Genomic DNA, 57,671 nt, shown 5'->3' on the forward strand with positions numbered 1-57,671 from the left:
TAACGTGGAATGATCGGCTCGATTTCAGACGACACTGATGCAAATTCGGCATCGGTCAGATCGGTTTTGGCCCGGGCAACGGTCGGCGACGTCCCGACTTTGCGTGACAGAAGTGCCTGAATTTCAGGCTGGCTCATGAAGTCGATAAATTCATGGGCCATTTCGATTTTTTCCGACTTGCCCGAAACCGCCCAGCTACCGGAATCGTTGATGCCGCCTTCTTTCGGGAAGGTGGAGCGCACAGGATGACCGTCAGCCGCCGCAAGACCGGCAACGTCATGGTAATACTGGCCCATCGGGATTTCACCAGATTTCAGCGCCTGTTCAAACTGCGCTTCGTCACGGTACCAAAGCTGAACGTTTTTCTTAACCTCGGCCAGCTTGTCCATGACCTGCATGATGCCTTCTTCGGTATCAAGAATGTCCTGACCACCGAAATGGGTTTTTGCCGTCACGTCCAACAGGAAGGAGTTTGAAACCAGTGCCAACAGGCCAAGCTGTTCGGCACGTTCCGGTTTCCAAAGTTCCGCCCAACTGGTCGGGGCTTCTTTGATCACGTCGGTATTGGACACAAGCGTGATGTACCAGGTCACCGCACCAACACCACACAGACTGCCATCGGCATATTTGTTCAGATAAGCCGGCATAACGTTTGCCACATTCGGCATTTTTGCGGCATCAAGTTTGGCCCAAAGATCGGCCGCCGCCCCACGCTGCATCATGCCTTGCGAAATCATCGAAATATCGGTCGGTGCCTTGCCTGCACGGGCGGCCTGTTCGATCTGCACCAGCCATGCTTCGCCTGTTGGCTGTGCCACAGACTCGACCGCAATGCCGGTTGCCTTGGTGAATTCAGGGAAGATGTGTTTATCAAAGCTGTCTTTGAAATAGCCGCCATAGGCACCGATCTTCAGGCTTTTTTCCTGTGCCTTAAGGATGCCCGGAAAACCGGTAATAGCCGCCATAGCAACCGCAGAACCGCCAGCAATCCCTGCCAGTACGGAACGGCGACTGATCCCCTTTTTCATGTCGTCCATGTGATCCACCTCTGATGACTTGGGGGCAACAGCCCGCCAATTTTGATTTTTTGTCGCTGCTTTTTTGCCGATACAGCGATCTGGTTTCATCAGCAGATCAAATTGCGCAGGTTTGAAAAATCACGTATTGCTGAAACTTACTTTGGGAAAATTCAAAGTAATCATCACAAGGCACGGATTGCATGGCAACGGAACAATCAGATCTCAAGCTTCTTCGGATTTTCCTGAAAATTGTTGAAGCTGGCGGTTTTGCTGCGGCACAGAGCGAATTGAACCTGTCGCTTTCAACGATATCAAGCTATGTCACCAGCCTTGAAACGCGGCTTGGATTTACCTTGTGCAAACGCGGTCGAAGCGGCTTTTCGCTGACCCGTGAAGGACAAATTGTTTTCGAAGAAGCCCATCGTTTGTTCAAAGCCGTCACGCACTATGAAACCAAAATGCGGTCCTTGCGCGATAAACTGAACGGCACACTGACCATTGGCCTGACCGACAATACCATCACCGATCCCGGGGCCCGTAAGATCGAACATACCATCGCGCGCTTTGTCGAAAAGGCCCCGGATGTGACGTTGAATGTTGTGACCTATCCGCCCAATGATCTTTTGCGCGAAGTCGTCACCGGTGCCATTCAGGTCGGGATTTGCGCCTTTCCAAAGACGGTCCTGGGCCTCAGCTACATCTCGCTTTATCCCGAAATGCACCGGTTCTATTGCGGATCAGACCATCCGTTATTTCAACAATCCGATGCTGATATCGACATTGATGAAATCCGGCGGTTTCGCATTGTCGGACGTAAATTCTGGTTGGGTCGTGATCTTAAAGACTTTGCCATTGCCCGCCCGCACGCCATGGTTTCGGATATGGAGGCCGAGGCACGCCTTATCCTTTCCGGCGCGTTTTTGGGATATCTTCCCGAACATTACGCCAAGCAATTTGTCGAAGCCGGGCGCATGCGCCCGATCCGCCCCGATCAGTTCTTTGTCGAGGCAAATTTTCAGGCAAGCTTTGATTCGAACAAGCAACTAGATCCGGTGTCTGAGCTGTTTCTTGATCTGCTGATCGAAGATTTCGGCGCCAGCCGCGATTAAAAATCGGCAATAGCAATATCGTCCAATACCCCCTATCTGATTTGCACCATAAGGGAGCCTGAACGCTAAGGCTCCTCGCCCATCAAACAAACACAAACGCCGGAACGCCCAAAAACAACCGGCGGCATCATGACTTAGGAAATGTCGGAAATGGCACGCCCCGAAACCGCCCCACACGATGCCCAGATCGGGCATTTCGACCCGGACTCCATCAGACGCGGCGCCCTTGCCTGTCTGCCCCTTTTGCCCAGCACCATCATTTTTGGTGCTGTGCTTGGCGTTCTTGCGGCCCAGCGCGGATTGTCGCTGGGCGAACTTCTTTTCATGAGCCTGACGGTCTTTGCCGGTTCGGCCCAGTTCGTATCGGTTGATCTGTGGCGCGAAACAGTCCCGGCGGCGACCATCATCATCGCCACCGCCGTAATCAATATGCGCTATATCCTGATTGGCGCGTCACTGCGCCCGGTGTTTCGCGGACGCCCGCTTTGGGTCAAGGTTTGCGGCATGCATATGGTGGCCGATGAAAACTGGGCGGTAACCATGACCCAGGAAAAACTCGCCAATCCCGGATTTTTGCTGGGTGGCGGGATCTTCCTTGGTGTTGTTTGGGCCACTGGCAATATTGTGGGCTATCTTCTGGGGGGGGGCATTCCCGATCCAGAAATCTATGCGCTTGATTTTGCCTTTACCGCTGTTTTTGCAGCCCTGACCATTGGTATGTGGAAAGGCAAAGTTGATCTGTTGCCATGGATTGCCGCGGCCATCGGATCGATCATTGGTCATTACACCTTGCCAGGAACCTGGTCGATTTTGGCCGGTGCGGGGGCGGGTGTTGTGACCGCAGCCCTGACATGGCGGCCCGATCTGGATGATACCGGCCTTGATGCGGAATATGCCGTTGAAGGCCGCGCTGCCTATGGCGCGCCGGAAGGTACACTCAATCCGGAGACCGGCAAATGACAGCGTTCCCTGATCTGACCACTTTCAGCCTTGAAGCCGTCCTGACCATTCTTGGTATGGCGGCTGTAACCTATGGCATGCGATTGGGCGGCCTTATGATGGCAGATCGTTTGCCGCAACATGGCCGCTGGGCCCATGTTCTTGAACGCCTTCCCGGTGCTGTCTTAATCTCGGTCTGGGTGCCAAGTGCGTTGTCAGCCGGTCCAATCGGCATTGCCGGGGCTGCTGCCACCGTGATCACGATGGCGCTTGCCCGCAACCTGTTTGCCGCGATGGCGGTGGGGATGGTTCTTGTGGGTGTTGGGCGGTATTTTATCGGTTAACAATCACACCAGTTACGCAGATTGATTGGCCAACCGGTTGAGTTTCAAAAGAGAGAAAATCTTTTCAAACAACTGGTTGGCCTTTTTGCGTATCGTGCGATTTTCAAAAACAAAATACAGCGTGACCGACAAGATAAACGTACCGGTAACAGCACCAGCAACCGCCAGCGCATCGGCAAACCCTGCGTTGGTCAAAGCACGAATGATCAGCAAGCCAATATTCTGGTGAAGCAAGTACCAGCTATAAGACACCAACCCAATCGGCCACAAAGCACTGAGAACCGGCAAGCGCCGCGTTGCGATCACGACAATCCCCGCCAACAAGATTACAGCGGCATATGGCAATACAGCGTCATACACCCCGGTCGCAAAACTGGCGAAGAATGCACCGCCCGCAAGCAGGTAAAATGGTATTTGCTGTGCATCTGACTCTTGCGCATGGGCAAAGAATAGCGCGGCACCAATAAGGAACAGAATGATATGTTCCGGGCGAATGATCCGATCAAAATGATCAATTCCAAGCAGACGCAAACCAAGCCCAAGAACAAAAAGACCCGCCATACCGCCCAAGATAATCTTTGGCTGTCGGCTGATGCACAGCAGCAGCCCATAGATGAAATAGAATTTCAGCTCGACGATCAGGCTCCAGTAAACACCATCGACGGGCGGAAACAGAACGGCATTCAAGAAGACTAGATTGCCCGCAGCCTGAACCGCACTTACTTCCTTACCCGGAAGGCCAAAACTGCTGACCAGAACGAAGGTCAGAAGAACACCACCAATATAAGCTGGATAAATCCGCCCAAACCGCCGCCCCCAGAAGGTCGCAAGCGACCCCGCACGGGATGCGGTCATGGCAATGCAATACCCGCTGATCACAAAAAACAGGTCAACTCCCAACCAGCCGAACTGAAACATCGGTTCGATTGAAAGCCCGGTATAATCGTTGGGCCAACGGCCAAGATAATGGAATGCCACCACCATCAAAACAGCGATGGCGCGCAATCCATCGATTGCCGCCATCCTGTTTTGTGCGGGTTGGCCAGGCATCTGCATGCCTAGGCAGCAACCATATTCTGTTCGCGGGTGGCCTCGAATTTCAGGTTTGGCCAATCGCGTTGCGCGGTTTCAAGATGCCAGGCATTCCGCGCGATAAAGACAAGCGTTTCGTCATGGTCTTCAAACAAGGCAGACTGGTTGGTATCGCGGAACTTTTTGATTTCCAGCGGATCATTGCCCACCACCCAACGCGCCGCATAGGCCGGAGTCTGTTCGAAATGAACCTTGATTCCGTATTCCGCCGAAATGCGTTCTTTGAGAACTTCAAACTGAAGTTGCCCGACCACACCGACGATCCAGTCCGCCCCCATCATGGGTTTAAACACCTGGGATGCGCCTTCTTCGGCAAGCTGTTCAAGGGCGCGCTGAAGGTGTTTGCCCTTAAGCGGGTCATCAAGACGGACTTTTTGCAGCAATTCAGGCGCAAAGGCCGGAACACCGCGGAAGCGTAAATCTTCGCCTTCGGTCAGGGTATCTCCAATCCGAAGGGTTCCGTGGTTTGGAATGCCGATGATATCGCCCGGCCATGCTTCTTCGGCAATGTCACGTTCATTGGCAAAGAACAGCATCGGGTTATGCACCGCCATCTGTTTGCCTGCGCGGACATGCTTAAGTTTCATGCCACGTTTGAAGTGGCCGGAACATAGACGGATAAAGGCAATGCGGTCCCGGTGGTTCGGGTCGATATTGGCCTGGACCTTAAACACAAAGCCCGCAACCTTTGGCTCCACAGCTTCGACCAAGCGCGTGGCAGCTTCTTGCGGGCGCGGGGTCGGTGCGATATCGCCAATGCCGCGCAACAATTCACGCACGCCAAAGTTATTGACTGCCGATCCAAAGAAGACCGGGGTCAAATGCCCTTCGCGATAGCTTTGCAAATCAAATGGCGGGCAGATTTCGCGCACCATTTCGACATCTTCGCGCAGCTTTTCAAGAAGATAATCCGGGATCAGTTCATCAAGCTTCGGGTCATCAAGACCCTTGATCGGAATGGCTTCCTTGACGACATTGCCGCCTTTTTCCATGAACAGAAGCTGATCATTGACCACATCGTAACAGCCATGGAAATCGCGGCCCGACCCGATCGGCCATGTTACCGGCGACACATCAAGGGCGAGATCCTGTTCGATCTGATCAATCAGTTCGAACGGATCGCGGGATTCACGGTCAAGCTTGTTTACAAAAGTCGTGATCGGCACATCGCGCAGACGGCAGACCTCAAACAGCTTGCGCGTCTGGGCCTCGATGCCCTTTGCACCGTCGATCACCATGACAGCGGAATCAACTGCGGTCAGCACGCGATAGGTATCTTCGGAAAAGTCTTCGTGGCCCGGCGTATCAAGCAGGTTGAAGATGTTTTTTTCAAACTCGAAGGTCATCACGGCAGAAGACACGGAAATACCGCGATCCTGTTCGATCTTCATGAAGTCCGAACGTGCGCCGCGCTGTTCCTTTTTTGCCTTCACCGCGCCGGCCATCTGAATCGCACCCCCGAACAGCAACAGCTTTTCGGTCAGGGTCGTTTTACCCGCATCCGGGTGCGCAATGATAGCGAAGGTACGGCGACGCGATACCTGCTGCTCAATCGTCGACATGGTTACTCAACTTTAATCCGATATGAATTCTTGGCGCGCAATGTAGCGATTTTTAAGCCTTTTGCCACCGTGAAATCGACATATCGGACATGTAGCACCCATGCAAGTGCCCGATTACCCCAGCCAAACTTGCGAAATCACCCCGATTGCGAACGATCCAAACAGCGCATAGGCCAGATAAAGCGCAAAAACCGGCCGTTTGACCAGGGCAAAGACGGCAATTGCCGCCGGGATCGAAGACACCCCGCCAGCAACCAGAAATGCCATGGCCGCCCCGGATTGCATGCCCTGCGCAATCAGGCCTTCCATAATCGGAAGGGCGGCATACCCATTCAAATAGGCCGGAACCCCGACAATCGTTGCAATCGCAATCGGGCCAATCCCCTCCCCCCCCAACAGGCCACTAACACTTTCAGCGGGGATATAGGCAACCATCAAGCTTTCCAGCAAGAACGCAAAGGCCAGCCATTTACCAAGGAACATCATGTTCGAAATGGCGGATTTGCGGAACTTTGTCATGCGTTCACCCTCCTGCCAGAATTTCCAGATGACGTCCTTATGCGTGCGGACCTTTGCCCCACCACATCCACCATTGCCAACACCTTCGCGCAATGGATCGGAAAGGAAACCGCGCGCAACCAGCGACATGGTGACAAAGCCGCCCATCAGGCCAAGTGCAATGGCGGCGATCATTTTAATCACGGCAAAATCGGTTCCAAGGGTACCCGCGGTCAAAACAAACATCGCCGGATCAATCACAGGGGACGCCAACCAGAACGCCATAACCGGTGCCAACGGCACCCCCATGGCAAGCAATGCAGCAATCAACGGGATCACCCCGCAGGAGCAAAAGGGCGACAACGCGCCAAAGGCCGCAGCCGTAAACACCATGCGCACCGGATGACCGGCAAAGGCACGCGATATCAAATTATCCGCCCCGCTTGCCGTCGCATAAGCCGCAATCGCGATGGAAAGCAGCAAATAGGGTGCGGTTCCGACAAAGGCATCAAGCGTGAAGGCGACACTTGGCACCAGTTGTTTTGGGTCCAACAGATAGACCGCAGCCAGAATTGCCATTGATGTCAGAAAAACCCGATCAACATGACGGGCCGAAGTTCCGATACGGCGAAGTTGCAAAGCCAGCGCAGTCATATCCATATCCCTAGAAAAGTAGGTATATTAAATCAAATGAAAGGCCGCATCACGCCGCCGTTTCGCTATCCGATCGTGTCGTGGGCAGCGCACCCGTGGTCAGATCAACCCCGCTGCAACATTCATCGGTGATGAAGCCGACCAAATTGCCCATGGCTTCAAAATCTGCACGGTTGCGGGTTTCACGGCCCTGCTTTTCCTGCGTAACCAGCCCGGCCTGAACCAGCATTCCCAGATGGTGCGATAATGTTGATGCAGGAAGGTCCAGCAACCGTCCGATATCCCCGATATTAAGCCCATCCTCGCCCGCCTTGACCAGCTGGCGATAGATTTTCAATCGGGCCTCATGACCCAGTGCGGCAAAGGCCGGTGCGATGTCTTTTTCTTTCATGCACTCATTATAACTATATTTCTAGTTATTTAAAGACGTTTTTACCGAACCATTTAATTCATTGATTTAAAACGACTAACGGTCGAAACGGCATCAAACCTTGTTCTGAAACACAATTGTCACTTGTCAAATTCCCATATGTCGATAATTCTCGACATATGGACACAACCAACGCAATTAGCGCACTTGCCGCATTGGCACAGGAACACAGACTGGCTGCTTTTCGCATGCTGGCCGAGGCCGGGGAAACCGGCATGGCTGCAGGTGACGTCGCCCGCAAAATCGGCATTCCGCACAACACAATGTCATCGCATCTGGCGACATTAAGCAATGCGGGGCTGATCAAAGCAACGCGGGACGGGCGGTCGATGATTTACCGCATCGTCCCCGAAGTCATGCGCAGCCTTTTGGGTTTCCTGACAGATGATTGCTGCCACGGCCGGCCTGAATTGTGTGGACTGACACCTGCGACGAAAAACGGCTGCTGTTAGCCCAAATTGCCAACGGCCAACTGCCCCTTTGCAAAGGACGAAACGATATGTCTGGTGGTATCTATAACGTGCTTTTTCTGTGCCGGGCCAATTCCGCACGCAGCATCATGGCCGAAGCGATCCTGAAGAAAGAAGGTCATGACCATTTCTTTGGCTTTAGTGCCGGGTCTTATCCGCGCGGCGAAATCCATCCTTACGCGCGGGATCTTTTGAAAAGCCTTGATCATGATCCGGCAGATTTTTCATCCAAGGCGATGGAAACCTATTCCGAGCAGGACGAGATCAAATTTGATTTCGTGTTCACCGTGTGTGACGCAACGGCCAATGAAGACTGCCCGATCTTTCCCGGATCACCGATGACGGCCCATTGGGGCGTTCCCGATCCGGCTGCCGTCGAAGGCAGTGAAGCGGAAAAGCGCCTGGCTTTCGCCGATACCTATCGCATGTTGCGCAACCGCATTTCGATTTTCACCAGCCTGCCATTCCGGTCACTTGACCGCCTGTCTTTACAACAGGAACTGAACAAAATCGGCCAAATTACCGACCGCGAGGATGTATGACCGCCCAAGAAGACGCGCCGATGAACTTGTTTGAACGCTATCTGACGGTCTGGGTCGCACTTAGCATTGTGGTTGGCATTGTGCTGGGTCAGCTGTTTCCGAACCTGTTTCAGGCGATTGGTAATCTGACCGCCTATGAAATCAATCTGCCGGTCACGATCCTGATCTGGGCGATGATCATTCCAATGCTGATGAAAGTTGATTTTGGTGCCCTGCACGAAGTCGGTCGTCAGTGGCGCGGCATTAGCGTCACCCTTGGTGTGAACTGGCTGATCAAACCGTTTACCATGGCCGCCCTTGGCTGGCTGTTTATCGGTTTTTTATTCCGCCCGCTTTTGCCCGAAGCCCAGATTGAAAGCTATATCGCCGGATTGATCCTGCTGGGTGCGGCACCTTGTACGGCGATGGTGTTTGTCTGGTCGAACCTGACCAAGGGGGATGCCAATTTCACCCTGACACAGGTGGCGTTGAACGACACGATCATGATCTTTGCCTTTGCACCGATTGTCGCCTTGTTGCTTGGTATTTCAGCGATCACAATTCCTTGGCAAACCCTGACCATTTCGGTCGTGGCCTTCATCGTCATCCCGGTCATTATCGGCCAAGCAATCCGACATCAGATGATGAAAGGCGGGGTTGAGCAGTTCAATGCGTTTGATGCCAGGCTTAAACCCGTTTCCATGATCGCTCTTCTGAGCACGCTGGTTTTGCTGTTTGCCTTTCAGGGACAGCAAATCATTGCCCAACCCATGATCATCGCCCTTTTGGCTGTGCCGATCATTTTGCAGACCTATTTCATTGCCGCCATTGCCTATGTCGCAAACAAGCTCCTTGGGGTGGAACACCGCATTGCTGCCCCGTCTGCGATGATTGGCGCTTCGAACTTCTTTGAACTGGCCGTGGCAACCGCAATTGGCCTGTTCGGGTTTTCATCGGGTGCGGCATTGGCAACTGTCGTCGGGGTTCTGGTTGAAGTCCCGGTCATGTTGTCATTGGTTGCGATTGCCAATCGATCCCGCGGCTGGTTTGCGCCACCGCAAAGCACGTCACATTAAACAAAACACCCCTCAAAACTGCCTCTATCGGCTTAAAGGTTTCAGGTTCGCGACATGACGAAAAAGATCCGCATCGGCATAAATGGTTTCGGTCGTATGGGCCGGTTGGTTCTGCGGGCTGGCTGGGGTCATCCCGGTTTTGAGTTTGTGCATATCAACGAAATCAAAGGCGGAGCTAAAACTGCGGCCCATCTTCTGGAATTTGATTCTGTTCATGGCCGCTGGACCAACCATGTTGACTGCATCGACGATCACGTGGTGATTGATCAAACCCGCAAAATATCGTTTAGCGAAAATGCAACGCCCGGCGAGACCGATTGGGTCGGGATGGGCTGCGACATTGTTCTGGAATGCACGGGCAAGTTCAAAACACCCGAAACAATTGCGCCTTATTTCGATCAGGGTGTTAAAAAAGTCATCGTTGCCGCACCGGTCAAAGAAGGCGCGCTTAACATCGTCTATGGCGTCAATGATGATCTTTATGATCCGGCCACACACAATCTTTTAACTGCGGCAAGTTGCACGACCAATTGTCTGGCCCCGGTGGTCAAAGTCATTCACGAACAAATTGGCATCGTTCATGGATCCATCACGACCATCCACGATGTGACCAACACCCAGACCGTTGTTGATTTGCCCCATAGTGATCTGCGCCGTGCCCGGTCCTGCCTGCAATCCTTGATCCCGACCAGCACTGGATCCGCAACCGCAATCACCATGATTTACCCGGAACTTACGGGCAAACTGAACGGTATTGCGGTGCGGGTGCCATTGTTAAATGCGTCGCTGACCGATTGCGTGTTTGAAGTCGCGCGCGACACTGATGTTGAAACCGTCAACCGCCTGATGCGCGAAGCATCAGAAACCTATCTTGCCGGTATTCTGGGTTACGAAGAACGCCCGCTGGTCAGCGTCGATTATCTTAATGACAGCCGGTCTTCGATCATTGATGCCGGATCAACCATGGTGATCGACAAACGTCAGGTCAAATTGCTGGCTTGGTATGACAATGAGTGGGGCTATGTCTGCCGGATGGCTGATCTTGCCGCCAAAGTCGCGCAAAGTCTTTAGGGGAAACACCATGTCAGCCGCAATCCGCAACTATGCGCTGGTCACAAGTGCCTATTGGGGTTTCACCCTGACCGATGGTGCATTGCGGATGCTGGTCCTGTTGCATTTTCATGCGTTGGGCTATTCCGCGTTTGAAATTGCCCTGTTGTTTGTCCTGTATGAATTTGCCGGTATCATCACCAATCTGGTCGGCGGCTGGTTGGCACAGGCACGCGGATTGCGCTTCACGCTGTATTGCGGATTAAGCCTTCAGATCGCATCGCTTGCCGCCCTTTCCCTAACCAGTCCCGATTGGTTGCCTGCTGTTTCAGTTGCCTATGTCATGGGGCTACAGGCCGCATCGGGTGTCGCCAAGGACCTGACCAAAATGTCGAGCAAGTCGGCGATCAAGGTTCTGGTCCCGGCTGAGGCAAAAGGTGCTCTTTTCCGCTGGGTCGCCCTTTTGACCGGATCAAAAAACGCCCTGAAAGGGGTTGGTTTTTTCATGGGCGGTGCGCTTTTATCCTGGCTTGGTTTTAGCGGTGCGGTGCTTGCCATGGCTGCCGGTCTTGCCATAACCCTGATTGCGGTCGCCATATCACTTGGCGATGCCATGTCTGGCCCAGGCAGTGCGGCACAACCAAAGTTCCGCGATGTGTTTTCATCCGATCGCAAGATCAATATTCTATCTGCTGCCCGGCTGTTTTTGTTTGGTGCGCGCGATATCTGGTTTGTGGTTGGGCTTCCTGTGTTTTTGGCGGCTGAACTGGGCTGGAGCCATATTGAAGTTGGCACCTATATGGCGGCATGGGTGATCGGATATGGCTTTGTTCAGGCCATAGCACCCAAAATGCTCCGCGCCCAAAGCCATGAACCCGATGGCCGAACTGCACAGTTTTGGGTGATCGCCCTGATTGCGGTGACCATTGCGATTGCCGCTGCCATTCAACAGGATGTCGCCCCGGAACTTGCCGTCCTTGGCGGATTACTGGTCTTTGGCGTGGTCTTTGCCATCAATTCATCGCTGCATTCCTATTTGATCCTTGCCTATGCGCAGGGCGACAAAGTCGCGATGAATGTCGGGTTCTATTATATGTCCAATGCCATCGGGCGCCTGACCGGCACTATCCTGTCGGGCGTTGCCTATTTCTATGGCGGCTTGGTTGGATGCCTTTTGACATCGATTGTATTTTTGACCATCAGCTGGATCGTCAGCACCGCCTTACCGACCCGATCAACCGCCACACCGCAGGGTTGATCGAAAAAGTTGTTTCGCAGATGCGGGATAAACATCTGAAAAGACTCATCTTCCAGATTCACGAAAATTTCATCGCATAAAAACAGTGACAGACACAGCATGTAGGGGTACGATTCAAATTAACGGTCAATAACTAGACCGCAAGGAGGAGTTCCCGAGTGCCGCGAGAAAGCGTCGTAAAACGAGAATTTTCGCCCCCCGGATCGCACATGCAACATGCTGTGACCGGCGGAAACTCCTACCGCCACTTCCATCTGAATATGAAAACTGAATGCGCGCCCTTCCATGACGGAACGGCGCGTTTTGCTTTTTGGCACAATTGATGAGGTGATTGTAATGGGTAAACGCGCAGCACGCCGTCGTGGTCGTCCGCAGCAGTCTGACAACAATGTTCATGACCTGTTTGATGAAAAGAACGCCGATTGGCACCCTCTGGAAAGCTCAGAAGAGAAAACACAACGCGACCAAAGCTTCCGCCGTCACATTCGACCAAAAAGTGAAAACCAGGCTGCTCTGATGGAGGCCATTGATAACTTCAATCTGGTCCTTGCCCTTGGACCAGCAGGCACAGGGAAAACCTATATCGCTGTCGCCAAGGCGGTAGAGGCCCTTGATAAAGGGGATATCGGTCGCATCGTTCTGGCCCGCCCGGCTGTTGAAGCAGGCGAAAATATCGGCTTCCTTCCCGGCGACGTCGAAGCCAAGATGGCCCCGTATCTTCGCCCCCTTTATGATGCCTTGAATGATCGCCTTGGGACCAAACGGCTGCGGACCTATCTTTCCGATGGCACAATTGAAATCGCGCCAATCGGATATATGCGCGGTCGGACCCTTAACAACGCATTCGTCGTGATTGATGAGGCCCAGAACTGCACCTATGGGCAGCTCAAGATGCTGGTAACGCGCCTTGGCTGGAATGCGACCATGATCCTGACCGGCGATCCCGACCAGACCGACCTTTTGCCGGAAATGTCCGGTCTTTCGGAAATGTCAGATCGTCTTGAAACCGTCGAAGACATTGCCTGCGTTCGCCTGCGTGACAAGGACATCGTCCGTCACCCACTGGTCGCCAGCATGCTCACCGTTCTTTAAGTTCCGACCGAGCAAACCAAAGAAGAAAAAGGCGGGTCCGAAAGGGCCCGCCTGCTTTTTTGTCGAAAAGATCAACGAATGAAGTGATCAGGCCATCTTGATCCGAGATGGATCAACCGGCTGATTACCGCCCCATCGCCGCGATTTCGCCGCCGCTATTGGATACCGGAATATCGTGCTGACCGGCGCGCTTGGCGCGGCCGGTGTGCCAGAACTCAGGATCCTCGGTATAGCCGCTGAATTCATCAAGATGGATGTCTTCGGGGGGCTCCGGGTGGATGGTGATATCAAGATCGGGATATTCTGATCGGATACTGTCCATCACGTGATGGCAGATGGTATGCGCGTCGCGCATCAACATCCCGCCATCCATGATCAGTTCGATCTCGGCAAAGCGATGAACACCCGATGAACGGGTACGCAAACGGTGAATGCCGATCACGGACGCATTTTTCATCGTCAATTCAATGATGCGCTGGCTATCGGAATCGGGAAGTTCGGCATCCATCAGAACTTTGATCGAATGTTTGCCAACCTTGATCGCGGAAAACACCAGGAAGCCTGCAACAAGAACACCAATTACCGGATCCGCCCACAGGAAGCCCGACATGCCCAAAACAAGGGCAAGGATCACGGCTGCATTGGCCAGAATGTCGCTGGTATATTGCAAAGAGTCGGCTTCAACCGCGACCGACCCGGACACACGGGCGGCTTTGCGTTGCAAAAGAACCAAGCCGAATGTCATGACCATCGAAACCGCCATCATCCAGATGCCTTCGGTCGCAAACCGAAGCGGTTGAGGTTCAAACACCCGTGATGACGCCTCGGCGACAACAAAGACAGCAGCCCCGATCATGAAGGCACATTGGAACAGACCGGCAAGCGGTTCTGCCTTGCCATGGCCAAACCGGTGATCGTGGTCCGCCGGTCGCCAGGCGGATCGCACCGCCATAAAATTGACAACCGCGGTGCCGACATCAAGCATGCTATCAACCATAGAAGACAGCAAACTGACAGAATCGGTAAGGAACCAACCAACCGCTTTGATGGCAATCAGAATAGCAGCAATGACAATAGAGGCCGTCGTTGCACGACGCGCCCATATTTCTTTCTGTGCTATGTCAATGACAGGACATTGACTCATACGTTGTTGACCTCTGGCCTAGCAATCCGCTGTCTGACAACGGTTTTATAGCCTGTTTGGAAATAACATGTAATGTCTATTGCCATATTTCTGCCCATTGTTGTGCAGCAAATAGCGCATATTTGATATTCCGCAAGGTTTCCAAGCCGCTTTTAAGGGATTATATCTCCCAGTCAGGCACATAAAAGAAAACCATAGGCCTACTCATGATTGTAGAGATCGGACATTACGCGTTGATACTATCGCTTGTGGTAGCTATCGCGCAATCGACCATCCCGTTTTTGGCGGCATCCCGCCGGGATCCGGTGCTTTTGATGATTGCACCGCGTTTGGCGATAACATGCTTTGCCTTGGTCGCGACCAGCTTCCTTGCGCTGACCTATGCCTATATCACGTCCGATTTCTCGGTCGTAAACGTCATGGCAAACAGCCACACATCCAAACCGATGATCTATAAAATCACCGGTGTGTGGGCCAATCATGAAGGGTCGATGTTGCTTTGGGTGATGATCCTCACACTGTTTGGCGGGGCGGTTGCTGCCTTTGGTCGTAACCTTCCGCCCAGCCTGCTTGCGCGTGTTTTGGGTGTGATGGGCCTGATCGGGTTTGGGTTTATCCTGTTTATTGTTCTGACCTCCAACCCGTTTGGCCGCATTATGAACCCGCCACTTGACGGCGAAGGCATGAACCCGTTGTTGCAGGATCCGGGGATCGCCATTCATCCGCCGTTCCTGTATCTCGGCTATGTCGGGTTTTCCGTTGCCTTTGCCTTTGCGGTAGCCGCCCTGATTGAAGGGCGGGTTGATGCGGCATGGGCCCGTTGGGTACGTCCATGGACTTTGGCGGCGTGGGTATTTCTGACCGCGGGTATCGGGCTTGGATCATGGTGGGCGTATTACGAGCTCGGCTGGGGCGGCTGGTGGTTCTGGGATCCGGTGGAAAATGCATCCTTCATGCCATGGCTTGCCGGGACAGCATTGCTTCATTCCGCCATTGTGGTGGAAAAACGCGATGCCCTTAAAAGCTGGACCATCTTTTTAGCCATCATGGCTTTTTCATTTTCCCTTTTAGGCACCTTCCTTGTCCGTTCGGGTGCTTTGACATCGGTTCATGCCTTTGCAACTGATCCGACACGCGGGGTGTTTATCCTGATCCTTCTGTGTATCGCAGTCGGTGGATCATTGACCCTGTATGCCTGGCGCGCACCGACCTTAAAGGGCGGCGGCCTGTTTCAGCCGATCTCACGCGAAGGCGCATTGGTGTTTAACAATGTGCTGCTGTCGATTGCGGCGGCCATGGTGTTGCTTGGCACGCTGTATCCATTGCTGCTTGAAACCCTGACCGGCGAAAAGATTTCCGTCGGCGCACCGTTCTTTAACGCGACCTTTGTCCCGATTATGACGCCGGTGATCATTGCCATGGCCTTTGGCCCGATGATGCCGTGGAAACGCGCCGACCTTCTTGGCGTGTTTAACAAGCTCAAGATCGCATTGGCCGCAACCGTTGTGATTGTCCTGATCGCTTTATGGCTATCGGGTGGTCCCGCCTTTGCCCTGTTTGGGTTGGGTTTGGCAACCTGGCTGTTTGTCGGCTCCATTCTTGAATGGGCCGGGCGTATCAAGCTGTTTCGTGAACCCTTTGATGTCAGCCTGCGCCGGATGCGCAATCTACCACGATCCGCACATGGCACCATGTTGGCCCATGCCGGGGTCGCGATTGTCGTTGCCGGGATTACCGGATCGCAAGCATGGACAGAAGAAGCCGTTCAGTCGCTGTCGGTTGGTGAAAGTGCGCAAATCGCGGACCACACCTTTACTCTATCTGGCATCCGCGAATATCAGGGGCCGAACTTTGTCGCCCGTGAAGCAGAAGTCACCATCACCACACCGGGCGCACGCACCCTTGTTCTGACACCCGAAAAGCGCGTTTACACGGTTGAAGGCATGCCAACGACCGAGGCCGGCATTCATTCAAGCTTCACCGGCGATATCTATGCCGTGATCGGGGATCAGGATGAAACCGGCAAGTGGATTACACGGTTTTACGTCAAACCGATGATCCCGTGGATGTGGGCCGGTGGTCTTGTCATGGTGTTTGGCGGTTTGATGTCATTATCTGATCGGCGCTATCGCATTGGTGCGCCGACCCGTTCCCAAAAATCCGCCGCCAAGGCGGTTCCTGCAGAATAAGCATTAGGGCAGAAAACCTTCATGACCATCTGGATTGTTCTTGGCGCGATAACGCTTCTGGTAGCGGGGTTTATTCTTTGGCCTGTTGTCCAACAGCGCCAAAAGGCCACGTCATCTTCCAATGACGTACCCGATAGCGAAATTGAACGCGATCTGGCTGTTTATCGTGATCAACTTTCGGAAATTGACCGCGACATTGATCGTGGCGTCTTGAATGCCGAACAGGCAACCGCCGCCCGCATTGAAGTGCAACGCCGCATCCTTGCCGCGGATCAGCGGATCAAGGATCAGACCGAAGCACCAAACGGGACGTTAAGCCCCGCTGCACCAAGCTTCATCGCCGTGGGGTCGATTGCATTGTTCCTTCTGGGGGGCTTTGGGCTTTACCTTGATCTTGGTAATCCCGACATGCCCGATCGGCCGATTGCCAGCCGGGTTGATGAAATAAATGCCATTCGGCAGGCCGAATCCATTGATGAAGACCGGGCCATTGTCCTGAACCGCGCGGTGAGTGATCTTTCCCAAAAACTGATTGAAGACCCTGCCAACCTTCAAGGGTGGGAGCTTCTTGGCGCAAGCCTGATGGCGCTGGGGCGTCCTGTTGAGGCACAAACGGCGTTTCTTGAAGCCGTCAAACTGTCTGGCCGGGATGGTGATTATCTGGCGATGTATGCCGAAAGCCTGATTCGCAGCAATAACGGCCAAATCAACCCCATCACCCTTGGTGTCCTGAACGAAGCCGCAACCACCGACAGTACCGATCCGCGCATTCAGTACTATATCGGTCTGGCCGATGCACAGGACGGTAATGTTCCGGCGGCTGTTGATCGCTGGATCGCACTTGCCAATGGTGCCCCGGCGGATGCCGGGTGGCTTCCAATGGTGGTTGCCCGGATCAAGGATGCCGCCCTTGCACAAGGGATCGACATTGAAAACCGTCTTAACGTCGCAGAGGCCCCCGCACCGATGGCAGGGCCAAGCGAAGACGATGTTCGCGCAGCCCAGCAAATGACGCCAGAAGAACGTCAGGAAATGATTCTTTCGATGGTTAGTGGCTTGGCGGAGCGTCTTGAAACTGAACCGGACAACCCGGATGGCTGGGCCCGTTTGATGCAGGCCTATATGGTTCTTGGCAAACCCGCAGAGGCCCGTACAGCCTATCAAAAGGCTGGCGATGTCTTTGCCGGTCAACCTGATCTGGTGAACCGTTTTGACGCCCTTGCCAAAGAGATCGGGATCGTCACCAACTAGGAGACGGGACCTTCTCATCGGGTTGCGATGAAGGCGCAAATTTTATGTCAGCCCCCCTTTTTCTCACACTTCTCACGCACCATCTTTCATACGTAAGGATAATGCCTTCCCCTTTTTCAAAGCCTTATTGAATTGATTTTCGTGCTAAAGTATGAGAACCAGACTTAAGGATAGCTAAATCGAAGTGATCATCCTAACCTATTGAGATACCTTTTATGGCTGGGGGGCCATTTTTCTCTTTGGGTTCAGTGATCTAGTTAATGCGGTTCGCAGTGAACCGGGATGGGAAAACCCCACCCGGAAGGATAATGGGTACAATGTCCGCTCAGGCAAATGGTGCGATAAATAATCTATTGTTGATTGAAGACAATCCCGGCGATGCACGTCTTGTACGTGAGGCGCTTCGGGAGTTCAAAAAACCGGTAGAACTTCATCACGTTAAAGATGCAATGACCGCTTTGCAGTTTCTTCAACAAGATGGCCCGTTTCGCAATGCCCCGCGTCCACGTCTTATCCTTCTGGATTTGAATATGCCGCGCAAAGATGGCCGGGAAATGCTGCGCGATATCCGCAATGATCCCAATTCTTCTTCCATCCCGGTTATTGTTCTGACCACGTCGGGTGCGGAACATGATGTTGATCTTTGCTATGCGGCGGGTGCAAACTGTTATTTGCGTAAACCCGTCGATGTGACAGAATTCATTGAACTGATGAAAATGATCGAATCTTTCTGGCTGGGGTTGGCGTTAACCCCGACGCCGTAACCCACCTGCCAGCGAGACTGCCGTGTCCCGCCTGCCCTTACGATATTCCAGATATCGACTGCATATCGCCAGTCTTGGATTTGCGCTTCGTGAGTTGCGCAAACCCGACATTGGGGTATGGGCGATGTTTGCGACCCTTGTGTTCGCCATCACGGTCCTTATCCTGACCGTCAGCCTGACCCATTCCGTGCGCGATGCCATGCGCCAATCGGCCCAACAGACAATCGGCGGCGACATTTCCCTACGTCTGTTTCACCGCGCACCATCATCTGATGAAATTACGTTCCTAAAGACACTCGGCACCCTCAGCCTGAGTGCCGAACAACGGGTCATGGTCCGGCACGACAACGATAAACCACCCGTTCTTTCGGAATTAAAGGCGATTGACCGGACATATCCGCTTTATGGCGCGATATCTTTGTCATCTGACATACCCATCACAGATGCACTTTCGACGCAAAACGGGATCGCGGGCGCGGTTGTTGGCCCGGAATTCGTTGATGAAACGGGACTGTCGATTGGGGATATGATCCGGCTTGGCCGTCAGAATTTTCAAATTCGGGGCATCATTGCATCTGAGCCAGAACGCAAATTCAGGCTGTTCTCACTCGGGCCACGGGTCCTTGTGTCGCTAGAAGCCTATCGCAACAGCAACCTTCTTGCGCCGGGAAAACAGATATACTGGTATGCCCGGCTGAAAATTCCGGGCAGTAGCCCAACGCAGAACCGCAATGCCATCGCCCAGATCGAAGATCGGTTTCCCGATAGTGGCTGGCGGATTGTTAATGCGACCGATGGCATTCCGGGGATTGAACGCATCGGTGATTTTGCATCCGCCTTTGTCAGCCTGATTGGCATTGCCGTCTTTGCCATTGCCATGACGGCCATCCATAATGCCCTGCATGTCGATCTTCTCAGCCGTCAGAAACGCTTTGCCCTGATGCGGAGCACCGGGGTCCGCCCAAGGGAATTGGGAGCAGCAATTATTTGGCACATCACGCTGATCACCGTGGCATCAATTGCGGTTAGCGCATTGATCACTACTTTGATCAATCAGCTGCTTCTTCCGGTGATGAGCACCCAGTTCGGATTTGACCTCACCCAAAGCTATCAAGATGGACATCTGATCCTTGGTTTTATTATCGGCTTCGTCGCACTTGTCGCCATCAACCCGATACGATCAGCCTGCCAAACCACACCTGCAAGACTGTTTCGCCATCAATCTGCGCGTCAGGTAACAAGCAGCAGCCTGCCTGCCAACCGTATCCGATCGCTGCTATCGCCGCACCGGCTGCTGTCTTATGGGCTCGGCATTTTCTTGTTCGCTCTTGCCTGCCAGCTGATTGATCTTGGCTGGTTTTCCGCCGTTCTGATCAGTATCCTGATCCTGTGCCTTGTCGTCTTTGTTGGGTTTGGCGGTTTGATGCGCTGGGGGGCCGGGAAGCTTGCCAGTCAGAAAATAGCACTACCGTCCGTCAGGCTGGCATTGCGCAACATTGCCCGTCCCAATGCTCCGACCGTCACCATGGCAGCATCATTTGGCTTGGCGATAACGTGCCTGTTTGCCGTGATCCTGTTTGGCGCCCTTGCCGGGCATCATTTAAAATCCGTCCTGCCAGCACAAACACCCGATCTTGTCTTTTTCGATCTGCCAACAGATCAGGCGGCCGCTTTTCGCGCGCAAGCCAGCGCGATACCAGCGGTAAAATCAGTGACCCAGATGCCGTTCCTTCATGGCCGTGTCACCCATATAAACGGCCAGCCAATCAAACTTGCCGATGTACCGCGCCGCTATCATTGGTTTGTGCGCGGAGATCGCGGGATTTCATGGGCCGATGTGCCCAATGCCGATATGCAGAACAATCCGGTGGTCGCGGGGCAGTGGTGGCAGGAAAACAGCCTTAATGCACAATTGGCGTCCCTTGATACCGATGTGGCGAAGGCCCTTGGCGTTGGGATAAATGATCAATTGACGGTAAATATCAGGGGCGAAGGATATAACGTCAAAATAGCTAACCTCCGCAAGATAGACTGGACCCGGCTTGGCCTTGATTTCCCGCTGGTCTTTTCACCGATGGCGCCCGCCTTTGATCATGGCGTGATCATTACGCTTAGCCTGCTGGATCAGAACAGAAACAGCCTTGCGGCCGTCGCAAGCACCCTTCAGGCGGCCTTTCCCGACATTCCCTCCATCCGCATACCCGATGCAGTGGCGACGCTTACAGACCTGTTTAACGCTGCCTTGCGCGGACTTGTCGGCTTGACCGTCCTGGCAACCGTTGGGGCGATATTTGTGATCCTTAGCGGCCTGATCGCCCTTCGCCAAAGTCAGGCCAACGATCTTGCCATGTTGCGCGCCTTGGGCATTCGCCCAAACCAGATCGTCAAAACCGGTGCGCTTGAAACCGGCATGATATTAGGGGCAAGTGGGATTGTTGGACTATGTACCGGGAGCGCAATTGCCATTGTCGCCGGTCAGGCCGTCGGTGCGATTACTTTCGCGCAGATTATAGAGGTTATTGGACCGATTGCCGTCATCACCATGATCGGGATTGGCGCGATTGGGTTTGGTGGGGGCTGGATATTGCAAGCATCGGCTTTGCGCTCCCAACCCGGCTGGCGCGGGTAAGTCTTTGCGGCACGCTGTTACCTGATTGAACCAGTATTTCCAGAAACGAAACAGCGCAACAAAAAGGCCGCCCTAAAAGAGCGGCCTTTTCGATATTCATGAACCAACGATTAGTTCGACAGGGCAGCAATCTGTGCACGGGCAATGTCAAGCGAACGCTCGGCATTGGCTTTATCGTGTGCAGTGCTGGCAGCCTTAAGATCGGCTTGTGCCGCCTCAAGACGTGCCTGCGCTTCGTCAGCTTTCAAGTCGGCAACCGGAACCGCTTCTTCTGCCAGAATGGTGCAACGCTCGGGATTAACCTCTGCAACACCGCCAGCAACGAAGATACGTTCGGAAACCTTACCACCTGCATAGATGTCGATGACACCCGGACGAATGGTCGAGATCATCGGTGCATGCTTTGGCAGCACACCGAAATTCCCGTCCGTGCCCGGAACAACGACCATCTCGACCGGCTCGGATTTGAGCAGGGCAGACGGCGAAACAAGTTCCAGTACAGTCGTATCAGTCATGACAATCCTCGCTCCTTAGCCGGAGGGGGACCGAAACTGCCTTAAGCAGCTTCGGCCATCTTCTTGGCTTTTTCGATGGCTTCTTCGATGGTACCGACCATGTAGAATGCCTGTTCTGGCATGTGGTCGTATTCACCAGCGCAGATCGCTGAGAAAGCCTTGATGGTGTCTTCGAGCTGAACAAACACGCCCGGAGTACCGGTGAAGACTTCTGCAACGTGGAACGGCTGCGAAAGGAAACGCTGGATCTTACGGGCACGTGCCACAACCAGTTTGTCTTCTTCCGAAAGCTCGTCCATGCCGAGAATGGCGATGATGTCCTGAAGACCTTTGTAGGTCTGCAGAATACGCTGAACTTCACGAGCGGTCTCGTAGTGTTCCTTGCCAATCACGCCCGGATCGAGTGCACGCGAGGTGGAATCGAGCGGGTCAACTGCCGGATAGATGCCGAGCTCGGCAATCTGACGGTTCAGCGTGGTGGTTGCATCAAGGTGAGCAAACGAGGTTGCCGGTGCCGGATCGGTCAAGTCATCGGCCGGGACGTAAATTGCCTGAACCGAGGTAATAGAACCTTTTTTGGTCGAGGTAATACGTTCCTGCAGCGCGCCCATGTCGGTTGCCAGCGTCGGCTGATAACCCACAGCAGACGGGATACGACCGAGAAGTGCGGACACTTCCGAACCAGCCTGGGTAAAGCGGAAGATGTTATCGACGAAGAACAGAACGTCCTGGCCTTCTTCATCACGGAAATATTCCGCAAGCGTAAGACCGGTCAGAGCAACACGTGCACGTGCTCCCGGGGGTTCGTTCATCTGGCCATAAACCAGTGCAGCTTTGGAACCGCCTTCCGGATTGATAACGCCCGAGTCCATCATCTCGTGATAGAGGTCGTTACCTTCACGGGTACGTTCACCAACACCTGCGAAAACAGAATAACCACCGTGGCCTTTTGCCACGTTGTTGATCAGTTCCATGATGAGAACGGTTTTACCCACACCTGCACCACCGAACAGACCAATTTTACCACCCTTGGTGTACGGTGCGATAAGGTCGATGACCTTAATGCCGGTAACCAGGATTTCGGTATCAGTTGCCTGATCGGTGAAAGACGGTGCTTCACGGTGGATCGGCAATTTCATTTTCGAATTGACCGGACCACGTTCATCAACCGGCTCGCCGATGACATTGAGGATACGACCAAGGGTTTCCGGACCAACCGGAACCATGATTGCATCGCCCGTATCAAGGACCTGCTGGCCACGCTGCAAGCCTTCGGTGGTGTCCATCGCGATGGTACGGACGGCATTCTCACCAAGATGCTGTGCAACTTCAAGAACCAGACGCTGGCCGTTGTTGTCAACGGTCAGTGCGTTCAAAATGGGCGGCAACTCTCCGTCGAACTTAACGTCGACGACGGCGCCCATTACCTGGGAAATTTTCCCCGACTTTATATCAGCCATAAGTGTTGTCTCCTGCTCGGACAAAACTATCCGTTATCTTCCTGCGACCCGCTTACAAAGCCTCGGCGCCGGAAATGATTTCAATCAGTTCATTGGTGATCTGAGCCTGACGTGAGCGGTTATATTGAATGCTCAGTCGGTCGATCATGTCGCCGGCATTGCGGGTTGCGTTATCCATAGCGGACATACGCGCACCGTGTTCGGACGCACTGCTTTCAAGCATTGCACCGAAAATCTGGACGCCAACATTCCGTGGCAGCAAATCAGCAAGAATTGCTTCTTCAGACGGTTCATATTCGTAAACCGCAGAAGAACCAGTTGCTTCTTCCTGCACGTCAACATCTTCACCCACGAATGGGATCAACTGCTGTCCTGTCGGGACTTGCGAAATTGCGGACACGAACTTGTTATAGAAGACCGTGCAAACGTCAAATTCGCCTTCGCCATACAGCGCCAGAACTTTATCGGCTACTTCGCTGGCAGAGGAGAAGTTAATCCCTTTCTTGCCTTCGATGCCGGTATACCGGGCGACAATACTGTCACCAAATTCACGCTTGAGCGCATCTGCCCCTTTGCGGCCAACACAGATCAGCTTCACCGTCTTGCCTTCAGCCCGAAGGGCCTTGGCTTTAAGACGGGTCGCTTTCACGATCGATGCGTTGAAACCACCGCAAAGGCCACGGTCGGCGGTGAAGACGACGAGCAGATGCACGTCCTCTTTACCCGTACCGGCCAGAAGCTTTGGAGCACCTTCATTGCTACCGACGGCACCTGCAAGACGGCCCAGCATCGTCCCCATGCGCTCAGCATAGGGACGCGCTGCTTCCGCTGCATCTTGTGCACGACGGAGCTTGGAGGCTGCCACCATTTTCATCGCCGAAGTGATTTTCTTCGTCGACTTGACGCTGGCAATGCGCGAGCGCAGATCCTTCAAACTAGCCATTGCGTTTCCTCCTTCGCCTAAGTTTCAGTCTTACGCGAAGGTTTTCGCGAACTTGTCGAGGAACGCTTTAAGCTTCGTTTCGCTGTCGTTAGACAGAACCTTCTCGGTGCGGATCGCATCGAGGATGTCAGCACCGGCGGAACGAATGTCCGACAGGAACTGGTCTTCGAAAGCGCGAACCTTGTTTACCGCAACACCGTCGAGGTAACCTTTAACACCTGCATAGATCACAACGACCTGCTCTTCGACTTTAAGCGGCGAATACTGCGGCTGTTTGAGCAGCTCGGTCAGTCGTGCGCCACGGGCCAGAAGTTTCTGGGTTGCTGGATCAAGATCCGATGCGAACTGTGCGAATGCTTCCATCTCACGATACTGAGCGAGTTCCAGCTTGATCGAGCCGGCAACCTGCTTCATCGCTTTGATCTGTGCGGACGAACCAACACGCGAAACCGACAGACCAACGTTCACAGCCGGGCGTACGCCTTTGTAGAACAGGTCGGTTTCAAGGAAGATCTGACCGTCGGTGATCGAAATCACGTTGGTCGGAATAAACGCGGAAACGTCGTTACCCTGGGTTTCAATAACCGGAAGTGCGGTCAGCGAGCCAGCGCCGTTTTCGTCATTCATTTTCGCAGCACGTTCGAGCAAACGCGAGTGCAGATAGAAAACGTCACCCGGGAATGCTTCACGCCCTGGAGGACGGCGAAGCAGAAGGGACATCTGACGATATGCAACTGCCTGTTTGGACAGATCATCGTAGAAGATCGTTGCGTGCATGCCGTTATCACGGAAATACTCGCCCATTGCGCAAGCAACAAACGGTGCAAGGAACTGCATCGGTGCCGGATCGGAAGCGGTTGCGGCAACGACGATGGTGTTTTCCATCGCGCCACGTTCTTCGAGAACCTTAACAACCTGTGCAACGGTCGAACGTTTCTGACCAACTGCAACATAGATGCAGAACATCTTGTCGCTGTCGGTTTTCGCAGCATCGTTCACCGGCTTCTGGTTCAGAATGGTGTCGATGATGATTGCGGTTTTACCGGTCTGACGGTCACCAATGATCAGCTCACGCTGGCCACGGCCGATCGGGATCAGGGAGTCAATTGACTTGATACCGGTCTGAACTGGTTCGTGAACCGATTTACGCGGAATGATGCCCGGTGCTTTGACGTCGGCAAGGCGACGTTCTTTGGTACCAAGATCACCTTTACCGTCGATCGGATTACCCAGTGCGTCAACGACGCGGCCGAGAAGTTCTTTACCAACCGGAACGTCAACGATGGCGCCAGTACGTTTAACCTGGTCACCTTCTTTGATCGAACGGTCAGAACCGAAGATCACGACACCAACGTTGTCTTCTTCGAGGTTAAGGGCCATGCCCTTAATGCCACCCGGGAAGTCAACGAGTTCACCAGCCTGAACATTGTCCAGACCATAAACACGGGCAATACCGTCACCGACGGACAAAACTTGTCCAACTTCGGCAACTTCGGCTTCAGCGCCAAAATTAGCGATCTGATCCTTGAGAATAGCGGAGATTTCCGCAGCGCGGATTTCCATCACGCAACCCCTTTCATAGCGAGCTCGAGCTTCTGCAACTTAGTACGAAGCGAGGCATCAAAAACCCGGGAGCCGACTTGGACGACAAGGCCGCCAAGAACCGCCGGATCAATTTTAAGGTCCACTTTTACAGTGGCGCCGACAACGTCTTTAAGAGCGTCGGTAACGGCTTCGATTTGCTCTTTCTTCAGCTCGGCTGCCGAGGTCACCTGAGCGGTCACTTCGCCATTATGAGCTGAGAGCATGGAAAGGTAGGAACTAATAACACCCGGCAGGACAAACAAACGACGCTTCTGACACAGAAGCCCAACTGTCTTCTTGGTCAACTCGGAAATACCAAGTTTATCCAGAAGAGCAGCCATCGCATTGGCCTGCACATCCCGGGAAATCACGGGACTGCGGAGTACATTCCGGAGGTCATCGCTGGTTGCAATGGCCTGGTCGAGCAAGACAAGATCACTTTTGACAGCATCAAGCTGCTTAGCCGATTTGGCCAAGTCAAATAGTGCTGTGGCATAGCGCCCTTGGAGCCCGGTCGCGGCAGTATTTTGGGACACCGGTGAAAGCCCTCAATTCTGGTTATGAGAACGACTCGGATACGTATAAAAAAATGATCTCCCGAAAGGGTCTCCTTCCGGGAAGCGAGCGTTTGGTATCACATGTCCTGAGCATGGGCAACCCCCGCGCAAGCGCATTTGGACGCTCTTTTTCATTCTGTGGCAAAGAAGGGCTTAAACTGCACCAATTCACCTGTTTTTCGCGGGGTTCTACAACTATTTAATAATAAGCTGTTTCGCGCAAGACGCGGATTCTTGCCGCGACCAAATCGCGTTTAAGGTGCGATTCTCCAGACATTCTGATCTGCCAGCCCTGCGCCCACCGCGATCAAGAATTAACATTGCCGTCAAAAAGTGTAATCGACTTCACATTTTTGCAGGCAAACTGCCAATTTTACCGATCCAAACCATCCCTTGCATCAATCTGGCCATCCCGAAAGACCTTCGCGTTCATTCAGATCGCGATAGGACGGTCTTTCGCACACGTGATCGATATATTTGCGCAGCACTGGCCGGGCCGTCGCGGCACATGTCATATGGCGCGACCAGCGCATCAACATGATGGCCAGCATATCAACGGTGCCAAATGTAGTACCCATCAGATATGGCTGGCCACCGCGAAGTCGTTTTTCGAAATCATCCCAGGTCGCACTGATGCGCTTTTCTGCAAGTGCCTTTACCGCAGCGGCCCCACCTGGGTCGCCATCCTTGGCGGCATAAAGCCAATCGCGCATCGCAGGCATCAGAGTATTGGCAATATAAAGTGTCAATTGCAGCCATTCGGCCCGCTGCGCTGTATTGGGTTCTGGCAACAGGTTTGATCCGGGGTGACGATCGGCCAGCATCATCATCAAGGCAACGGATTCGCCATATGGCACATCATCGACCACAAGGGTCGGCACCCGTCCGGACGGGTTCAAACGTAAATAGTCCTGATTGCGCTGTTGGTTGTTATCAATATCGACCAGCACCGTCTTAAACGGAACGTCTAGTTCGATCAGCATCCAGTGCACGGCCATGCTCGCAGCACCCGGCGCATAAAAAAGGGTGTAACTCATCATGTCTTTCCGAAAACAGATGTATGGATTATCGACCTGATCAAATATGCGATCCGGTGCCATCGCCTTTTGAGGACCAGTTGCGCGACCGGTTGATGGCCATTTTCGCACGGACTTCTTTATCCAGCTCCAGACCGAACTGATCAACCAACCGATACAGCAAGATCATGACGTCAGCAGCTTCTTTGCCGATCTCTGTAACATCATGCGCATCAATGGCTTCGCCAAGCTCATCCATTTCAAGCATGGCACGTGTCAAAAGCGCCTTGGGATCCTGCACCGGACCAAACGTCTTTTCCGCCCAATCACACATCGTGCGCTGCGTTTCCGGTTCAGAATTATTAATTTCGCAACTCTTTTCCAATTTTAATCCTTATATAGAGTTAGGGTCAGGACCCATTAGTTTGTTTGAAATGGTCAATCAGATTTGTGCGGATAGGCGAAGCGAAACAGCAGGAAGATATTTATCTTTCAATGTTTTGCGACAAAGTAGCCCGTGCAAATCCGATTGATCCGAAGGACAGTCGTTATATTTGCGAACTCCCACGTCAAATCCCTTGTGCGGGATACCAACCCGCCCTGCGGGCTTTTCCTTGTATTTCGCAAATATAATGACTGCCATTACAATCAAACTAATGGGTCCTGACCCTAGGATAGCAAACGACACCGCCGCCTAAAGTTTAAGGACAGCAGGGATGAGTTTAAGCGCAATCACAGCAAACGGGTGGAACTTCTTTCGCCTTATGACCTGTGCCTGCGCCACATTGTGCGTTCTTATCGTATCATCGCAAACGATCCTTGCCCGAACGCTGGTTATCGAAGGACTTTCCGAACCGCCGCTAAAATGGCTTTCACAGGATATCCCGCGCGGCATTGATATCGATATCATGACCGAAGTTCTCGATGAAATGGGCATCACCGATTTCACATTTCATTTTGTCGATAGCGGCCGCAGGCTTTTGCACAATGCCGAAAACGGCTTTTCCGACATCACACTGACACTTTCGCTTAATGATGAGCGCAGCAAGTATCTGCTATATCCAAACGAAGCACATTTGCTTCTTGATTGGCGGTTTGCCGTCCGCGCCGAAGACGCCAATCGCATCCGTTTTAGCGAACTTGGTGATCTGGAAGGATTTCGGATCGGGGCCGCAGCGGGCTATTCCTATACAAAAGCATTTTGGGATTCCGGGCTGGATATCGAAGCCGTCGCCCGTAATGACCTTTTAATCCCGATGCTTCTTGAAGAACGCTTTGACATCGTCCCGGTCAATTACCTAAGCACGGCATTTGAAACCATCCAGTCGGGCCTGCGGCAAAAGATCGCATTCCTGTATCCACCTTTGCGCAGGGCGGCATATTACAACCCGTTTTCCAAGGCATCCGATTATCCGGGCAAGGAACGCTTTATCGCACGTTACGACCGCATCATCCGCGACATGCGAAAAGACGGCCGGTTGCTTGCGATTTTTGAACGGTATCTTGGCCCGGACGGTGTTGATTGGTGGGAGTCTCAATATGCGCAATAGACCACACACTGAAGCATCTGCAGATTACATAAAGCTGTAGGGATCAATATCGACCTGCACGCGGACACTGCCCGGTGTTTTGACCTTCGACAGCCATTCGTGAATCAAGGCCTGCATCTTGACCGATTTATCCGCCCGGATCAGGAAACGGCGGCGATACCGCCCACGCAGTAGTGATAATGGTGCGGGGGCAGGCCCCAAAACCATCAATCCATCGCCACGCGGGGCCGCGCGACCAATCCGCCATGCGGCTTCATCAACTTCATTTTCTTTTTTGCCACTAATGATCAGGGCGGCCAACCGACCATGCGGCGGCATGCCATGTGTCATGCGCTGGGATAGCTCAACCTCGTTAAAGGCATTACGATCCCCTGCGGCAATTGCCATGATCACGCGGTTGGCCGGATCAGCCGTTTGCAACATCACAGTCCCCGGTCGGTCTCCACGCCCGGCACGCCCTGCAACCTGTGTCAGAAGCTGATAGCTTCGTTCCGCGGCCCGCAAATCCCCGCCCGCCAATCCAAGATCGGCATCGACAACCCCGACAAGGGTCAGCATCGGAAAGTGATAGCCCTTGGCAAGAATCTGCGTTCCAATCAAAAGGTCCACTTCCTGATTGTGAACCCGTTTAACCAGCTCTGTCGCGGCTTTGGGCCCCATAATGTTGTCAGATGTCGCGACCTCGATCCGGATATTGGGGAATGTTTCGACCGCCTCTTCAAACAATCGTTCCACCCCCGGACCACAGGGGGCTAACTTGCCCTCTGCCCCACAGGCCGGGCAGGTATCAGGGGCTTTTGCCTGATATCCGCAATGGTGGCATTGCAGTTTCCCCCATGCGCGATGCTCGACCAGCCATGCCGTGCAGTTCGGGCACTGGAACCGATGCCCACAGGCCCGACACAGGGTCAGCGGCGCATAGCCACGGCGGTTCAAAAACAGCATCGCCTGTTCGCCATTGGCAAATGTTTCAATCAACCGCTTTTTGAGCGTTGGCGTAATCCAGCGATTCCGTTCTGGTTTGTCCTTGCGAATATCAATGATCTCGACACTGGGCAGAACCGCAGCCCCATGGCGATTACCAAGTTCAACCCGGTGATATCGACCGGCTTCGACATTGGCCATGGTTTCAAGCGACGGGGTTGCCGATGCCAGAACCACCGGAATATTGCCCAGATGCGCGCGCGTTACCGCCATATCACGCGCATGGTAAATCACACCGTCTTCTTGCTTGAAGGCGTGTTCATGTTCTTCATCGACCACGATCAGGCCAAGATTCTGGAACGGCAAAAACAGGGCTGATCGCGCACCGACAACAAGATGGGCCGAGCCATCCGCAACAGAGCGCCATGTATCACGCCGTCGCGCCTGCCCCACTTCGGAATGCCAAAGTGCCGGATTTACGCCAAATCGATCGCGAAACCGCTGCAACCATTGCGCGGATAACGCAATTTCAGGCAGCAAAACCACCACTTGTTTGCCTTGCGCCAAGGCCGCGCGGACCGGTTCAAAATATACTTCGGTTTTACCCGATCCGGTGATGCCATCCAGAAGCGTGCAGGAAAAACCATCTTCCTCGACACGTTGACACAGCGCGTCGGCAGCTTCGGTTTGTTCATCGGACAAATCAGGCCGGGCAATATCAAGATCCGGCAATTCAAACGGTGACGGGGGTGCCACCATCAAACGTTGCACGGCACCGGCTTCAACCAGCCCCTTGACCACACTGGCCCCGGCACCGGTTTCACGCAGGATATCGCCTTGTTCCATCGACGGGTGATCGGCCAGAAACGCCATGACGCGTTTGCGCGGCGGGGTCATACGCAAACTTGATGCATCAAAATCACGGTTGAGCGTAAATCGAAAAATGGGTTTTGGCTGTTCCAGGGCATCCGGGACGCTCATTGCCATGCGCAAAACTGCCCCTTGCGGCGCCATGGTATAGGCCGAAACCCAATCAATGAATTTGCGGGTCACTGCGGGCATCGGTTCGGCGGGCAGAACACCATAAATCTCGCGCAGCTTGGACGACTCGACATCGCCCTTGGCATCGCCCCAGACAACGCCACGCTGGGTTTGCCGCCCTAACGGGATTTCGACAAAGTCACCGGGTGCAACAGACATACCTTCGGGCACAAGATAGTCATACGGCCCAGCCAGCGGCAGTGGCGGCAGCACAGAAATGGTCTGTGCAGTTACCTGAAAGGCCGGATCATCAGCAAACAGATTTCCAGATGTGGCCTTTGCCGCGCTCATATATTATAAACCCCGTCGGAATGCCTGTTGGGCCGGTCGAACAAACATCTTCGACGACCCACGGCATATTAGAAAACGGTCCCACAGCTTGGATCAGGAACCGTCCATTGGATGGAGCCGGACCCTAGCAGCTAACCGCATCATCGAACAATGATCTTCAAACGACGATCTTCAAAAGGTCCGAATAGGAAATCCAATGAAGTTTTTCATCGATACCGCTGACATCGAAGCAATCCGCGAACTGGCCATGTCCGGCCTCGTAGACGGTGTCACCACCAATCCGTCGCTGGTAGCAAAGTCTGGCCGACCGTTTCTCGAACTGATCAAGGAAATTTGTGACGTCGTCGACGGACCGGTCAGCGCAGAAGTTGCTGCGACCGATTACGACACCATGGTCGCCGAAGGCCGTAAACTGGCAAAAATCGCCGACAATGTCGTCGTTAAGCTGCCACTTACCGCGGACGGCCTTAAAGCTTGCCGCACCTTCACCGACGAAGGTATTCAGACCAACGTTACACTTTGCTTCTCGGTTGGTCAGGCCATCCTTGCTGCCAAAGCCGGTGCAACTTATGTTTCGCCGTTCGTTGGCCGTCTGGATGACATTTCGTCTGATGGCATGCAGCTGATTGCTGACATCGTTGACGTTTATGGCAACTACCCGAACTGGACCACCGAAGTCCTTGTGGCTTCCGCACGTGGCCCGCAGCATGTTGTCGATTCGGCCCGTCTTGGTGCCGATGTCGTCACCATCCCGCCGCAGGTTCTGGGTCAGTTGACCAAACACCCGCTCACCGACAAAGGTCTTGAGACCTTCCTCGCTGATTGGGAAAAAACCGGCCAGTCGATTCTGTAATATCGGCGCTGTTATCTGGCATTATTGCCTGATCAACAGATAAAAACCGACCTTGCTGCGGTTTTTAACATGCATTTAACCCGGCTGCCCGCATTGTGGCAGCCGGGTTTTTTATTTCTCATTTTTCAAGCCGGAACCGATGGAAAAGACAGCTTTGCGCGCCGACGATGTGGCCGACTACCTTGCCGAACATCCTGAATTTTTCACCTCGCGCGCTGATTTGCTCGAAAGTCTTGAGCTGCCGGTACGCGAAATGGGCGATGGCGTTGCCGATATGCAACAATATGTCGTCACCCGCCTGCGTGATGAACGTGAAAAGCTGCGCGGTGCAACCAGCGAGCTTATCAATATCTCCAAATCCAATCTCGAAACCCAAAGCCGCATTCACCGTGCGGTTCTGGCATTGCTGAATGCCCGCGGATTTGAAACCTTTGTCGAAGCACTACAGGATCTCGTACCCGAACTGCTCGATCTTGATGCCATCGCCATTTGTTTTGAAGAATGCGACGAAGCACCGGTACCAAGCTGTGACGGGCGTGTAAGACGCCTTGTTGTCGGGGCGGTTGATCAGGTTCTTGGTGAAGAACAGGATGTCTGGCTTTTGCCAGATGATGCTGGCGATGAAGCAATATTTGGCCCCAAAGCCTCGGAAATCCGATCGGCTGCCATTGTCCGTCTTGCCCCGTTTTATGGCGACCCGGTCGGGCTTGTTGCCTTTGGCGTCAAGGAACCGGGATATTTCAGCCCGGCACAAGCCAATGACCTGATCATGTTTTTGGCGTCTGTGATTGAATTTGGTGTGCGTCGATGGCTGACTCAAACAGTCTGATCGCGATCAATCTTCCATCTGATATGCGCGAAGCCATTGCCGATTGGCGGACATGGCTTCGCGATGAACGCCGCGCCTCCAACCACACCACCGAAAACTATCTGGCAGATCTTTATGCCTTTCTTGGTTTTATCGGTGGGCATCTTGGTGATGTGCCGACCCTCAAAGATCTGCTGCGCTTAAACCCGCGTGATTTTCGAAGCTGGCTGGCCCGGCGCAGCATGGATGGCATGGCCAAAACATCAACCGCCCGCGCCCTTTCATCCTTGCGCAATTTCTATCGATTTCTGGAACGATCCGGCCGCGGACAGAATGCTGCCGTACAGTCGATCCGCAATCCACGACTGCCCCAAACCACGCCAAAACCATTGGCCCCTGTTGATGCCATGGCAGTTCTTGAAAATGCCGGTGCATGGCAGGATGAACCGTGGCTGGCCAAACGAAATCTTGCTCTTTTCACCCTGCTATATGGCTGTGGCCTTCGTATTTCCGAGGCGTTGGACCTTAACGCCAATCAACGGCCAACCGGCGATTCGATGGTTATCACCGGTAAAGGCAACAAACAGCGTCTTGTCCCGGTTCTTCCCATCGTGCGTGAAGCGATAGAAGATTACGTCCGCACCTGCCCCTTTGCCCCGAACGGCGATGATGCCCTGTTTCTTGGCGCACGTGGCAACCGGCTTGTTGCCCAGGTCGCCCAACGCGAAATGCGCAAGGTCCGCGAACTTTTAAACCTTCCTGAAACCGCAACGCCGCACGCATTACGCCATTCCTTTGCCACCCATCTTCTTGCCGGAGGTGGAGATTTGCGCACCATTCAGGATTTGCTGGGTCACGCGTCGCTTTCAACCACCCAGCGCTATACCGCCGTTGATACCGAACAGCTCATGGCGGTCTATAATGGCACCCATCCGCGTGCGCGGCGATGACCGCAAAAGCGATGCCATAATCATTTTGCAAAATTTCGGTTTCTCCGGGTTGCACTTCCCCCTTACACTGCGCGCAAACAATTGATCCGCCCGGAGGAAAATCATGATTCTGCGATCGAGTGGCCCGTCCCCGTTTGGCCGAAAAGTTAAAATCGTTGCTAAAATGCTTGGCATTTACGATCAGCTGACCGTTGAAATGTCCAACACCAACGACCCCGAAGACAGCCTGCGCATCCAGAACCCGTTGGGGAAAATCCCGATCCTGATTTTGGACGGGGATCGCAAGATTTTTGATAGCCGGGTGATTTGTGAATATCTCGACGCGCAAGTCGATGGCATCAGCCTGCATCCAACCGAAGGCGACGCCCGCTGGGAAGCACTCACCCTTCAGGCACTCGGCGATGGCATCGTCGATGCATCGATCCTTCAGGTCTATGAAGTGCGTATGCGTCCGGAAGAAAAACGCCATGCCGATTGGATGAGCTATCAGTCAGACAAGGTCAAACGGGCCCTGGATCAGATCAGCGTCACCCCGCCATCGCTTGATGGTGATCTTACCATCGGTCACGTCGCGATTGCCTGTGCACTTGGATATCTTGATCTGCGCTTTGACGGTGCATGGCGCGCAACCTATCCGACATTGGTGGCCTGGCTTGATGCGTTCCGCGCCCGCGTTCCGGCGTTTGATGCGACAAAATTTGAAGGCTAAGCCTTGTTACGCCCTGTGCAGGGTCTACTTGCACAGGGCGTAAACCTATCTAGAACATACATTTATAATATTAATATAACTCGGAGCTTCACCTGATATGTCACGCCTGAACAGCGTTATTCGCCGCCTGCAAGCGCAACGCGATTGCCTGAATGCGGCCGCAGAAATGATCAAAGATCAGGATGGCATCGTGCTTGAAGTTGGCTTGGGCAATGGTCGCACATTCGATCATTTGCGCGAAATCATGCCCGACCGGGAAATTTACGTTTTTGATCGTCAGATCGCCGCCCACCCGAAATGCATTCCCGATGATGATCATTTGTTCCTTGGCGATATTTTCGAAACGCTGCCAATGGCGGTTGAACGGTTCAAGGGCAAAGTCGCACTGGTGCATTCCGATGTCGGTACAGGTGACGAGGCCTTAAATGCCAAAATTGCTTCCTTTATCGGCGCGACCCTGCCAACCGCCCTTATGACAGGTGCGATTGTCGCATCCGATCAGAAAATTGACGTGCCCAACACGATTGAAGAACCCCTGCCCGAAGGTGTTCCGAAAGATCGCTATTTCTTCCGGCGCTATCAGGGGTAATATCCCGATCTTAAGGTTCCCCGCCGATCAAGGCGGGACTAATACGATAAAACACCATCAGGATGCCATCTTGTGACCATCGCAAACGCCCCATCGCCAAGCACCAGCCAACTTTCCGAAGCGCAGGATTTCCTTGCGAAATATCCGGATGTTGAAGCCATTGATATCATCCTCACCGATTTTCATGGCATTGGCCGGGGCAAGACGATCCGTCGTCACGAACTGGAAAGCATCTATAAATCCGGACGCGGCCTGCCAAGCTCGATCTTTGGTCAGGATGTCAGCGGTGAGGATGTCGATGATTGCGGGCTGGTTCAGACCGGCGGGGGTGGTGATTGCCGGTGCTGGCCGGTTCCAGGAACATTGGGATATTTGCCCCATACCGGACGCGGGCAGCTTCTGATCAGCATGTATGAAGATGACGGATCGCCCCATGACGTTGATCCGCGCAATGTCTTTGCCGCACAGGTCAAACGTGCCCAGAAACTTGGCTATCACCCGATGGGCGCGTTCGAGCTGGAATTTTATCTGGTGGATCGCAAGGCCGATTCTGGCGGGCTGTATCACCCGGCATCCTATGCCATGACCAAACGCCGCAGCACACTGCGCAACACCATGTCAGTCGACGAGATTGACGAAATGTCGCCGCTGTTTGATGCGGTGTACGAAGGGGCCAAGCATCTTGACCTCACACTTGAAACCCTGATTTCGGAATATGGTCCGGGTCAGTATGAAATGACCATCCGCTATCGCGATCTGATGCGCGCTGCGGACGACGTGATCATTGCCAAACGCCTGATTCGCACCTGCGCCCGGCGCTTCGGGATGGAAGCAGTGTTTATGCCCAAACCGTTTGGCAACGAAGCCGGATCAGGCATGCATCTTCATCTGTCACTGGCCGATAAAAACGGCAACAACCTGTTTGCCGATCTGGCCGATGGTTCATTAAGTCCGCTCATGCTTCATGCCATTGGCGGCATTCGCGGCACCATTGGCGAAACCATGCTTCTTCTGGCCCCGTTCATGAATTCATGGCGCCGGTTTGCATCGGCGATGTATTCACCTGCCTCTGATGACTGGGGCGTTGAAAACCGCACCGTGGCATTACGGGTTCCGGGCACACCGGGCAAAACCCGCCATTTCGAACATCGCATTGCCGGGGTTGATGCCAACCCGTATCTGGTCGCGGCTGTCACGCTGGGTGCTGCCCTTGACGGGATTGAAGGCAAAATTGATCCGGGCAAGCCCTGCGATGATGAAATCGGTCAGGACAAAGCCCCCAATGACCTGCCGCGTCATTGGCTGGACGCGATTGACCAATTTGGCGGGTCTGATTTTAACAAACGCACCCTTGGCCCAAGATTCCATACCGCCTTTACCAAGATCAAGCAGGCGGAATATGAACAGATGGCGCTGAAAGTTTCAGCCGCAGAATGGGAATATTACGGATTTTCGGTCTAACCTCTGTTCCCAAAAGAACAAATCTGTCCGCATTCGCATTTGCGTGCCTTTAGGAAGCCATCGTCAGTAGCTCAAGTTCAGACCGAGCATGCTGCTAATGGTATAGGCGATCAGCCCTACCCCCACCAGCGCCACAACGAAGAGTGCGGTGATCTTGGCGCTTGCGCGCAGAACCGCTTCCCTTCCTTTCTTCTCCCCTTGGTCGTAATGCCACTTGATGGCGAAGAACATCGCGGTCAGCAGTGCGACAACTTTAAACGTACCGAAGACGATCGGGACCCAATCCATATTCAAGACTCTCATTTACGTCAGCTATGTGAGTTATGAATTCATCTTGGGCGAACATGTACCTCTCATTCTGCAACGCTGACATGTAACGGCAGAACGCGATTGATCCGTTCCGGGTGTCTGATGTCAACCAACGCGCACTCGTCCCACGATTCCACACTGCTTTCACTACGATCAAGCAGGCAGAACATGAACAGATGACGCTGAGGGCTTCAGGTGCTGAATGGGAATATTACGGATAATCGGTGTGATCCGTTTTCCGGTCAGGATGGCCTGACCGGGAACAGATCGAGACACCATCAGGCATCAAAAGACGCGTTTGGCGCGATTATTTGATTTTCGCGCCGAGAATGCGACTTTCGGGCGGGCATCAATCATTTTCTGATCGCGCAGATAGGCGACTTCAAGATCGCGGGGATCAACGCTGACCACGCGGCCATCGACCGGAAGGTCAGAATTGGTATTCAGATGCATCTGTGTCGAAACCCATTGCCATGTCGGATAGGTAACACTTTCATCCTGCGTTTCTTCCGTGGTGACCTTATAGGAACCGGCTGGCAAAACTTCGGCATAGCCGCGCATGCTAAAAGGTCTTACAAAATTCAGAATCTTCGATGTGGTACGGTTTGTCAAAAAGAGCTCCTGGCGCGCGAACGCACGTTGGTTCGAAAGGACATGCGGGACGATTCCCGTCGCCTAACAATCAGATATCATTTTAGGCACGTGATTTATCGCGGGTCGCCATCGGGACTTAAAACACCCCCATCGACACCGCGTTGATCAAAATAAAATTCAAAACAGAAAGCGATATATTTGCGATACTCTAAAAATATATCCAGTTTTTACTATATGAATATTTCTTCGAAATTTGCAATCATCTTCTTTTTTATTTCGCCTTTTCAAATAAAACGCCGCCCTATTTTTTAGATCTCCGGCATCGACAACCCATTTTTCTTGGTAAATCAAGAACAGGGTTTAGGGCGGAAGCCGGGCCAAACGCCATCCTGACTTAAACAATCGCCATCAAGCACCCCTATTCCTTGCCTTCCCGGCCCAATGGCGATATTCAGGTTTCAAACTGTCATTAACTTGCAATGCCGGGCCCCACTGCTTATCTCCGGCTTGCAACAGGCGAGATGAGACGACGCCATGAACGAGATGATCACCATTGCCGAGGCATCAGCCGACGCAATGTCAGAAATGCAGATTGATCCGACTTTGGATCTTGAGGCGGAAATTGCCCGTCTTAAGAAAGAAAAGAACGCGATCATTCTGGCCCATTACTATCAGGATGGGGAAATTCAGGATCTTGCCGACTTTGTCGGTGACAGCCTTGATTTGTCCCGCAAAGCCGCCGAAACCGATGCCGATGTCATCGTATTTTGTGGCGTGCGCTTTATGGCTGAAGTTGCCAAAATCCTCAGCCCCGATAAAACCGTTCTGCTGCCGGATTCCAAAGCGGGTTGCTCGCTCGAAGATTCGTGCCAGCCAGAACCGTTCCGCAAGTTCCGCGCCGAACATCCAGATCACGTGTCGATCACCTATATCAACTGCTCCGCAGAGGTGAAGGCCGCATCCGATATTATCGTGACCTCGTCCAACGCGGCCGAGATCATTGATCAAATCCCGTTGGACAAACCGATCCTGTGGGCGCCTGATCGCCATCTTGGTTCCTACCTTGCCAAGAAAACCGGTCGGGACATGACGCTTTGGAACGGGTCATGCATCGTGCATGAACAGTTTTCCGAACGCGAACTGATCCGTCTGCAAACGCAAAATCCGGATGCCAAGGTCGCAGCACACCCGGAATGCCATGAAGGCATTCTGAAACATGCCGATCATATCGGGTCGACCCGCGCCATTCTGGAATATGTGATTAACGGCCCGGATCAGAAATATCTGATCGCGACTGAACCGCACATCATCCACCAGATGGAAAAAGCCGCCCCGCATAAGGAATTCATTCCGGTTCCGGGTGCTGACGGTTCCTGTGCGTGCAACAACTGCCCGTTCATGGAGCTTAATACGCTCGAAAAGCTGTATCTGTGTCTGGTCAATAACGGCCCGCAGATTGTCATGCCGGAAGACCTTCGCGTGGCAGCGGTCGCTCCGCTTGAACGTATGCTCGAAATGTCAAAACACATTCCGGTCAAAAAAGACGACGCGGCTTAGGCCAAATCAACTCACAGCCCCGCAAAACTTGCGGGGCTGTTTCCGTATCCCCATCAGCATTCAAAGCGCCAATCCAAAATGACCGTCCTGACCCAAGCTGAAATTTCGGAATTCATCGACCGCGCCTTTGCCGAGGATATCGGGACTGGCGACATCACATCGGACAATGTCATTCCCGCCGACGCGCGCCTGCGCGTCGCCCTTGAAACCCGCGAAGATATCGTGGTGGCTGGCCTTGATATTGCGCTTGATTGCTTCCGCAAGCTGGTTCCTGACGCCAAAATCGAAAAGCTTTGTGAAGACGGTGACGCGGTATCGGCCAAGGATGTTCTCGCCGTGGTCGAGGGCAATGCACGCGGCATTCTGACCGCCGAACGCACCGCGCTTAATACCCTGCAGCATCTTTCAGGGATCGCCACCACCACGCGCACCTATGTGAGCGCCATGGGCGAAACATCGGCAAAGCTGCTTGATACCCGTAAAACTTTGCCGGGTTGGCGCAAACTTGAAAAATACGCAACCCGTATGGGCGGCGCACAAAACCACCGCATGGGGCTTTATGACGGGGTGATGATCAAGGACAACCATATCGGTGTTGTCGGATCGATCACGAAATGCGTCGAAGCTGCCCGTGCGGCCAATCTTCCGAAAATCGAAGTTGAATGCGATACCCTTGATCAGGTGGCTGAGGCCACAGATGCGGGTGCTGATATCATCCTGCTTGATAACATGAACCCGGATGTACTGCGCAAGGCTGTTGCAATTGTAGGTGGTCGCTGTAAGACTGAGGCATCGGGCGGTGTGAACCTTCAAACCATTGGAGCCATTGCCGCCACCGGTGTCGATTACGTTTCAGTCGGGCGGATTACGCAATCAGCCCCGGCCGTTGATATCGGGCTTGATGTTGCGATCCTGTAAGGCCGCATGCGAAATCAGGAAAACCAGATAGAACCCGCCATCACCAAGGTGGTTGAAACCGCCAACTGGATATTGCGGGACGGTGCAAAAATCCTGTCTGTGCGCAGCCACGGGCGGGACCGGTTTTATCTGCCCGGTGGCAAGATTAATCCGGGCGAAACCGCACGCGATGCCATCCAGCGTGAAATCAGCGAAGAACTTGGCGTCAACCTGATCCCCGGCACAATTCGCACCCTCGGTACCTTTGCCGGACAGGGGCATCACCAGCCAGACGGCACGATTGTCCGCATGACCTGTTTCACCGCCTATTATACCGGCGAACTTGCGCCTTCTGGTGAAATTGCCGAACTCCGCTGGCTTACCCCGCGTGAGCGCGATCTGATGGCCCCGATGGGCCAAAAGATCACTGCTGCATTATTTGATATCTGATGCGACACGCTCTCGCCTAGCGCGGCGCATCCCCATCAGAATCACCACCGGGATCGGGAATAGAACGCCCTGCCGCATCCCCATCGCGCGACACATCCTTTGCTGCGGATGGCGGGGTCGGTTTCTTTTCTGCCCCTTCGCCAATGTCATCCGCATCATCTGACGCCGACGGATCAGGTTCATCATGCTTTTGCGCATCGCGCGCAGGCTGCCTGCGCCCCTGTCCTGCTTCACGAATTGCATCGGTCAGCTTATCGATGTCGCGCAGATTAAGATCACGCTGCGGGAACGGAACTTCGACCCCGTCATCGCGGAAACGCTGTACCAATTCAAAGCGGATTGAACTTGCAACCGCCAGGACATCTGCAATATCGCGCAGGAAATACCGCAATTCAAAATCAAGCGAACTGGCCCCGAAATCCATAAACACCACCTGGGGTGCCGGGTAACTCAGGATTTCGCGGCGTTTATCGGCCATTTCAAGCAGGATTTCGCGGACCTTTTCGACATCTGATCCATAAGATACGCCAATCTTGATGATGCCACGCCCTGAACGCTCCTTAAGCGTCCAGTTCAGAACCCGGTTGGAAATCAGTTCGGAGTTCGGGATCACAATCGACGATCGATCAAATGTTTCAATCTCGGTTGCGCGCACCCGGATGTCTTTAACGAACCCCTGATCGGCCCCGACCACAATCCAGTCACCAACCTTGATCGGACGTTCGACCAGCAAGATCAGGCCGGAGACAAAGTTATTCACAATACTTTGCATGCCAAAACCGATACCGACCGAAATGGCACCGGCAATGATCGCAAGGTTGGACAAATCCATACCGGCGGCGGAAATTGCCATCAGGACCGCAAGACAAATTCCGGCATAACCAAAGATTGCCGAAACAGAATGCTGTAATCCCTGATCAAGTTTGGTGTTGGGCAAAACCCGCGTTGAAAGCATCCGCTGGAAGAACCGCATCAGGCCCAGCACAATGACAAACATCACGACAGCAAGAAGGATCGCACGCAACGAGAAATGAATGCCGCCAACCTGAATTCCGATGAAGGCCTGTTCGCCTGCACTGAGCAAATCAACCCATGCAATATCGGTAAAGACCATGACCGCAGCAGGGATCGCGATGATGACCATCACGACATCAATCGTTACCCGTAACCAGAAATACAATGTGCCGTGCACCGTATCGGGCGTGCTGTCATCTTTGGGTTCATCGGGCTGCACCAGATAGGTGTGCATCAGGGCCCGGAAAAACCCGCGCAACAGCCAGTAACAGGTCAGGAACGCCGCCGCCATGATCAGGTTTTCAAGAATAAACCGCGCCAGTGCGACATAGCCCAGGACCATCAGAACCGGCAAAATAATCGCAACAGCCTTAAGCCCCCGACGACTGCGGCGTTCCAGTTTGGCCCAAAATTCGTGCCGCACCCGTTCCCCATGGACCCAAAACACACCAAGCGAGCAGACATAAAGCAGGATCGAAATAACAAGGACATTGGTGATGCTTTGAATCAACGCAACATTCAGCGAGGTCCCAAGCGTGGTTGCCCCCTGCAGCAAGATCATATCGACAGCAAAAATCAGGGCGACGGCAAGCGATGCGATACCAACAACCCGTGCACCACGTGTCGTGGTCCCGGATCGGCGCAAAGTCGGGGCAAATGGTGAATGAACACTGCGGACCGACGCACCCACAAACAACAAGAACAATGCCGCTGCAAAACATTGATGAATAAAGTCGCCCATACTGCCCTTAAGCAGCTCTTCCTGTGAGTCGAGCATGCTGTAGGCAATCAGAAGCGCAATGCCGGGCACCAATGCCGTAAAGACAAACCGGGTTCCCGAAATCAACGCAATCCGGTCTTCTTTTGGCATGACCTTCCAGCGGGCGGGGATGTATCGCAGAACGACGACCTCGCCACCAACCAAAGCCGCCAACACGACCATCGCCAAAAACACCAATCCCGGTGCGATTTCGTTCAGCTCATCAGCAATAACGCCTTGGACTTCCAGATTGGAATAACGGGCCTGAACCATGCTTGGAACGGCAAGGATTTCACTTCCGGCCTCAACCCAAATGCGAGGATCAAGCGGCACATCAACCCGACCAAGGATGCGTCGCGTAAAACGTTCGCGCGCCAAACTGGCCAGTCGATCCGAGATTTCAGCAGCCCGGAAATCAACCAGTTCAATCTGTTTGATCAGCCCGCTTACTTTTGCAATATCCTGATTAAGCCGTTCGCGTTCACGGGCAACGGCGGGAACTTCGTCCTGCCCTTCCGCAGGCGGTTCACCAAGTTTGCTTTTGGCGGCGTTTAATCGTTTCAGACGATCTGATGCCAAATTACGCAAGGCAGATGTCGCAACAGCCATTTGCTCGGTCGTTCTACGACCGTCCGATATCACACGGCCAAGAATTTCGCTGTTGCCCAACGCATCTTCAAGTTCACCAAGCTGCGCATCCCATTCAGCGATACGCGCCTGGGCATTGTCGAGTTCAACCTTTTGAACTGCCTCTTGCCCCGGCCCCATATCGCCGCCAGACGTAGCATTCTGTGCCTGAAGATCTGTTGCCATTGCCATCGCAAAAATGCAAATGGCGAACCCGGCACATAAACGACGCATTGAACTCATGCTTGAAATTCCACCATGATCCTCAAAAGAACGGTATTTGACCGTTTTTCCCGATTTGTAAACAGGTTACACTGAAGCCCATAACGAATCACGTAACGTTTCGTTCCCGGCAAGACACGACCCTCCATCCGTTTCTGTGCGTACCACAGTAAAAAGGGAACCAAAGATGACGACATCGGGTCTGATCAACGCATTCGACATCGCGCCAGACAGCTCAGCACAGCCAATTGCCTGGGACAAAATTGCAACCCAGTTACCTGCGCTTGATAGCGGACATTATCTTTGGGTTCATCTCGACTGGATGGCCGACGGCGTTCATTCCTGGCTGACCGATATTGCCGGCATCGACCCGACCATCGCCAACAGTTTGGCAACCCGTGGCACGCGCCCGTCTGTCTTCTTCTATGATCATGGTTTTTCCATGAACCTTCGCGGGGTTAACCTGAACGCAGAAAATGACCCTGCGGATATGATTTCTGTGCGTTTCTGGCTTTCAGAAAACATCATTATCACGCTGCGCAATCAGTCGTTGAAGGCTTTTGACGACATTCGAAGCGCCATTGCCGCAAACGCAGCCCCCAAAAGCCCCGACGATTTTGTTCTGACCGTTGCCGAAAGGTTGGCCTATCGGGTTGAAAATGTCGTCCACGACCTTGAAGAAGACGTCGAAGCCCTTGAAGACGATCAGGTCGCCATGACCGAAGGCAAAACGCTGCCCTTGCGCATGCGCGGATCCGATATCCGCAATCAACTGTCACGCCTAAGACGCCATCTTGCGCCACAGCGCGACGCACTTGGTTTATTTGTCGACCAAAAACCCAGTTGGTCGGATAAACGGTTTAAACGGCGCGCCCGTGCGCTGGCCGATAAAACGATCCGCCAAGTCGAAGAGTTTGATTCTTTGCGTGAACGTCTTCAAATCGTGAATGAAAACCTGATGGCGCTTGAAACCGAACGCATGAACCGAACCATGTATTGGTTGACCGTCATTGCCGGGCTGTTCCTGCCGATCAGTTTCGTGACCGGCCTTTTGGGGATCAATGTCGGCGGCATTCCTGCAGCGGATAGCCCGTGGGGATTTGTCGGGGTTGCGATCATACTGGCCGCAATCGTCGCATTTGAAGTCTGGCTATTTAAGAAAATGCGCCTGATCTGAATACGCCACTTTCGCCATTCACGAGCGAGAAGACGGAACTGCAATGCAAAGCCCCTTATTGCAATGCAGTGCATCTTGGCGCTATGACATTGCCAACGCCCCCATTTCTTTCACTGCATTCGAGATATGTTGATGACCGACGGCCCGCTTTCACGTTATCGCGCGAAAATCACCTCTGGTGAGCTGTCCCACGATCCGATGCAGGAACTTTGTGCTGAAAAACTGCAAAGTCTTAGAAATGCGCTGACCCATTATGAACCCGCAACCGGCACGGGTGGCTGGCGCGAACGGTTTGGGCTGACCCGCCGTCGCGACGAACCAACCCCGCCATCGGGGCTTTATATTTATGGTGAGGTCGGGCGTGGCAAATCGATGCTGATGGATTTGTTTTATGAAACCATCGACATTGAAAAAAAGCGTCGGGTTCATTTCCATGACTTTATGCAGGATGTGCATGAACGCATGCACCGTTATCGCCAGACCAAGAAAAAAGACCATGCCGATCCGATCCCGCCCATCGCACGCGATCTAGCCGATGACGCATGGCTTTTGTGCTTTGATGAAATGCAGGTCACCGACATTACCGATGCCATGATCCTTGGACGATTGTTTGAACAGTTGTTCGATCATGGTGTGGTGATTGTCACCACCTCAAACCGCATGCCTGACGATCTTTATAAAGACGGATTGCAGCGCCAGAACTTTTTGCCCTTCATCGATATGATCAAGCACAAACTTGATGTTCTCGAACTGGCCAGTCAGACCGACTATCGCATGCGTAACCTGACCGCGGCGGACGTGTTTGTGTATCCGATCACGCAAAAGGAAGCTGCGGGCAAAATCGATGACATGTTCAAAACCGTGACCGAAGGCGCGCGCGTCGTCGCCGATAGCCTGACGGTCAAAGGCCGCAAGATCGAAATTTCTGCCGTCGGTGCAGGTGTCGCCAAATTCAGTTTTGAAGAGCTTTGCACCCGCCCGCTTGGGCCGGGCGATTATATTGCACTTGCCACCCACTTCCATACGATCGTCATTGATTTCATCCCCAAACTTCCTGATGCACGTCGCGATTGGGCGAAACGGTTCGGGACCCTGATCGATGCGATGTATGAACATAAAACCAAACTGATTTGTGCCATCGAATGCGACCCGACCGACATTTACACCGACGGCGACTATTCATTCGAATTCCAGCGCACGGTGTCGCGGATGACGGAAATGCGCAGTCAGGAATATCTTGATATGACGCATCTGACCTGATGGTCTGAGCGACCAATTGGGGGATTTGCCCCACCTGCGGCTATACCAGAAGCCCTCTGAATCCCCCTGATGGACCGGCTTTAAAACGACTCCACCCATCAGAGCTTAAAACCATCGCAATAATTCACCGTATGGGCGCGTATCGCCGGGCGATTCTTGCGTGAGCCATGTCACAAACGCATCTTCGCGCAAAATTCATCACATTAGAGATTTTTCGAATAGGCACGCCCTGCATGGCAGATAGCAGTTTGGCGCAATGCTCTGGCTGTTTCGCGGTGCTTTCAGGCCCGAATACGCAGCAAACACGCAGACTGCCTTTCCTTTAAGCAGGCCGCAACCGTAAACAGGCTTTGGTTTTGCTGCGCATTCGCCCATCTTCGCATCTGCAACATGAATGGTTTTTGAGCTTTTAGACCATAGTTGCAACAAACCCCGAACCGGCAGTTTTCCTCGTGAAAACAGCAGGGTTTCCCCTTGTAAATCAGGACAAATCAGTTTAGGACACTTGGTGTTTACGAACGATTATTTCGCGTTCGCAGGTTTAAATTTTCAATCGCGCTCCCAACTTGAGTTTGACCCCCAGGAAGCGCAATAGGGAAGAAGGTAACGGAATGGCCCGCAACAAGATCGCGCTCGTCGGTGCTGGCAATATTGGTGGCACACTTGCACACCTCGTCGGACTGAAAGAGCTTGGCGACGTCGTCCTTTTCGACATCGTTGATGGCATGCCACAGGGCAAGTCGCTCGACATTGCTGAATCCTCCCCCGTCGACATGTTTGATGCCGACCTCAAGGGTAGCAGTGACTATAAAGACATCGCAGGCGCTGATGTCGTCATCGTCACCGCAGGTGTCGCCCGCAAACCGGGCATGAGCCGTGATGATCTCATCGGCATCAACACCAAAGTCATGACCCAGGTTGGTCAGGGCATTAAAGAACATGCACCTGACGCATTCGTCATTGTCATCACCAACCCGCTTGATGCGATGGTTTGGGTGATGCAGCAGGCAACCGGCTTCGATCCGAAGAAAGTTGTTGGCATGGCAGGCGTTCTGGACTCAGCACGTTTCCGTTACTTCCTCGCAGAAGAATTCAAAGTTTCGGTCAAGGACGTTACCGCATTCGTTCTTGGCGGCCACGGCGACACCATGGTCCCGTCGATCCGCTATTCGACCGTTGCAGGCATCCCGGTTCCTGACCTGATCAAAATGGGTTGGACCACGCAGGAGAAAATCGACGAGATCGTGCAGCGCACCCGTGATGGTGGCGCCGAAATCGTTGCTCTGCTGAAAACCGGTTCTGCTTTCTATGCTCCGGCTGCTTCGGCAGTCGCAATGGCAGAAAGCTACCTGAAAGATCAGAAACGCGTCATGCCGGTTGCTGCTTACCTGAGCGGCGAGTATGGCGTTGATGGTATTTACGTTGGCGTCCCGGTTGTTCTGGGCGCTGGCGGTGTTGAGCGTATCGTCGAGATCAATCTTGATGAGTCCGAAAAAGCAAACTTCGAAAATTCCGTGAACGCAGTTCGCGGACTGGTCGAAGCTGCCAAGGGCATGCTCTAAGAACGCGAAACGGGCTGGTCAGTGACCAGCCCGTTTTTCAATCATTGTCGTTTGTATGACGTCAATGATCGCGGGCCTCGCAAACAAAGTCCCTCTCGCAAGATTATGGGGACGTTGAAATCCCGATTTCTGACCCACAGGAAATCGTACGGAAGGCAAGAAAGCGACCGAACATGAATATTCATGAGTACCAGGCGAAAGAAATTCTTCGCAAATACGGTGTGACCGTGCCGAACGGCAAAGTTGCATATACCGCCGAAGAAGCCATCGAAGCTGCCCAGTCACAGGCTGGTCCGGTTTACGTGGTGAAATCCCAGATCCATGCAGGTGGCCGCGGTAAGGGCACCTTCAAGGAAGCCAAAGCCGGCGATAAAGGCGGCGTTCGCGTTGTCAAAAGCGTCGAAGAAGTTGGCGTAAACGCAGGACAGATGCTCGGTTCGACCCTGGTGACCCACCAGACCGGCCCGGACGGCAAAGAAGTCAAACGCGTTTACATCGAAGAAGGCTGCGACATCGCACGCGAACTGTATCTTTCGGTTCTCGTCGACCGCGCTTGCTCGCGCGTGATCTTCATGGCTTCCACCGAAGGCGGAATGGACATTGAAGAAGTAGCAGAAGCAACCCCGGAAAAGATCATCACCGTTGATATCGATCCGGCAGCTGGCTTCTCGGGCTTCCACGGCCGTAAACTGGCATTCGCACTTGGCCTCGAAGGCAAGCAGGTTTCCAAAGCTGTCAAATTCATGTCGGCAATGTACCAGTGCTTCCTCGACACCGATGCTGCCATGGTTGAAATCAACCCGCTGGTCGTGACCGGTGAAGGCGACATCATTGCGCTTGATTGCAAAATGAACTTCGACGACAACGCGCTGTTCCGTCATCCGGACATCGAAAACCTGCGCGATGAAGACGAAGAAAACCCGGCTGAACTTGAAGCTGCCAAACACAGCCTCAACTACATCAAGCTCGATGGTACCATCGGCTGCATGGTGAATGGCGCAGGCCTTGCCATGGCAACCATGGACATCATCAAGCTTTATGGTGGCGCACCGGCAAACTTCCTTGACGTTGGCGGCGGCGCAACCAAAGAACGCGTTACCACGGCCTTCAAACTGATTTTGTCTGATCCGAATGTCGAAGGCATTCTGGTCAACATCTTTGGTGGCATCATGCGTTGTGACGTGATCGCCGAGGGCGTTATCGCCGCGGCACGCGAAGTCAGCCTGAACGTCCCGCTGGTCGTTCGCCTCGAAGGTACGAATGTCGAACTTGGCAAGAAGATCCTCGAAGAGTCGGGTCTGCCGATTGTTTCGGCTGACAACCTTGCCGATGCCGCCGAAAAGGTGGTCAAAGCTGTGAAGGAGGCCGCGTAACTATGGCTGTTCTCGTCGATAAAAACACCAAAGTTATCTGCCAGGGTTTCACTGGTTCGCAAGGTACCTTCCACAGCGAACAAGCAATTGCCTATGGCACCAAAATGGTTGGTGGCGTAACCCCGGGTAAAGGCGGCACCAAGCACCTTGACCTGCCGGTTTTCAACACCGTTGCCGAAGCGAAACACGTCACCGAAGCAAATGCTTCTGTGATCTATGTTCCGCCGCCCTTCGCTGCAGATGCAATTCTTGAAGCCATCGATGCAAAAATCGAACTGGCTGTCTGCATCACCGAAGGTATTCCGGTTGCTGACATGGTCCGCGTCAAGCGTGCGCTCGAAGGTTCTTCGACCCGCCTGATCGGCCCGAACTGCCCGGGTATCATCACGCCAGACGAATGCAAAATCGGCATCATGCCGGGTCACATTCACCGTCGTGGTAAAATCGGTATCGTATCGCGTTCCGGTACACTCACCTACGAAGCAGTTGCACAGACCACGGCCGCAGGCCTGGGTCAGTCGACCTGTATCGGTATCGGTGGTGACCCGGTTAACGGCACCAACTTCATCGATTGCCTTGACCTGTTCCTGCGGGATCCGGAAACCGAAGGCATCATCATGATCGGTGAGATCGGTGGTACAGCAGAAGAAGAAGCATGTGAGTTCTTGAAAGCTTCGGCCGTCAAGAAACCGGTTGCAGGCTTCATCGCCGGTGTTACCGCACCTCCGGGTAAACGCATGGGCCATGCCGGTGCGATCATCTCCGGTGGTCAGGGTACTGCGGATGCGAAAATGGACGCAATGCGCAGTGCTGGCGTTCTTGTTGCTGATTCGCCTGCAAGCCTCGGCTCGACCATGCTGAAGGCTTTGAAGGGCTAATCTGGGTAGTCAGAGGAAAGGCAAGGGGGGGCGTGGTCCTTCTTGGGGACCATGCCTTCCAAGACCACAAATGAAACCTCAAGATCTCGACACGATTCTGAACGAGTCGAACGCAACCTACATCGCTGAACTCTACGCCCGGTATGTGGAAAACCCGTCTGCGGTTGACCAGAGCTGGGCAGAGTTTTTTGACGGGTTGCAGGACGACGCCTCCGATCTCCTCGCAGAAATGCGTGGGCCTAGCTGGCAGCCGCGGGAAACCAAGGTCGTCGGCGGCATGGAGGGATACGACGTCTCACAAGGGCATGCCGAACGCCCGACCCAGATGGGTTACGCGCCGGCAGCTCATGCGGCATCTTCGGGTAATCAGGTAAATTCTGATGTCATCCGTGCTGCGACCAATGATTCCATTCGCGCATTGATGTTGATCCGATCTTATCGTGTGCGTGGACATCTGGAAGCCAATCTTGATCCGCTTGGTATCGCTCCGCGCGATCCGCATCCGGAACTTGATCCGAAAACTTACGGCTTCACCGAAGACGATCTGGACCGTCCGATTCACATCGCCAATGTTCTTGGCCTTGAAACCGCGACCATCCGCCAGATTGTATCGCTTGCCCGCAAAACCTATTGCGGCTCGATCGGTATTGAATTCATGCACATTCAGGAACCTGAACAGAAGTCATGGATTCAACAGCGTATCGAAAGCATCGGCAACCAGACGCAGTTTACGGCACGCGGCAAAGAAGCAATCCTTGAACGCCTCGTCGAAGCCGAAGGTTTCGAAAACTATCTGCACACCAAATATGTCGGGACCAAACGTTTCGGTATCGATGGTGGCGAAGCCCTGATGCCGGCAATGGAACAGATCCTCAAACGTGGGAGCCAGCTTGGCATCCGCGAGGTTGTGTTCGGCATGCCGCACCGTGGCCGCTTGAACGTTCTTGCCAACGTTCTGAACAAACCTTTCCAGGCAATCTTCTCGGAATTCATGGGCAACCCGTCCAAGCCGGAAGATGTGATGGGCTCGGGCGATGTTAAATATCACCTTGGCACATCTGCCGACCGCGAATTTGACGGCAATGTTGTTCACCTCTCGCTGACGGCGAACCCGTCGCACCTTGAGGCGGTTAACACTGTTGTTCTCGGTAAGGTCCGCGCCAAACAGGCCCAACGCAAAGACACCAATCGCGAGCAGGTTATGGGTATCCTCCTGCACGGTGATGCGGCCTTTGCCGGTCAGGGTCTTGTCGCAGAAACCTTCGATCTGTCGCACCTCAAAGGCTATCGTACCGGCGGTACGATCCACTTTGTCGTCAACAACCAGATCGGTTTCACGACCAAACCAACCGATTCACGTTCGTCACCCTATTGCTCGGACATTGCCAAAGTCGTTCAGGCACCTATCCTGCACGTTAATGGGGATGACCCCGAAGCTGTGGTCCATGCCGCGCGTATTGCGACCGAGTTCCGTCAGGAATTCAAACAGGACGTTGTCATCGACATGTTCTGCTATCGCCGCTTTGGCCACAATGAAAGCGACGAACCGGCATTCACCCAGCCAAAAATGTATGACGTGATCGGCAAACATCCGACCACCAAAGACATTTATGCACAGCAGCTGATCAAGGAAGGTCTTCTGACCGAAGAACGCATCAAGGAACTGGACAAGTCATTCCAGAACTACCTTGATGAAGAATTCAAGGCGTCAGAAAACTACCGTCCGAACAAAGCTGACTGGCTTGAAGGTAAATGGTCGGGTCTTGCTTCATCGCATGGTGAAGATGCTGACTGGACCGGTGAAACCGGTGTTGAAGCTGATCTGCTTGCCGAAGTCGGACGCGCTTTGTCCACCCCGCCAAGCGATTATAACATCAACAAAAAGATCCTTCGTCAGTTGAAGGCCAAAGCCAAGATGTTTGAAACCGGCGAAGGTTTTGACTGGGCGACGGCTGAAGCCATGGCATTTGGTACCCTGATGTGCGAAGGAACGCCGGTTCGTTTGTCCGGTCAGGATTGCCAACGCGGGACCTTCTCGCAGCGTCATGCCAAACTGATCGACCAGACCAACGAAGCAAAATACACCCCGCTCAACAACATCCGTACCGGTCAGGCCGAGCTTGAAGTTCTCAACTCGCCACTGTCCGAAGCAGGTGTTCTTGGCTTTGAATACGGCATCACACTTGCAGAACCGCACTCCTTGGTTCTTTGGGAAGCTCAGTTCGGTGATTTTGCCAACGGTGCACAGGTCATCATTGACCAGTTCATCAGCTCGGGCGAAGCCAAATGGCTGCGCATGTCGGGTCTGGTGATGCTTCTGCCGCACGGTTACGAAGGCCAGGGCCCGGAACATAGTTCTGCGCGTCTGGAACGTTACCTGCAGCTTTGTGGTGAAAACAACATGCAGGTGGCCAACGTCACGACCCCTGCAAACTATTACCACATCCTGCGCCGTCAGATTCGTCGCTCGTTCCGTAAACCGCTGATCCTGATGACGCCGAAATCGCTTCTGCGTCACAAGCAGTGTGTGTCGTCCCTGTCCGAATTCAGTGCAGGCACGACATTCCTTCCTGTGATCAGCGAAGCTGGCAAGCTGACCGATGACAAAAAAGTCAAACGCGTCGTTCTGTCGTCGGGTAAGGTCTATTACGATCTTCTCGCCGAACGTGAAAACCGTGGCATTGACGATGTTGCACTTGTCCGTGTTGAACAGCTTTATCCGTGGCCGGAAAAAGAACTGGCAACCGAACTGGCGAAGTATCCGAATGCTGATGTTGTCTGGTGTCAGGAAGAATCCGAAAACATGGGTTCCTGGTACTTTGTCGATCGTCGTATCGAAGCCGTGCTTTCCAGCATCAAACACAAGACGGGTCGTCCCGTCTATGTCGGTCGCGCAGCATCCGCTTCGCCGGCAACGGGTCTTCTGAAGGCCCACTTGCGTGAACAGGCCGAATTGGTCGATGCGGCACTTAGCGTCAAATAGCTTTCCCGAACGGGCGAGAAATCGCCCGTTCGTTACGTTCATTTAGAATTCATTCGCATCACGGCAGACCCACACTGCCTGATTGAAAAAACGGTCGAGGAAAAAATGGCGACTGAAGTTAAAGTTCCCACGCTGGGCGAGTCTGTATCCGAAGCCACAGTGGCAAAATGGTACAAAAAAGTTGGTGATGCTGTTGCTGCCGACGAACCGATTGTCGAACTTGAAACCGACAAAGTGACCGTCGAAGTGAACGCACCGGTTGCCGGCGCGATTGCTGAACTGGTTGCTGCCGAAGGCGACGAAGTTGAAGTTGGCGCCCTGATCGCCATGATCAACGAAGGTGCCGCTGGCACTGCTGCTGCTCCGGCAGAAGAAAAAGCAGAAGCCGCACCGGCCAAAGAAGAGAAAGCAGCTCCTGCAGCGGCGCCGGCACCTGCTGCCGCACCGGCCACTGCAACCGCAGCCAACACCGATCACCCGCTGCCACCGGCAGTACGCAAACTGGTCGAAGACAACAATCTTGACCCGGCCGCCATTCCGGCAACCGGCAAAGACGGTCGTCTGACCAAGGGTGACGTTATGGATTATCTTGCTGGTGGCAAACCGGCACCGCGTGCTGCTGCACCGGTTGCAAGTGCCCCGGCGGCTCCGAAGCCTGAACGTGCTCTGCGCGACGGTGAAGAACGTGTCAAAATGTCCAAACTGCGCCAGACCATTGCGCGCCGTTTGAAAGAAGCTCAGAACACTGCGGCCATGCTGACCACTTACAACGAAGTGGACATGACCAACCTTCTGGCTTGCCGTAACAAATACAAAGACGGTTTCGAGAAGAAACACGGTGTGAAGCTTGGCTTCATGTCCTTCTTCATCAAAGCCTGCACCACGGCGCTGAAAGAATGGCCGGCAGTTAATGCCGAAATCGACGGCACCAGCTTCATCTACAAAAACTACTGCGATATCGGCGTTGCTGTCGGCACCCCGCAGGGTCTGGTTGTTCCGGTTATCCGTTCGGCAGAAGAAAAGAACTTTGCTGATCTGGAAAGCACCATTGTTGATTTCGGCAAGCGTGCACGTGACGGTAAACTCGGCATGGACGAAATGACCGGCGGCTCCTTTACCATCTCGAATGGTGGTGTCTTTGGTTCGCTTCTGTCTTCGCCGATCCTGAACGCACCGCAGTCCGGTATCCTCGGCATGCATAAAACCCAGATGCGCCCGGTCGCAATCGACGGCAAAGTCGAAATTCGTCCGATGATGTATCTGGCCCTGTCCTATGACCACCGTATCATTGACGGCCGTGAAGCCGTTTCCTTCCTGGTACGTGTCAAGGAATGCATCGAGGATCCAGAACGCATCCTGCTCGACATCTGATCAGACAAAAGGATCACAGAACTCATGAGTGAGAACTACGACATTGTCGTGATCGGTGGCGGTCCTGGCGGTTATGTTTGCGCCATCCGCGCCGCACAGCTTGGCCTTAAAGTTGCCTGCGTTGAAAAACGTGGCGCACTTGGCGGTACCTGCCTCAATGTAGGCTGCATTCCGTCCAAGGCTTTGCTGCATTCATCACACCTGTTCGAAGAGGCGTCCGAGCATTTCGATACCCACGGTATCGAAATCTCCAAGCCGAAGGTCAATCTTGATAAGATGATGGCCCGCAAGGACAAGGTTGTTGATTCCAACGTCAAAGGGATCGAATTCCTGTTCAAAAAGAACAAGGTTACCTATGTCAAAGGTGCTGGCGAGATCACCTCGCCGACCTCGGTCAAGGTTGCCCTTCTTGATGGCGGCGAAGAAACCCTGACCACCAAGAACATCGTCATCGCGACGGGTTCGGAAGTCACCCCGCTGCCGGGTGTCGAGATTGACGAGAAAAATATCGTCTCCTCGACCGGCGCACTGGTTCTTCCGAAAGTGCCAAAGAAGATGGTTGTCATTGGTGCGGGCGTGATCGGCCTTGAACTTGGTTCGGTCTGGCGTCGCCTTGGCTCTGAAGTCACGGTTGTTGAATTCCTTGACCGCATTCTGCCGGGCATGGATGGCGATCTGGTCAAACAGACCCAGCGCATCTTTGCCAAACAGGGTCTGGACTTCAAACTCGGCCATAAAGTCACTGCGGCAAAAACCACCAAGTCTGGTGTGACCCTGACTGTTGAACCGTCCAAAGGCGGCGATGCACAGGAAATCAAAGCAGACGTGGTTCTGGTTGCCATCGGTCGTCGTCCTTATCTTACCGGACTTGGCCTGGATAAAGTTGGTGTTGAACTCGACGAGCGCGGTCGTGTCAAAACCGATGAACATTTCCAGACCAATGTTGGCGGCATCTTTGCGATTGGCGATACCATCGTCGGTCCGATGCTGGCCCATAAGGCTGAGGAAGACGGCGTTGCACTGGCAGAAATGATTGCTGGCGAAGAAGGCCATGTCGATTACGGCAAGGTCCCGGGTGTTGTTTACACCTGGCCGGAAGTTGCTTCTGTTGGCAAAACCGAAGAACAGCTTAAAGAAGAAGGCGTCGAGTACGCTGTCGGTAAATTCCCCTTCACCGCCAATGGCCGTGCGAAGGCAATGGAAAGCACCGATGGTTTCGTCAAGATTCTTGAAGACACGAAAACACATCGTGTTGTCGGCGCACATATCGTTGGCCCGGCGGCTGGCGATCTGATTGCCGAAGTGGTTCTGGCGATGGAATATGGCGCGTCCGCCGAAGACATCGCACGTACCTGCCACGCCCATCCGGCCCTTGGCGAAACCGTCAAAGAAGCTGCAATGGATGCTGGCAAGCGCGCGATCCATATGTAATTCATCAGACTATTGTCTGATCGGCACACGGCCGCTCCTTTTGGGGCGGCCGTTTTGTTTTTCTATGGCGATATTTTGCGACCAAATCCGCCCAGATATTCAAAGCATGTTGCCTTTAACCTGCCGCATTTTGTTTGTTTTTGGCGCGTCGTTTGGCAAGGCACAGCGTGCAGGGCGATGCGGCGCATCGGTCAAACGGTGTAACGTCGTCAAACGACGCCAAAATCAAACCCTTCGGGCCGGTACAGCCTTCCGCCCCACAGCGTCAAGAACCTTGAACGTAGCCCCGCTACGCCCTGCGGTCCTTTCCTTGCCGGACAGAAGGCTGCCTCCGGCAAAATGAGGCAGATTAAATGCAACATGCTTTAGGTTAAGTCATTCAGACAAGGCCGCTTTGCGAAATTGTCGTACTATTGGTGCGTGACCTGCTGATACCTTCGGGATTAGGATGATCAATCACGATTAAACGCCCGGAGATCGAACATGACCTTATCCATCGGCGTGGTTGCCCATGACCGTCGTAAACGCGAAATGGCCGACTGGTTGGAAAAGCACAAAGACAGCTTTGCCAAAACCCGCATCTTTGCCACCGGCACCACCGGGCGCGTGTTGCAAGAACGGTTTCCCGCATTTGATATCAATCCGTTGAAAAGTGGCCCGTTTGGTGGTGATCAACAGCTTGGGTCAATGATTGCGCATCGCCAACTTCAAGCCATGTTCTTTTTCACCGACCCCATGACGCCCCATCCCCATGATGTTGATGTGCGGGCACTGATCCGGTTGGCCAATCTCTATGAAGTGCCCATTGCGTGTAATCAAAGCACGGCGGATCTTCTGATCAGCAATCCAAGGTTCGAGGAAATCTGCGAACAATATCGCGATCATTCTCCCGAACAGGTCTTTGCCGATTATAACAATCGCAAGGTCTAGAAAACCCACGACATCACTTGCATAACCTTTATCTGTCACCGCCCCACCAAGAGCCCCATCCGCCATGCAACTTGCCTATGAGCTGATCGCTGCCATTTTTCCGATCTTTGCTGCCATCCTTGTCGGGGCGGCGCTAAAGCGATATCTGATCACGGGTGGGGATATCTGGGCCGGGATAGATCGGCTGACCTATTATCTGTTGCTGCCATCTCTTCTGATTGTCGAGATTTACCGCGCCGATTTTTCAAGCGGGCATGCCGGAACGGCGGTTGGCATTACCCTTGCTGCCACACTTGGATTATCTGGGGTATTGCTTTTACTACGCCCGGTGATCACGCAGAATACACCGCTGTTCACGTCAATATTCCAAGGATCCGTCCGCTATAACAGTTACGTCCTGCTGGCGGTTGCCGATGCGCTTTACGGGGCAGAGGGACTTGCCCTTGCCATTGTCTTTATTGCGGTGATGGTGATTGCCACCAACTTGCTGGGTGTCGTGGTTTTAAGTGCGTTTAGCAGCGGAAAAAGCAACGCCAAACGCATCATTGGCGGCGTTATCAAAAACCCGATCATCATTGCTGCCGGGGCGGGCGCAGTTTTGAATGTAAGCAATATTCACGTGCCCCTGCCGATCGAAAATACAGCCGCACTGTTTAAAACCGCTGCCTTGCCGCTAAGCTTGCTTTCGGTCGGGGCGGGGCTTCGCTTTATCCTTGATAGACAGGCCTTGGGTGCCATCGCCCTTGCGACAACGATCAAGCTGGCGGTACTGCCCGTGATCACAGGCATCTGCCTGCATCTTGCCGGGATCGATGGCATGGTATTGGCGATGGGGGTTTTCTATGCCGGTATGCCGTGCGCAGGGAACGCCTACATCCTTGCACGGCAACTGAATGGCGATCCAGATGCCATGGCATCCATCATCACGCTGGAAACGTTACTCTCCGCCTTCAGCGTCGCTGTCATCGCCGGTGTACTGAGCATCAATTGATGCTGCATGGGCGGCGTATTCACCGTCAAAGCCACAGGCTTCCAATCCGGCACGCATCAATTCTGGCGGCGGGGCATCCACAATCACGGGATCACGTTCTTCGTGGAACGGAACAATGATCTGACGGGATAGCAGCATCAAGGTCGGTGGTGCGCCAAAGATCGGCACCCCGTCTGCCCGACCATAAAACGGATCACCAATCACCGGATGTCCGACATGATCCAGATGCACACGCAGCTGATGGGTCCTCCCGGTATGGGGCACAAGTTCCAGCCAGGTGATGTCCTGCCCATCGGCATCCTTACCGCGACCCAGCACCTTATATTCGGTCTTTGACGGCTGACCATCTTCGTGGACCAGCATGCGCCAGCCACTTTCATCATTGGTCTTGCCAATCGGCTCGTCGATGAAGCCATGGTCATCTGCCATCGCACCACGTACCACCGCCCAATAGGATTTACCGATCTTCTTTTCGGTAAACAGGCGGGTGATTTTCTTGGACGATTTCGGATGACGACACAAAAGCAGGCACCCTGCCGTGTCGCGGTCCAGTCGATGGGCCAATGTTGGTTCGGGCTGAATGCCGAATTTCAAATCCGGCAAATATGCATCAACATGGAAATAGGTTTTCGGCCCGCCATGAGAAGCCAGTCCCGGCGGCTTGTTCAGCACAATGATGTTCGAATCACGGTGCAATACATGCGCAATGAGGTCTTCGGCAATTGGATGGAGCATGGCGTGGCCTTTCATATATGCCCCTGCTTTACCCCATCAGATCGATTGCGGCAATGATCATGACGTTTGATCCACGAATGCGCGGCGTACGTAACAAGAAGACACTCTCACTTGTTCAACCGGTTTGAACGCAATGTGGATATCAAGGATCATGACGCCGTCGGCAATACCGTTTCGCCCCATACTGTTTGCAATCACACTAACGAGC

51 protein-coding genes (1 of these 51 cut by a window edge) are annotated in these 57,671 nt (G+C 53.5%); 33 read left to right on the forward strand and 18 right to left on the reverse strand.

Annotated elements, in window-relative coordinates; genetic code table 11:
- On the reverse strand, positions 1-1,037 hold the 5' portion of the coding sequence (locus RIC05_RS13345; protein ID WP_350048219.1) for an ABC transporter substrate-binding protein. 64 nt of this gene lie to the left of the window's left edge; only the first 1,037 of its 1,101 coding nucleotides appear in the window; it begins with the start codon at positions 1,035-1,037; the stop codon falls past the left edge of the window.
- Between the two features lie 182 nt (positions 1,038-1,219).
- On the opposite strand from RIC05_RS13345, the gene RIC05_RS13350 reads away from it, so the two are divergent.
- The 3 genes from RIC05_RS13350 to RIC05_RS13360 all read left to right on the forward strand — a co-directional run bounded on the left by RIC05_RS13350 (position 1,220) and on the right by RIC05_RS13360 (position 3,411).
- Positions 1,220-2,128, forward strand: coding sequence for a LysR family transcriptional regulator (locus RIC05_RS13350; RefSeq protein WP_350042629.1), 909 nt, complete (start codon positions 1,220-1,222; stop codon positions 2,126-2,128).
- A gap of 150 nt (positions 2,129-2,278) precedes the next feature.
- Positions 2,279-3,088 carry an AzlC family ABC transporter permease gene (locus tag RIC05_RS13355; protein ID WP_350048217.1) on the forward strand — a complete coding sequence of 270 codons (810 nt, stop codon included), beginning with the start codon at positions 2,279-2,281 and terminating at the stop codon, positions 3,086-3,088.
- Complete coding sequence (locus tag RIC05_RS13360; RefSeq protein ID WP_350048215.1) at positions 3,085-3,411, forward strand: AzlD family protein; 327 nt, start codon at positions 3,085-3,087, stop codon at positions 3,409-3,411. The genes RIC05_RS13355 and RIC05_RS13360 overlap by 4 nt, the downstream gene beginning before the upstream one ends.
- A gap of 12 nt (positions 3,412-3,423) precedes the next feature.
- Here RIC05_RS13360 and RIC05_RS13365 read toward each other — a convergent pair whose 3' ends face one another.
- The 4 genes from RIC05_RS13365 to RIC05_RS13380 all read right to left on the reverse strand — a co-directional run bounded on the left by RIC05_RS13365 (position 3,424) and on the right by RIC05_RS13380 (position 7,608).
- Positions 3,424-4,461, reverse strand: coding sequence for an acyltransferase family protein (locus RIC05_RS13365; protein ID WP_350059761.1), 1,038 nt, complete (start codon positions 4,459-4,461; stop codon positions 3,424-3,426).
- An 8-nt stretch (positions 4,462-4,469) separates the two neighbouring features.
- On the reverse strand, positions 4,470-6,065 hold the full coding sequence (locus RIC05_RS13370) for a peptide chain release factor 3 (protein ID WP_350042633.1): 1,596 nt from the start codon (positions 6,063-6,065) through the stop codon (positions 4,470-4,472).
- Between the two features lie 114 nt (positions 6,066-6,179).
- Positions 6,180-7,217 carry a permease gene (locus tag RIC05_RS13375; RefSeq protein ID WP_350048211.1) on the reverse strand — a complete coding sequence of 346 codons (1,038 nt, stop codon included), beginning with the start codon at positions 7,215-7,217 and terminating at the stop codon, positions 6,180-6,182.
- A 49-nt stretch (positions 7,218-7,266) separates the two neighbouring features.
- Positions 7,267-7,608, reverse strand: coding sequence for an ArsR/SmtB family transcription factor (locus RIC05_RS13380; protein ID WP_350048209.1), 342 nt, complete (start codon positions 7,606-7,608; stop codon positions 7,267-7,269).
- 158 nt (positions 7,609-7,766) lie between these two features.
- Between RIC05_RS13380 and RIC05_RS13385 the strand changes: the two genes are divergently transcribed.
- The 6 genes from RIC05_RS13385 to RIC05_RS13410 all read left to right on the forward strand — a co-directional run bounded on the left by RIC05_RS13385 (position 7,767) and on the right by RIC05_RS13410 (position 13,114).
- Entirely contained in the window at positions 7,767-8,099 is a 333-nt protein-coding gene (locus RIC05_RS13385; RefSeq protein WP_350048207.1) for an ArsR/SmtB family transcription factor, read from the forward strand.
- Positions 8,100-8,146: 47 nt separating this feature from the next.
- Entirely contained in the window at positions 8,147-8,659 is a 513-nt protein-coding gene (locus RIC05_RS13390; RefSeq protein WP_350048205.1) for an arsenate reductase ArsC, read from the forward strand.
- A 20-nt stretch (positions 8,660-8,679) separates the two neighbouring features.
- Complete coding sequence (arsB, locus tag RIC05_RS13395; RefSeq protein ID WP_350048835.1) at positions 8,680-9,714, forward strand: ACR3 family arsenite efflux transporter; 1,035 nt, start codon at positions 8,680-8,682, stop codon at positions 9,712-9,714.
- 54 nt (positions 9,715-9,768) lie between these two features.
- Positions 9,769-10,785, forward strand: a complete 1,017-nt coding sequence (locus RIC05_RS13400) for an ArsJ-associated glyceraldehyde-3-phosphate dehydrogenase (RefSeq protein ID WP_350048203.1) — start codon at positions 9,769-9,771, stop codon at positions 10,783-10,785.
- Positions 10,786-10,795: 10 nt separating this feature from the next.
- Entirely contained in the window at positions 10,796-12,022 is a 1,227-nt protein-coding gene (gene arsJ / locus RIC05_RS13405) for an organoarsenical effux MFS transporter ArsJ (protein ID WP_350048201.1), read from the forward strand.
- A 336-nt stretch (positions 12,023-12,358) separates the two neighbouring features.
- Positions 12,359-13,114, forward strand: coding sequence for a PhoH family protein (locus RIC05_RS13410; protein ID WP_350042641.1), 756 nt, complete (start codon positions 12,359-12,361; stop codon positions 13,112-13,114).
- A gap of 124 nt (positions 13,115-13,238) precedes the next feature.
- On the opposite strand, the gene RIC05_RS13415 is transcribed toward RIC05_RS13410, so the two are convergent.
- On the reverse strand, positions 13,239-14,258 hold the full coding sequence (locus RIC05_RS13415) for a cation diffusion facilitator family transporter (protein WP_350042642.1): 1,020 nt from the start codon (positions 14,256-14,258) through the stop codon (positions 13,239-13,241).
- A 206-nt stretch (positions 14,259-14,464) separates the two neighbouring features.
- On the opposite strand from RIC05_RS13415, the gene RIC05_RS13420 reads away from it, so the two are divergent.
- The 4 genes from RIC05_RS13420 to RIC05_RS13435 all read left to right on the forward strand — a co-directional run bounded on the left by RIC05_RS13420 (position 14,465) and on the right by RIC05_RS13435 (position 21,091).
- Complete coding sequence (locus RIC05_RS13420; protein ID WP_350048199.1) at positions 14,465-16,447, forward strand: heme lyase CcmF/NrfE family subunit; 1,983 nt, start codon at positions 14,465-14,467, stop codon at positions 16,445-16,447.
- A 21-nt stretch (positions 16,448-16,468) separates the two neighbouring features.
- Positions 16,469-17,698 carry a c-type cytochrome biogenesis protein CcmI gene (gene ccmI, locus RIC05_RS13425; RefSeq protein ID WP_350048197.1) on the forward strand — a complete coding sequence of 410 codons (1,230 nt, stop codon included), beginning with the start codon at positions 16,469-16,471 and terminating at the stop codon, positions 17,696-17,698.
- Positions 17,699-18,015: 317 nt separating this feature from the next.
- A complete protein-coding gene (locus tag RIC05_RS13430) occupies positions 18,016-18,462 on the forward strand; it encodes a response regulator (protein ID WP_350042645.1) in 447 nt (148 codons plus the stop codon).
- A 22-nt stretch (positions 18,463-18,484) separates the two neighbouring features.
- Complete coding sequence (locus tag RIC05_RS13435; protein ID WP_350048195.1) at positions 18,485-21,091, forward strand: ABC transporter permease; 2,607 nt, start codon at positions 18,485-18,487, stop codon at positions 21,089-21,091.
- 110 nt (positions 21,092-21,201) lie between these two features.
- On the opposite strand, the gene atpC is transcribed toward RIC05_RS13435, so the two are convergent.
- The 7 genes from atpC to RIC05_RS13470 all read right to left on the reverse strand — a co-directional run bounded on the left by atpC (position 21,202) and on the right by RIC05_RS13470 (position 27,500).
- Positions 21,202-21,606 (reverse strand): ATP synthase F1 subunit epsilon, encoded by a 405-nt coding sequence (gene atpC / locus RIC05_RS13440; protein WP_350048193.1) that lies wholly within the window; start codon positions 21,604-21,606, stop codon positions 21,202-21,204.
- A gap of 41 nt (positions 21,607-21,647) precedes the next feature.
- Positions 21,648-23,066 (reverse strand): F0F1 ATP synthase subunit beta, encoded by a 1,419-nt coding sequence (atpD, locus tag RIC05_RS13445; protein WP_350042648.1) that lies wholly within the window; start codon positions 23,064-23,066, stop codon positions 21,648-21,650.
- 52 nt (positions 23,067-23,118) lie between these two features.
- Entirely contained in the window at positions 23,119-24,009 is an 891-nt protein-coding gene (locus RIC05_RS13450; RefSeq protein ID WP_350042649.1) for a F0F1 ATP synthase subunit gamma, read from the reverse strand.
- A gap of 30 nt (positions 24,010-24,039) precedes the next feature.
- Entirely contained in the window at positions 24,040-25,572 is a 1,533-nt protein-coding gene (atpA, locus tag RIC05_RS13455; RefSeq protein WP_350042650.1) for a F0F1 ATP synthase subunit alpha, read from the reverse strand.
- Positions 25,572-26,129, reverse strand: a complete 558-nt coding sequence (locus tag RIC05_RS13460; RefSeq protein ID WP_350042651.1) for a F0F1 ATP synthase subunit delta — start codon at positions 26,127-26,129, stop codon at positions 25,572-25,574. Before RIC05_RS13460 ends, atpA begins: the two co-directional genes overlap by 1 nt.
- A 419-nt stretch (positions 26,130-26,548) precedes the next feature.
- The gene (locus RIC05_RS13465) at positions 26,549-27,187 is read right to left on the reverse strand and encodes a glutathione S-transferase family protein (protein ID WP_350048191.1); all 639 of its coding nucleotides are present in this window, start codon (positions 27,185-27,187) and stop codon (positions 26,549-26,551) included.
- Positions 27,188-27,227: 40 nt separating this feature from the next.
- Positions 27,228-27,500, reverse strand: a complete 273-nt coding sequence (locus tag RIC05_RS13470; RefSeq protein ID WP_350048189.1) for a dATP/dGTP pyrophosphohydrolase domain-containing protein — start codon at positions 27,498-27,500, stop codon at positions 27,228-27,230.
- Positions 27,501-27,882: 382 nt separating this feature from the next.
- On the opposite strand from RIC05_RS13470, the gene RIC05_RS13475 reads away from it, so the two are divergent.
- A complete protein-coding gene (locus RIC05_RS13475; protein WP_350042654.1) occupies positions 27,883-28,716 on the forward strand; it encodes a substrate-binding periplasmic protein in 834 nt (277 codons plus the stop codon).
- Positions 28,717-28,740: 24 nt separating this feature from the next.
- Here RIC05_RS13475 and RIC05_RS13480 read toward each other — a convergent pair whose 3' ends face one another.
- Positions 28,741-30,972 carry a primosomal protein N' gene (locus RIC05_RS13480; protein ID WP_350048187.1) on the reverse strand — a complete coding sequence of 744 codons (2,232 nt, stop codon included), beginning with the start codon at positions 30,970-30,972 and terminating at the stop codon, positions 28,741-28,743.
- 196 nt (positions 30,973-31,168) lie between these two features.
- Here RIC05_RS13480 and fsa point away from each other — a divergent pair, with 196 nt between their 5' ends.
- The 6 genes from fsa to RIC05_RS13510 all read left to right on the forward strand — a co-directional run bounded on the left by fsa (position 31,169) and on the right by RIC05_RS13510 (position 36,342).
- A complete protein-coding gene (gene fsa, locus RIC05_RS13485) occupies positions 31,169-31,825 on the forward strand; it encodes a fructose-6-phosphate aldolase (protein ID WP_350042656.1) in 657 nt (218 codons plus the stop codon).
- Positions 31,826-31,964: 139 nt separating this feature from the next.
- Positions 31,965-32,654 carry a DUF484 family protein gene (locus RIC05_RS13490; RefSeq protein ID WP_350042657.1) on the forward strand — a complete coding sequence of 230 codons (690 nt, stop codon included), beginning with the start codon at positions 31,965-31,967 and terminating at the stop codon, positions 32,652-32,654.
- A complete protein-coding gene (locus tag RIC05_RS13495) occupies positions 32,633-33,583 on the forward strand; it encodes a tyrosine recombinase XerC (protein WP_350048185.1) in 951 nt (316 codons plus the stop codon). Before RIC05_RS13490 ends, RIC05_RS13495 begins: the two co-directional genes overlap by 22 nt.
- A 103-nt stretch (positions 33,584-33,686) precedes the next feature.
- Positions 33,687-34,292 (forward strand): glutathione S-transferase family protein, encoded by a 606-nt coding sequence (locus RIC05_RS13500; protein WP_350048183.1) that lies wholly within the window; start codon positions 33,687-33,689, stop codon positions 34,290-34,292.
- Positions 34,293-34,389: 97 nt separating this feature from the next.
- Complete coding sequence (locus RIC05_RS13505; RefSeq protein ID WP_350048181.1) at positions 34,390-34,881, forward strand: class I SAM-dependent methyltransferase; 492 nt, start codon at positions 34,390-34,392, stop codon at positions 34,879-34,881.
- 72 nt (positions 34,882-34,953) lie between these two features.
- Positions 34,954-36,342, forward strand: coding sequence for a glutamine synthetase family protein (locus RIC05_RS13510; RefSeq protein WP_350048179.1), 1,389 nt, complete (start codon positions 34,954-34,956; stop codon positions 36,340-36,342).
- A gap of 63 nt (positions 36,343-36,405) precedes the next feature.
- On the opposite strand, the gene RIC05_RS13515 is transcribed toward RIC05_RS13510, so the two are convergent.
- The gene (locus tag RIC05_RS13515; protein WP_350048177.1) at positions 36,406-36,630 is read right to left on the reverse strand and encodes a hypothetical protein; all 225 of its coding nucleotides are present in this window, start codon (positions 36,628-36,630) and stop codon (positions 36,406-36,408) included.
- 306 nt (positions 36,631-36,936) lie between these two features.
- Complete coding sequence (locus RIC05_RS13520; protein ID WP_350048175.1) at positions 36,937-37,212, reverse strand: hypothetical protein; 276 nt, start codon at positions 37,210-37,212, stop codon at positions 36,937-36,939.
- Positions 37,213-37,779: 567 nt separating this feature from the next.
- Here RIC05_RS13520 and nadA point away from each other — a divergent pair.
- From nadA to RIC05_RS13535, 3 genes are all read left to right on the forward strand, one after another.
- Positions 37,780-38,802, forward strand: coding sequence for a quinolinate synthase NadA (gene nadA / locus RIC05_RS13525; protein ID WP_350048173.1), 1,023 nt, complete (start codon positions 37,780-37,782; stop codon positions 38,800-38,802).
- 78 nt (positions 38,803-38,880) lie between these two features.
- Entirely contained in the window at positions 38,881-39,720 is an 840-nt protein-coding gene (nadC, locus tag RIC05_RS13530) for a carboxylating nicotinate-nucleotide diphosphorylase (RefSeq protein WP_350048171.1), read from the forward strand.
- Positions 39,721-39,726: 6 nt separating this feature from the next.
- On the forward strand, positions 39,727-40,149 hold the full coding sequence (locus tag RIC05_RS13535) for an NUDIX hydrolase (protein ID WP_350048169.1): 423 nt from the start codon (positions 39,727-39,729) through the stop codon (positions 40,147-40,149).
- Positions 40,150-40,165: 16 nt separating this feature from the next.
- On the opposite strand, the gene RIC05_RS13540 is transcribed toward RIC05_RS13535, so the two are convergent.
- On the reverse strand, positions 40,166-42,793 hold the full coding sequence (locus RIC05_RS13540; protein WP_350048168.1) for a DUF3772 domain-containing protein: 2,628 nt from the start codon (positions 42,791-42,793) through the stop codon (positions 40,166-40,168).
- Positions 42,794-42,959: 166 nt separating this feature from the next.
- On the opposite strand from RIC05_RS13540, the gene RIC05_RS13545 reads away from it, so the two are divergent.
- The 10 genes from RIC05_RS13545 to RIC05_RS13590 all read left to right on the forward strand — a co-directional run bounded on the left by RIC05_RS13545 (position 42,960) and on the right by RIC05_RS13590 (position 56,728).
- Positions 42,960-43,949: a zinc transporter ZntB gene (locus tag RIC05_RS13545; RefSeq protein ID WP_350048166.1), complete on the forward strand. Its 990-nt coding sequence runs from the start codon at positions 42,960-42,962 to the stop codon at positions 43,947-43,949.
- Positions 43,950-44,081: 132 nt separating this feature from the next.
- Positions 44,082-45,209, forward strand: a complete 1,128-nt coding sequence (gene zapE / locus RIC05_RS13550) for a cell division protein ZapE (protein ID WP_350048164.1) — start codon at positions 44,082-44,084, stop codon at positions 45,207-45,209.
- A 611-nt stretch (positions 45,210-45,820) separates the two neighbouring features.
- A complete protein-coding gene (gene mdh, locus RIC05_RS13555; protein ID WP_350042670.1) occupies positions 45,821-46,771 on the forward strand; it encodes a malate dehydrogenase in 951 nt (316 codons plus the stop codon).
- A gap of 143 nt (positions 46,772-46,914) precedes the next feature.
- Positions 46,915-48,144, forward strand: a complete 1,230-nt coding sequence (sucC, locus tag RIC05_RS13560) for an ADP-forming succinate--CoA ligase subunit beta (protein WP_350048833.1) — start codon at positions 46,915-46,917, stop codon at positions 48,142-48,144.
- A 2-nt stretch (positions 48,145-48,146) separates the two neighbouring features.
- On the forward strand, positions 48,147-49,022 hold the full coding sequence (gene sucD, locus RIC05_RS13565) for a succinate--CoA ligase subunit alpha (RefSeq protein WP_350042671.1): 876 nt from the start codon (positions 48,147-48,149) through the stop codon (positions 49,020-49,022).
- Between the two features lie 70 nt (positions 49,023-49,092).
- Positions 49,093-52,005 carry a 2-oxoglutarate dehydrogenase E1 component gene (locus tag RIC05_RS13570; RefSeq protein ID WP_350048162.1) on the forward strand — a complete coding sequence of 971 codons (2,913 nt, stop codon included), beginning with the start codon at positions 49,093-49,095 and terminating at the stop codon, positions 52,003-52,005.
- 105 nt (positions 52,006-52,110) lie between these two features.
- Entirely contained in the window at positions 52,111-53,376 is a 1,266-nt protein-coding gene (gene odhB, locus RIC05_RS13575) for a 2-oxoglutarate dehydrogenase complex dihydrolipoyllysine-residue succinyltransferase (RefSeq protein WP_350041261.1), read from the forward strand.
- A 24-nt stretch (positions 53,377-53,400) separates the two neighbouring features.
- Positions 53,401-54,807 carry a dihydrolipoyl dehydrogenase gene (lpdA, locus tag RIC05_RS13580; protein ID WP_350041260.1) on the forward strand — a complete coding sequence of 469 codons (1,407 nt, stop codon included), beginning with the start codon at positions 53,401-53,403 and terminating at the stop codon, positions 54,805-54,807.
- 483 nt (positions 54,808-55,290) lie between these two features.
- Positions 55,291-55,737 (forward strand): methylglyoxal synthase, encoded by a 447-nt coding sequence (locus RIC05_RS13585; protein ID WP_350048160.1) that lies wholly within the window; start codon positions 55,291-55,293, stop codon positions 55,735-55,737.
- Between the two features lie 64 nt (positions 55,738-55,801).
- A complete protein-coding gene (locus tag RIC05_RS13590) occupies positions 55,802-56,728 on the forward strand; it encodes an AEC family transporter (RefSeq protein WP_350048158.1) in 927 nt (308 codons plus the stop codon).
- On the opposite strand, the gene RIC05_RS13595 is transcribed toward RIC05_RS13590, so the two are convergent.
- On the reverse strand, positions 56,675-57,478 hold the full coding sequence (locus tag RIC05_RS13595) for an RluA family pseudouridine synthase (RefSeq protein WP_350048156.1): 804 nt from the start codon (positions 57,476-57,478) through the stop codon (positions 56,675-56,677). The two genes, RIC05_RS13590 and RIC05_RS13595, sit on opposite strands and share 54 nt — an antisense overlap.
- Positions 57,479-57,671: the final 193 nt, after the last annotated feature.

The organism is Thalassospira sp., assembly GCF_040218635.1.
Lineage (GTDB): Bacteria > Pseudomonadota > Alphaproteobacteria > Rhodospirillales > Thalassospiraceae > Thalassospira.

Excerpts from the sequence above, each read along its gene's own strand:
- RIC05_RS13350 (WP_350042629.1), top strand. The coding sequence starts at position 1,220 with ATGGCAACGGAACAATCAGATCTCAAGCTTCTTCGGATTTTCCTGAAA.
- RIC05_RS13355 (WP_350048217.1), top strand. The coding sequence starts at position 2,279 with ATGGCACGCCCCGAAACCGCCCCACACGATGCCCAGATCGGGCATTTC.
- RIC05_RS13360 (WP_350048215.1), top strand. The coding sequence starts at position 3,085 with ATGACAGCGTTCCCTGATCTGACCACTTTCAGCCTTGAAGCCGTCCTG.
- RIC05_RS13365 (WP_350059761.1), bottom strand. The coding sequence starts at position 4,461 with ATGCCTGGCCAACCCGCACAAAACAGGATGGCGGCAATCGATGGATTG.
- RIC05_RS13370 (WP_350042633.1), bottom strand. The coding sequence starts at position 6,065 with ATGTCGACGATTGAGCAGCAGGTATCGCGTCGCCGTACCTTCGCTATC.
- RIC05_RS13375 (WP_350048211.1), bottom strand. The coding sequence starts at position 7,217 with ATGACTGCGCTGGCTTTGCAACTTCGCCGTATCGGAACTTCGGCCCGT.
- RIC05_RS13380 (WP_350048209.1), bottom strand. The coding sequence starts at position 7,608 with ATGAAAGAAAAAGACATCGCACCGGCCTTTGCCGCACTGGGTCATGAG.
- RIC05_RS13385 (WP_350048207.1), top strand. The coding sequence starts at position 7,767 with ATGGACACAACCAACGCAATTAGCGCACTTGCCGCATTGGCACAGGAA.
- RIC05_RS13390 (WP_350048205.1), top strand. The coding sequence starts at position 8,147 with ATGTCTGGTGGTATCTATAACGTGCTTTTTCTGTGCCGGGCCAATTCC.
- arsB (WP_350048835.1), top strand. The coding sequence starts at position 8,680 with ATGAACTTGTTTGAACGCTATCTGACGGTCTGGGTCGCACTTAGCATT.
- RIC05_RS13400 (WP_350048203.1), top strand. The coding sequence starts at position 9,769 with ATGACGAAAAAGATCCGCATCGGCATAAATGGTTTCGGTCGTATGGGC.
- arsJ (WP_350048201.1), top strand. The coding sequence starts at position 10,796 with ATGTCAGCCGCAATCCGCAACTATGCGCTGGTCACAAGTGCCTATTGG.
- RIC05_RS13410 (WP_350042641.1), top strand. The coding sequence starts at position 12,359 with ATGGGTAAACGCGCAGCACGCCGTCGTGGTCGTCCGCAGCAGTCTGAC.
- RIC05_RS13415 (WP_350042642.1), bottom strand. The coding sequence starts at position 14,258 with ATGAGTCAATGTCCTGTCATTGACATAGCACAGAAAGAAATATGGGCG.
- RIC05_RS13420 (WP_350048199.1), top strand. The coding sequence starts at position 14,465 with ATGATTGTAGAGATCGGACATTACGCGTTGATACTATCGCTTGTGGTA.
- ccmI (WP_350048197.1), top strand. The coding sequence starts at position 16,469 with ATGACCATCTGGATTGTTCTTGGCGCGATAACGCTTCTGGTAGCGGGG.
- RIC05_RS13430 (WP_350042645.1), top strand. The coding sequence starts at position 18,016 with ATGTCCGCTCAGGCAAATGGTGCGATAAATAATCTATTGTTGATTGAA.
- atpC (WP_350048193.1), bottom strand. The coding sequence starts at position 21,606 with ATGACTGATACGACTGTACTGGAACTTGTTTCGCCGTCTGCCCTGCTC.
- atpD (WP_350042648.1), bottom strand. The coding sequence starts at position 23,066 with ATGGCTGATATAAAGTCGGGGAAAATTTCCCAGGTAATGGGCGCCGTC.
- RIC05_RS13450 (WP_350042649.1), bottom strand. The coding sequence starts at position 24,009 with ATGGCTAGTTTGAAGGATCTGCGCTCGCGCATTGCCAGCGTCAAGTCG.
- atpA (WP_350042650.1), bottom strand. The coding sequence starts at position 25,572 with ATGGAAATCCGCGCTGCGGAAATCTCCGCTATTCTCAAGGATCAGATC.
- RIC05_RS13465 (WP_350048191.1), bottom strand. The coding sequence starts at position 27,187 with ATGAGTTACACCCTTTTTTATGCGCCGGGTGCTGCGAGCATGGCCGTG.
- RIC05_RS13470 (WP_350048189.1), bottom strand. The coding sequence starts at position 27,500 with ATGTGTGATTGGGCGGAAAAGACGTTTGGTCCGGTGCAGGATCCCAAG.
- RIC05_RS13475 (WP_350042654.1), top strand. The coding sequence starts at position 27,883 with ATGAGTTTAAGCGCAATCACAGCAAACGGGTGGAACTTCTTTCGCCTT.
- RIC05_RS13480 (WP_350048187.1), bottom strand. The coding sequence starts at position 30,972 with ATGAGCGCGGCAAAGGCCACATCTGGAAATCTGTTTGCTGATGATCCG.
- fsa (WP_350042656.1), top strand. The coding sequence starts at position 31,169 with ATGAAGTTTTTCATCGATACCGCTGACATCGAAGCAATCCGCGAACTG.
- RIC05_RS13490 (WP_350042657.1), top strand. The coding sequence starts at position 31,965 with ATGGAAAAGACAGCTTTGCGCGCCGACGATGTGGCCGACTACCTTGCC.
- RIC05_RS13495 (WP_350048185.1), top strand. The coding sequence starts at position 32,633 with ATGGCTGACTCAAACAGTCTGATCGCGATCAATCTTCCATCTGATATG.
- RIC05_RS13500 (WP_350048183.1), top strand. The coding sequence starts at position 33,687 with ATGATTCTGCGATCGAGTGGCCCGTCCCCGTTTGGCCGAAAAGTTAAA.
- RIC05_RS13505 (WP_350048181.1), top strand. The coding sequence starts at position 34,390 with ATGTCACGCCTGAACAGCGTTATTCGCCGCCTGCAAGCGCAACGCGAT.
- RIC05_RS13515 (WP_350048177.1), bottom strand. The coding sequence starts at position 36,630 with ATGGATTGGGTCCCGATCGTCTTCGGTACGTTTAAAGTTGTCGCACTG.
- RIC05_RS13520 (WP_350048175.1), bottom strand. The coding sequence starts at position 37,212 with ATGCGCGGCTATGCCGAAGTTTTGCCAGCCGGTTCCTATAAGGTCACC.
- nadA (WP_350048173.1), top strand. The coding sequence starts at position 37,780 with ATGAACGAGATGATCACCATTGCCGAGGCATCAGCCGACGCAATGTCA.
- nadC (WP_350048171.1), top strand. The coding sequence starts at position 38,881 with ATGACCGTCCTGACCCAAGCTGAAATTTCGGAATTCATCGACCGCGCC.
- RIC05_RS13535 (WP_350048169.1), top strand. The coding sequence starts at position 39,727 with ATGCGAAATCAGGAAAACCAGATAGAACCCGCCATCACCAAGGTGGTT.
- RIC05_RS13540 (WP_350048168.1), bottom strand. The coding sequence starts at position 42,793 with ATGAGTTCAATGCGTCGTTTATGTGCCGGGTTCGCCATTTGCATTTTT.
- RIC05_RS13545 (WP_350048166.1), top strand. The coding sequence starts at position 42,960 with ATGACGACATCGGGTCTGATCAACGCATTCGACATCGCGCCAGACAGC.
- zapE (WP_350048164.1), top strand. The coding sequence starts at position 44,082 with ATGACCGACGGCCCGCTTTCACGTTATCGCGCGAAAATCACCTCTGGT.
- mdh (WP_350042670.1), top strand. The coding sequence starts at position 45,821 with ATGGCCCGCAACAAGATCGCGCTCGTCGGTGCTGGCAATATTGGTGGC.
- sucD (WP_350042671.1), top strand. The coding sequence starts at position 48,147 with ATGGCTGTTCTCGTCGATAAAAACACCAAAGTTATCTGCCAGGGTTTC.
- RIC05_RS13570 (WP_350048162.1), top strand. The coding sequence starts at position 49,093 with ATGAAACCTCAAGATCTCGACACGATTCTGAACGAGTCGAACGCAACC.
- odhB (WP_350041261.1), top strand. The coding sequence starts at position 52,111 with ATGGCGACTGAAGTTAAAGTTCCCACGCTGGGCGAGTCTGTATCCGAA.
- lpdA (WP_350041260.1), top strand. The coding sequence starts at position 53,401 with ATGAGTGAGAACTACGACATTGTCGTGATCGGTGGCGGTCCTGGCGGT.
- RIC05_RS13585 (WP_350048160.1), top strand. The coding sequence starts at position 55,291 with ATGACCTTATCCATCGGCGTGGTTGCCCATGACCGTCGTAAACGCGAA.
- RIC05_RS13590 (WP_350048158.1), top strand. The coding sequence starts at position 55,802 with ATGCAACTTGCCTATGAGCTGATCGCTGCCATTTTTCCGATCTTTGCT.
- RIC05_RS13595 (WP_350048156.1), bottom strand. The coding sequence starts at position 57,478 with ATGAAAGGCCACGCCATGCTCCATCCAATTGCCGAAGACCTCATTGCG.